At 73.3% G+C, this 55751-nt stretch carries 60 protein-coding genes and 1 tRNA gene (1 of these 61 only partly in view); 30 read left to right on the top strand and 31 right to left on the bottom strand.

Annotated features, from left to right (window positions below; translation table 11 throughout):
• On the bottom strand, nt 1–207 hold the 5' portion of the coding sequence (locus tag ACVJO7_RS14465) for a S9 family peptidase (RefSeq protein WP_491673301.1). The gene continues 1644 nt to the left of window position 1, outside the view; only the first 207 of its 1851 coding nucleotides appear in the window; its start codon is at nt 205–207; its stop codon lies beyond the left edge, outside the window.
• A 75-nt stretch (nt 208–282) separates the two neighbouring features.
• Here ACVJO7_RS14465 and ACVJO7_RS14460 point away from each other — a divergent pair, with 75 nt between their 5' ends.
• A complete protein-coding gene (locus ACVJO7_RS14460; RefSeq protein ID WP_344023242.1) occupies nt 283–678 on the top strand; it encodes a hypothetical protein in 396 nt (131 codons plus the stop codon).
• Between the two features lie 22 nt (nt 679–700).
• Here the strand turns inward: ACVJO7_RS14460 and ACVJO7_RS14455 are convergent, their stop codons facing one another.
• The gene (locus tag ACVJO7_RS14455; RefSeq protein WP_344023244.1) at nt 701–1291 is read right to left on the bottom strand and encodes a TetR/AcrR family transcriptional regulator; all 591 of its coding nucleotides are present in this window, start codon (nt 1289–1291) and stop codon (nt 701–703) included.
• A 73-nt stretch (nt 1292–1364) separates the two neighbouring features.
• Nucleotides 1365–2783 carry a zinc-binding dehydrogenase gene (locus ACVJO7_RS14450; protein ID WP_491673300.1) on the bottom strand — a complete coding sequence of 473 codons (1419 nt, stop codon included), beginning with the start codon at nt 2781–2783 and terminating at the stop codon, nt 1365–1367.
• A gap of 150 nt (nt 2784–2933) precedes the next feature.
• Here ACVJO7_RS14450 and ACVJO7_RS14445 point away from each other — a divergent pair, with 150 nt between their 5' ends.
• From ACVJO7_RS14445 to ACVJO7_RS14425, 5 genes are all read left to right on the top strand, one after another.
• The gene (locus ACVJO7_RS14445) at nt 2934–3635 is read left to right on the top strand and encodes a TetR family transcriptional regulator (protein WP_344023250.1); all 702 of its coding nucleotides are present in this window, start codon (nt 2934–2936) and stop codon (nt 3633–3635) included.
• Nucleotides 3636–3772: 137 nt separating this feature from the next.
• Nucleotides 3773–3973, top strand: a complete 201-nt coding sequence (locus ACVJO7_RS14440) for a hypothetical protein (protein WP_491673299.1) — start codon at nt 3773–3775, stop codon at nt 3971–3973.
• Nucleotides 3974–4083: 110 nt separating this feature from the next.
• Entirely contained in the window at nt 4084–5025 is a 942-nt protein-coding gene (whiA, locus tag ACVJO7_RS14435; RefSeq protein WP_491673298.1) for a DNA-binding protein WhiA, read from the top strand.
• 96 nt (nt 5026–5121) lie between these two features.
• A complete protein-coding gene (locus ACVJO7_RS14430) occupies nt 5122–6363 on the top strand; it encodes an ATP-grasp domain-containing protein (RefSeq protein WP_344023256.1) in 1242 nt (413 codons plus the stop codon).
• A gap of 8 nt (nt 6364–6371) precedes the next feature.
• Nucleotides 6372–8390: a hypothetical protein gene (locus ACVJO7_RS14425; RefSeq protein ID WP_491673297.1), complete on the top strand. Its 2019-nt coding sequence runs from the start codon at nt 6372–6374 to the stop codon at nt 8388–8390.
• On the opposite strand, the gene ACVJO7_RS14420 is transcribed toward ACVJO7_RS14425, so the two are convergent.
• From ACVJO7_RS14420 to ACVJO7_RS14400, 5 genes are all read right to left on the bottom strand, one after another.
• Nucleotides 8317–9228: a phosphotransferase family protein gene (locus tag ACVJO7_RS14420; protein WP_491673296.1), complete on the bottom strand. Its 912-nt coding sequence runs from the start codon at nt 9226–9228 to the stop codon at nt 8317–8319. The genes ACVJO7_RS14425 and ACVJO7_RS14420 overlap by 74 nt on opposite strands.
• A gap of 20 nt (nt 9229–9248) precedes the next feature.
• Nucleotides 9249–10025 (bottom strand): SAM-dependent methyltransferase, encoded by a 777-nt coding sequence (locus ACVJO7_RS14415; protein ID WP_491673295.1) that lies wholly within the window; start codon nt 10023–10025, stop codon nt 9249–9251.
• Nucleotides 10026–10418: 393 nt separating this feature from the next.
• The gene (locus ACVJO7_RS14410) at nt 10419–10727 is read right to left on the bottom strand and encodes a hypothetical protein (protein WP_491673294.1); all 309 of its coding nucleotides are present in this window, start codon (nt 10725–10727) and stop codon (nt 10419–10421) included.
• A gap of 265 nt (nt 10728–10992) precedes the next feature.
• A complete protein-coding gene (locus ACVJO7_RS14405; RefSeq protein WP_491673293.1) occupies nt 10993–11322 on the bottom strand; it encodes a DUF6506 family protein in 330 nt (109 codons plus the stop codon).
• 75 nt (nt 11323–11397) lie between these two features.
• Nucleotides 11398–11970 (bottom strand): TetR/AcrR family transcriptional regulator, encoded by a 573-nt coding sequence (locus ACVJO7_RS14400; RefSeq protein ID WP_491673292.1) that lies wholly within the window; start codon nt 11968–11970, stop codon nt 11398–11400.
• 121 nt (nt 11971–12091) lie between these two features.
• Here ACVJO7_RS14400 and ACVJO7_RS14395 point away from each other — a divergent pair, with 121 nt between their 5' ends.
• From ACVJO7_RS14395 to ACVJO7_RS14380, 4 genes are all read left to right on the top strand, one after another.
• A complete protein-coding gene (locus tag ACVJO7_RS14395; RefSeq protein WP_491673291.1) occupies nt 12092–13642 on the top strand; it encodes an FAD-dependent monooxygenase in 1551 nt (516 codons plus the stop codon).
• A gap of 169 nt (nt 13643–13811) precedes the next feature.
• A complete protein-coding gene (locus tag ACVJO7_RS14390) occupies nt 13812–14123 on the top strand; it encodes a nucleotidyltransferase family protein (RefSeq protein WP_491673290.1) in 312 nt (103 codons plus the stop codon).
• A gap of 581 nt (nt 14124–14704) precedes the next feature.
• Nucleotides 14705–14839, top strand: coding sequence for a hypothetical protein (locus ACVJO7_RS14385; protein WP_491673289.1), 135 nt, complete (start codon nt 14705–14707; stop codon nt 14837–14839).
• Nucleotides 14840–15385: 546 nt separating this feature from the next.
• Nucleotides 15386–16213 carry a TSUP family transporter gene (locus ACVJO7_RS14380; RefSeq protein ID WP_491673288.1) on the top strand — a complete coding sequence of 276 codons (828 nt, stop codon included), beginning with the start codon at nt 15386–15388 and terminating at the stop codon, nt 16211–16213.
• A 49-nt stretch (nt 16214–16262) separates the two neighbouring features.
• On the opposite strand, the gene ACVJO7_RS14375 is transcribed toward ACVJO7_RS14380, so the two are convergent.
• Genes ACVJO7_RS14375 through ACVJO7_RS14365 form a run of 3 tightly spaced genes read right to left on the bottom strand, consistent with a single transcriptional unit; the run spans nt 16263 to nt 18144 of the window.
• Nucleotides 16263–16682, bottom strand: a complete 420-nt coding sequence (locus ACVJO7_RS14375; protein ID WP_491673287.1) for an arsenate reductase ArsC — start codon at nt 16680–16682, stop codon at nt 16263–16265.
• Nucleotides 16679–17761: an ACR3 family arsenite efflux transporter gene (arsB, locus tag ACVJO7_RS14370; RefSeq protein WP_491673286.1), complete on the bottom strand. Its 1083-nt coding sequence runs from the start codon at nt 17759–17761 to the stop codon at nt 16679–16681. Before arsB ends, ACVJO7_RS14375 begins: the two co-directional genes overlap by 4 nt.
• Nucleotides 17758–18144, bottom strand: a complete 387-nt coding sequence (locus tag ACVJO7_RS14365; protein ID WP_491673285.1) for an ArsR/SmtB family transcription factor — start codon at nt 18142–18144, stop codon at nt 17758–17760. Before ACVJO7_RS14365 ends, arsB begins: the two co-directional genes overlap by 4 nt.
• 72 nt (nt 18145–18216) lie before the next feature.
• On the opposite strand from ACVJO7_RS14365, the gene ACVJO7_RS14360 reads away from it, so the two are divergent.
• On the top strand, nt 18217–18705 hold the full coding sequence (locus ACVJO7_RS14360) for an ArsI/CadI family heavy metal resistance metalloenzyme (protein ID WP_491673284.1): 489 nt from the start codon (nt 18217–18219) through the stop codon (nt 18703–18705).
• 217 nt (nt 18706–18922) lie between these two features.
• On the opposite strand, the gene ACVJO7_RS14355 is transcribed toward ACVJO7_RS14360, so the two are convergent.
• The 4 genes from ACVJO7_RS14355 to ACVJO7_RS14340 all read right to left on the bottom strand — a co-directional run bounded on the left by ACVJO7_RS14355 (nt 18923) and on the right by ACVJO7_RS14340 (nt 22443).
• Nucleotides 18923–19873, bottom strand: coding sequence for a hypothetical protein (locus ACVJO7_RS14355; protein ID WP_491673283.1), 951 nt, complete (start codon nt 19871–19873; stop codon nt 18923–18925).
• A gap of 193 nt (nt 19874–20066) precedes the next feature.
• The gene (locus tag ACVJO7_RS14350) at nt 20067–20771 is read right to left on the bottom strand and encodes a phosphotransferase (RefSeq protein ID WP_491673282.1); all 705 of its coding nucleotides are present in this window, start codon (nt 20769–20771) and stop codon (nt 20067–20069) included.
• A gap of 113 nt (nt 20772–20884) precedes the next feature.
• Nucleotides 20885–21577, bottom strand: a complete 693-nt coding sequence (locus ACVJO7_RS14345) for an HAD family hydrolase (protein WP_491673281.1) — start codon at nt 21575–21577, stop codon at nt 20885–20887.
• On the bottom strand, nt 21574–22443 hold the full coding sequence (locus ACVJO7_RS14340; protein ID WP_491673280.1) for a winged helix-turn-helix domain-containing protein: 870 nt from the start codon (nt 22441–22443) through the stop codon (nt 21574–21576). Before ACVJO7_RS14340 ends, ACVJO7_RS14345 begins: the two co-directional genes overlap by 4 nt.
• A 144-nt stretch (nt 22444–22587) precedes the next feature.
• Between ACVJO7_RS14340 and ACVJO7_RS14335 the strand changes: the two genes are divergently transcribed.
• From ACVJO7_RS14335 to ACVJO7_RS14285, 11 genes are all read left to right on the top strand, one after another.
• Nucleotides 22588–22977 carry a hypothetical protein gene (locus ACVJO7_RS14335; protein ID WP_491673279.1) on the top strand — a complete coding sequence of 130 codons (390 nt, stop codon included), beginning with the start codon at nt 22588–22590 and terminating at the stop codon, nt 22975–22977.
• Nucleotides 22977–23240 (top strand): hypothetical protein, encoded by a 264-nt coding sequence (locus ACVJO7_RS14330; RefSeq protein ID WP_491673278.1) that lies wholly within the window; start codon nt 22977–22979, stop codon nt 23238–23240. Before ACVJO7_RS14335 ends, ACVJO7_RS14330 begins: the two co-directional genes overlap by 1 nt.
• 292 nt (nt 23241–23532) lie before the next feature.
• Entirely contained in the window at nt 23533–23721 is a 189-nt protein-coding gene (locus tag ACVJO7_RS14325; RefSeq protein ID WP_491673277.1) for a hypothetical protein, read from the top strand.
• 4 nt (nt 23722–23725) lie between these two features.
• Nucleotides 23726–24073 (top strand): hypothetical protein, encoded by a 348-nt coding sequence (locus ACVJO7_RS14320; protein ID WP_491673276.1) that lies wholly within the window; start codon nt 23726–23728, stop codon nt 24071–24073.
• 3 nt (nt 24074–24076) lie between these two features.
• Nucleotides 24077–24265: a hypothetical protein gene (locus ACVJO7_RS14315; RefSeq protein WP_491673275.1), complete on the top strand. Its 189-nt coding sequence runs from the start codon at nt 24077–24079 to the stop codon at nt 24263–24265.
• Nucleotides 24266–24395: 130 nt separating this feature from the next.
• Nucleotides 24396–25823: an FtsK/SpoIIIE domain-containing protein gene (locus ACVJO7_RS14310; protein WP_491673274.1), complete on the top strand. Its 1428-nt coding sequence runs from the start codon at nt 24396–24398 to the stop codon at nt 25821–25823.
• Nucleotides 25823–26038, top strand: a complete 216-nt coding sequence (locus tag ACVJO7_RS14305; protein ID WP_491673273.1) for a hypothetical protein — start codon at nt 25823–25825, stop codon at nt 26036–26038. The genes ACVJO7_RS14310 and ACVJO7_RS14305 overlap by 1 nt, the downstream gene beginning before the upstream one ends.
• A complete protein-coding gene (locus ACVJO7_RS14300) occupies nt 26035–26703 on the top strand; it encodes a hypothetical protein (RefSeq protein ID WP_491673272.1) in 669 nt (222 codons plus the stop codon). Before ACVJO7_RS14305 ends, ACVJO7_RS14300 begins: the two co-directional genes overlap by 4 nt.
• 85 nt (nt 26704–26788) lie before the next feature.
• Nucleotides 26789–28162, top strand: a complete 1374-nt coding sequence (locus ACVJO7_RS14295) for a replication initiator (RefSeq protein ID WP_491673271.1) — start codon at nt 26789–26791, stop codon at nt 28160–28162.
• A complete protein-coding gene (locus tag ACVJO7_RS14290) occupies nt 28159–28365 on the top strand; it encodes a helix-turn-helix domain-containing protein (RefSeq protein WP_491673270.1) in 207 nt (68 codons plus the stop codon). The genes ACVJO7_RS14295 and ACVJO7_RS14290 overlap by 4 nt, the downstream gene beginning before the upstream one ends.
• The gene (locus ACVJO7_RS14285; protein ID WP_491673269.1) at nt 28365–29597 is read left to right on the top strand and encodes a tyrosine-type recombinase/integrase; all 1233 of its coding nucleotides are present in this window, start codon (nt 28365–28367) and stop codon (nt 29595–29597) included. The genes ACVJO7_RS14290 and ACVJO7_RS14285 overlap by 1 nt, the downstream gene beginning before the upstream one ends.
• A gap of 104 nt (nt 29598–29701) precedes the next feature.
• Here the strand turns inward: ACVJO7_RS14285 and ACVJO7_RS14280 are convergent.
• Both ACVJO7_RS14280 and ACVJO7_RS14275 read right to left on the bottom strand, forming a co-directional pair.
• A tRNA-Pro gene (locus ACVJO7_RS14280) sits at nt 29702–29778 on the bottom strand.
• 38 nt (nt 29779–29816) lie between these two features.
• Nucleotides 29817–30767 (bottom strand): metallophosphoesterase, encoded by a 951-nt coding sequence (locus ACVJO7_RS14275; RefSeq protein ID WP_491673268.1) that lies wholly within the window; start codon nt 30765–30767, stop codon nt 29817–29819.
• 38 nt (nt 30768–30805) lie between these two features.
• Between ACVJO7_RS14275 and ACVJO7_RS14270 the strand changes: the two genes are divergently transcribed.
• Nucleotides 30806–31279: a GatB/YqeY domain-containing protein gene (locus tag ACVJO7_RS14270; protein ID WP_491673267.1), complete on the top strand. Its 474-nt coding sequence runs from the start codon at nt 30806–30808 to the stop codon at nt 31277–31279.
• A 53-nt stretch (nt 31280–31332) separates the two neighbouring features.
• Here ACVJO7_RS14270 and topA read toward each other — a convergent pair whose 3' ends face one another.
• From topA to ACVJO7_RS14245, 5 genes are all read right to left on the bottom strand, one after another.
• Nucleotides 31333–34083, bottom strand: a complete 2751-nt coding sequence (gene topA, locus ACVJO7_RS14265; RefSeq protein ID WP_491673266.1) for a type I DNA topoisomerase — start codon at nt 34081–34083, stop codon at nt 31333–31335.
• Nucleotides 34084–34437: 354 nt separating this feature from the next.
• A complete protein-coding gene (locus ACVJO7_RS14260) occupies nt 34438–35034 on the bottom strand; it encodes a hypothetical protein (protein ID WP_491673265.1) in 597 nt (198 codons plus the stop codon).
• Nucleotides 35035–35089: 55 nt separating this feature from the next.
• Nucleotides 35090–35692: a hypothetical protein gene (locus ACVJO7_RS14255; RefSeq protein ID WP_344023280.1), complete on the bottom strand. Its 603-nt coding sequence runs from the start codon at nt 35690–35692 to the stop codon at nt 35090–35092.
• A gap of 83 nt (nt 35693–35775) precedes the next feature.
• On the bottom strand, nt 35776–36363 hold the full coding sequence (locus tag ACVJO7_RS14250; RefSeq protein WP_491673264.1) for a hypothetical protein: 588 nt from the start codon (nt 36361–36363) through the stop codon (nt 35776–35778).
• A 129-nt stretch (nt 36364–36492) separates the two neighbouring features.
• Nucleotides 36493–38793 (bottom strand): sodium-translocating pyrophosphatase, encoded by a 2301-nt coding sequence (locus ACVJO7_RS14245; RefSeq protein WP_491673263.1) that lies wholly within the window; start codon nt 38791–38793, stop codon nt 36493–36495.
• Between the two features lie 365 nt (nt 38794–39158).
• Here ACVJO7_RS14245 and ACVJO7_RS14240 point away from each other — a divergent pair, with 365 nt between their 5' ends.
• The gene (locus ACVJO7_RS14240; protein ID WP_491673262.1) at nt 39159–41615 is read left to right on the top strand and encodes a DEAD/DEAH box helicase; all 2457 of its coding nucleotides are present in this window, start codon (nt 39159–39161) and stop codon (nt 41613–41615) included.
• A 377-nt stretch (nt 41616–41992) separates the two neighbouring features.
• On the opposite strand, the gene ACVJO7_RS14235 is transcribed toward ACVJO7_RS14240, so the two are convergent.
• The 7 genes from ACVJO7_RS14235 to ssd are packed head-to-tail and all read right to left on the bottom strand — an operon-like array spanning nt 41993 to nt 46881.
• Complete coding sequence (locus ACVJO7_RS14235; RefSeq protein ID WP_491673261.1) at nt 41993–42427, bottom strand: Rv3654c family TadE-like protein; 435 nt, start codon at nt 42425–42427, stop codon at nt 41993–41995.
• Entirely contained in the window at nt 42424–42828 is a 405-nt protein-coding gene (locus tag ACVJO7_RS14230; RefSeq protein ID WP_491673260.1) for a TadE family type IV pilus minor pilin, read from the bottom strand. Before ACVJO7_RS14230 ends, ACVJO7_RS14235 begins: the two co-directional genes overlap by 4 nt.
• A gap of 28 nt (nt 42829–42856) precedes the next feature.
• Nucleotides 42857–43051, bottom strand: a complete 195-nt coding sequence (locus tag ACVJO7_RS14225) for a DUF4244 domain-containing protein (RefSeq protein WP_344023292.1) — start codon at nt 43049–43051, stop codon at nt 42857–42859.
• A gap of 56 nt (nt 43052–43107) precedes the next feature.
• On the bottom strand, nt 43108–43824 hold the full coding sequence (locus ACVJO7_RS14220; RefSeq protein ID WP_491673259.1) for a type II secretion system F family protein: 717 nt from the start codon (nt 43822–43824) through the stop codon (nt 43108–43110).
• Nucleotides 43821–44654: a type II secretion system F family protein gene (locus tag ACVJO7_RS14215; protein WP_491673258.1), complete on the bottom strand. Its 834-nt coding sequence runs from the start codon at nt 44652–44654 to the stop codon at nt 43821–43823. The genes ACVJO7_RS14220 and ACVJO7_RS14215 overlap by 4 nt, the downstream gene beginning before the upstream one ends.
• Nucleotides 44648–45799 (bottom strand): TadA family conjugal transfer-associated ATPase, encoded by a 1152-nt coding sequence (locus tag ACVJO7_RS14210; RefSeq protein WP_344024966.1) that lies wholly within the window; start codon nt 45797–45799, stop codon nt 44648–44650. Before ACVJO7_RS14210 ends, ACVJO7_RS14215 begins: the two co-directional genes overlap by 7 nt.
• Nucleotides 45796–46881 (bottom strand): septum site-determining protein Ssd, encoded by a 1086-nt coding sequence (gene ssd, locus ACVJO7_RS14205; RefSeq protein WP_491673257.1) that lies wholly within the window; start codon nt 46879–46881, stop codon nt 45796–45798. Before ssd ends, ACVJO7_RS14210 begins: the two co-directional genes overlap by 4 nt.
• Before the next feature lie 468 nt (nt 46882–47349).
• Here ssd and ACVJO7_RS14200 point away from each other — a divergent pair, with 468 nt between their 5' ends.
• On the top strand, nt 47350–48291 hold the full coding sequence (locus ACVJO7_RS14200; protein ID WP_491673256.1) for an HAD family hydrolase: 942 nt from the start codon (nt 47350–47352) through the stop codon (nt 48289–48291).
• Here the strand turns inward: ACVJO7_RS14200 and ACVJO7_RS14195 are convergent.
• Nucleotides 48272–48739 (bottom strand): GyrI-like domain-containing protein, encoded by a 468-nt coding sequence (locus tag ACVJO7_RS14195; protein WP_344024960.1) that lies wholly within the window; start codon nt 48737–48739, stop codon nt 48272–48274. The two genes, ACVJO7_RS14200 and ACVJO7_RS14195, sit on opposite strands and share 20 nt — an antisense overlap.
• 452 nt (nt 48740–49191) lie before the next feature.
• Nucleotides 49192–49944, bottom strand: a complete 753-nt coding sequence (locus ACVJO7_RS14190; protein ID WP_491673255.1) for an oxidoreductase — start codon at nt 49942–49944, stop codon at nt 49192–49194.
• Nucleotides 49945–50276: 332 nt separating this feature from the next.
• Here ACVJO7_RS14190 and acs point away from each other — a divergent pair, with 332 nt between their 5' ends.
• The 5 genes from acs (at nt 50277) to purD (ending at nt 55684) form a co-directional block, all read left to right on the top strand.
• On the top strand, nt 50277–52259 hold the full coding sequence (acs, locus tag ACVJO7_RS14185) for an acetate--CoA ligase (RefSeq protein WP_491673254.1): 1983 nt from the start codon (nt 50277–50279) through the stop codon (nt 52257–52259).
• Between the two features lie 71 nt (nt 52260–52330).
• Nucleotides 52331–52759, top strand: a complete 429-nt coding sequence (gene arfB, locus ACVJO7_RS14180; RefSeq protein ID WP_491673253.1) for an alternative ribosome rescue aminoacyl-tRNA hydrolase ArfB — start codon at nt 52331–52333, stop codon at nt 52757–52759.
• Nucleotides 52760–52851: 92 nt separating this feature from the next.
• Nucleotides 52852–53367 carry a phage holin family protein gene (locus tag ACVJO7_RS14175; protein ID WP_491673252.1) on the top strand — a complete coding sequence of 172 codons (516 nt, stop codon included), beginning with the start codon at nt 52852–52854 and terminating at the stop codon, nt 53365–53367.
• A 73-nt stretch (nt 53368–53440) separates the two neighbouring features.
• On the top strand, nt 53441–54319 hold the full coding sequence (locus ACVJO7_RS14170) for an alpha/beta fold hydrolase (protein ID WP_491673251.1): 879 nt from the start codon (nt 53441–53443) through the stop codon (nt 54317–54319).
• A 105-nt stretch (nt 54320–54424) separates the two neighbouring features.
• A complete protein-coding gene (purD, locus tag ACVJO7_RS14165) occupies nt 54425–55684 on the top strand; it encodes a phosphoribosylamine--glycine ligase (RefSeq protein ID WP_491673250.1) in 1260 nt (419 codons plus the stop codon).
• Nucleotides 55685–55751 lie beyond the last annotated feature (67 nt).

Below are 55751 nucleotides of genomic sequence, written 5' to 3'. Positions count from 1 at the left end.
CACCTGCCGGTGCTCACCGGTGCCGCGGTCCCAGGCGTGGATCTCGAAGGTGCCGGTCGCGTTGGAGACGTAGACGGTGCGGTCCGGCGCGTCCTCCGCCCAGGACGGCCTCGACATCCGCACCGCGGTGAACCGGGAACGCCAGCGCTGTTCGCGCTCGTCGTCGAAGAGGGTCGCGGGGACCGGAGCGGCGGGATGGGAGGTCACCACGCGATGGTGCCGAACGCCACGATCGGGTGTGCCGGGAGGGGGTCGCAACGCCCCTTGCGGCAGCATGGGGTCATGCGGAGGGCGGCCGGGTTGATGCTCGCCGGGGTGCTGGTCGCGACCACGGCCTGCGGCGTGCCGGTGGCCGGTGCGGGGCCGGCCGGGCCGACGACGGTCGCGACCGCCGGCGCCGACGGGATGACCCCCGTCCGGTTCGACCACCGCTCCACCGAGCCGGTCGAGGCGGTACCGACGGTGATCGTCCCGCGCGGGACGACGGTGGTGCTCACCGTCGGCAGCGACGTGGCCCGCCGGGTGCTGATCCCCGAGCAGGGGCGCCGGGTCGACGTGACGGCGGGCGGCACCGTGACGGTCCGGTTCATCGCGCTCGGCACGCTGTCGGTGCGGGTCACCGAGCCCGGCGAGGACCGCGGCGGGACGATCATCGGCCGGGTGCAGCCCCGGCACTGAGCGGCCGGGTGGCCGGTGCGGGTCAGACCAGCTCGTCGGCGCGCTCGGCGATGGCGCGCAGGCCCTCGGCGATGTCGGCGCCGGTCGGCGCGGTGTCGGGATCGAGCAGCCACTGCACCATCACGCCGGTGAGCAGCGCCTGGTAGACGGCGCCGAGCACGTGCACCCGCCGGTCGGCGGCCGCCGGGTCCTCCTCGGACACCGTGTGGAAGGTCAGCGCCAGGCCCTCGCGCACCTCGCGCTGGGCCTCGGCGAGCCGGGCCCGCAGCTCGGGCAGCCGCTCCGCCTGGGCGAGCGCCTCGACGTGGGTGGACCACAGCCGGCGCTGGGTGGTGAACAGCCCGACCACCCGGCTCCAGGTGCTCTCGACCCGGTCCGGATGACCCGGCTCGGGCCCGGGCTCGGCCAGCGCCCGGTCCAGCTCCTCGCCCCAGGCGGCGGTGGCGCGCAGCAGCGCCTCGACGAGCAGCGCGTCCTTGGACCCGAAGTGGTAGCCGATGGAGGCGAGGTTCGTACCCGACGCGGCGACCACGTCGCGGGCGGTCGTGCGGCCGAAGCCCTTCTCGTAGAGGCACTGCGCGGCCCCGTCCAGCAGCTCCTCGCGGTGTCCCATGATCGGAAACGTATCGGGTCCGGATGAACGTCCGTACACCGGCCGTTCATCCGGCGGTGGACGGTCGGATCGTCTACCGGTCGCCGCGCCGGGGCCGGCCGGCCCCGGTCAGCCACAGCGTCAGCAGGACCGCCCCGGGCGGGCCGGACACCCACAGGAACCACGGGTACTCGACGCCGGCGGTGAGCGCGACGATCCCCCAGCCGGACACGGCCACCGCGGTCAGGCACAGCCAGATGACGGCCAGCACCTTCATCGCGACGCCGCCGGGCGAGTCGGCGAAGACCAGCCCGTCGTTGCGCCGGCGCTGCGGCGGGGGCAGGTCGCGGGTGACCCGGCCCAGCTCGCCGCGGGTGCGCATCCGCCACACCTCGGCGATCCGCTCGTCGAACTCGGTGAGGTCGATGAAGCCGTCGTCGTGCGCGGTGCGCAGCCGGTCGGCCATCGCCTGCCGGTCGGCGTCGGAGATCCGGACCTGGTCGGGATGCACCGGTTCGTTCACCACGTCCATGATGCCCGCGGGTACCCGGTCCCGGCCAGGTGCGGACCCGCCGGGATCAGGGGACCAGCACGTACTTCCCGACGGCGGTGCGCTCGGCGTGGGCGCGGTCGCGGTGCCGGCCCCGGTGAGCGGGAGCCCGGCCGGCTCCGGCGGGTGCAGCTCGCCGGCGGCGATCCGGCGCAGCACGTCGGCGGCCAGGTCGCGGGCGGCGGCCGGGTCGGAGCGCGACCAGTCGCCCCAGTCGACGCCGACCACGGTCCGGTTGCGCAGCAGCACCACGTTGGCCGGCAGCCGTGGGATCTCCCCGGAGGTGAAGCCGAGCACGCAGAACCGCCCGCCGGGCCCCAGCGCGCGCAGCGCGGCCTCGGCGGCCGGGCCGCCGACCGGGTCGACGACGACGTCCGCGCCGCCGCCGGTGTGCTCGCGGATCGCGGTCTTCAGGTCGTCGTACCCGGTGGCGGCCTGCGCGCCCGCGGCGAGCGCGGCGGCCCGCTTCGCGTCGTCGGAGGCGACGGCGAGCACCTGGGCCCCGGCGGCCCGGGCGCAGTCGACGGCGGCCAGCCCGATCGCGCCGGCCGCGCCGAGCACGACGACCCACTCGCCGGGCCGGACGGCGACCCGGTGCTGCAGGGCGAACGCGATGGTGCCGTAGTTCTCCGCCGACGACGCGGCGATCCGGGGGTCCACCCCGTCCGGCACCGGCACCAGCCGGTCCGGATCGGCGAGCAGGTGCGAGGCGAACCCGCCGAACGAGGGCAGCAGCGCGAGCACCCGGTCGCCGCCGGCCCGCCCGGCGACCGCGCTGCCCGGGGTGAACGGCAGCGGCGGCCGCAGCTGGTAGCCGCCGCGGGCGATCAGGCCGTCGACGAAGCTGACCGCGGCCGCCTCGACCTCGACGAGCACCTCGCCGGGGCCGGGGACCGGATCCGGCTCCTCGACGACGGTCAGCCGTTCCGGATCGGCGAACTCCCGGCAGAGCACCCGTCGCATCGCGCCTCCTCGCATCGTGGTCGGCGGCCGGCCCGCCGTCCGGACCGGGTGGGCACCCGGGCCCGGGACGTGATCCACTCCCGGTGATCGCGCCCGATCGGGTCCGTCCGGGGGCGTGCGGAGCCGCTCCGAAGGAGGATCATCGCGACCGTGTCCCCCGATCGCCATGCGAACGGCCCCGGTGCGGAGCGGCCGGCCGACGGCCGGAGCACCCGCTGGGACGCCCATCGCGCCCGCCGGCGGGAGCAGGTGGTGGACGCGGCGCTGCTGGTGCTGGGCCGGGAGGGCCGGGACCTGGGCCTGGACCAGGTGGCGCTGGAGGCCGGGGTGACCAAGCCGGTGATCTACCGGCACTTCGGGGACCGGGCGGCGCTGCTGGACGCGATGGCCGAGCGGGCGACGAACCTGCTGATGGAACGGCTGATGCCGGCCCTCTACGACGACGGCGCGATCCGGCCGCGGATCCGGGCGTCGGTCGGCGCGTTCGTCGGGTTCCTCGACGACTCGCCGAACGTCCATCTGCTGTTCCGGCGGCGGCTGCCGGGTCAGGGCGGCGACGTCGTCGACGCCGGCCGGGAGTTCGTCTCCGGCGCGCTGACCGGGCTGCTGGCCGACTACCTGGGCTCGCTCGGGTTCGAGGAGCCCGAGCTGGTCCAGGTGTGGGGGCAGTCGCTGGTCGGCGCGGTCCAGGCGACCGCGGAGTGGTGGCTGGTGCACCGGACGATGAAGCGGGACGTGGTCACCGAGCACCTGACGGTGCTGATCTGGGCGCAGATCGACGGCATCGCGCGCCAGCACGGCCTGGTGCTCGACCCGGATGCACCCCTCCCAACGGCCAGTGGTCCGAAATAGTCGTTACTCCGCGTATAGAGTAATCTCCCGCCCGGTCGGCACGGTGCGCAACTATCGCAAGCCGGTTGATTACTGCGTGTACATGCGCTCGCTCCTCCCGCGCGGGAGGCCGGCGCATCGCGTGCGGAGGGGGATCCATGATCGAGGGGACGAGCGACCGGGAGGCGGAACGTCCGAAACCGGGCGGTCCGGACGACCTGTCGCCGGGCGGACCGCGGGCGAAGGCCCGCGGCTGCCTGTGTTCGGTGCTGGCCAACGCCGCGTACCGCTCGGGCACGGTCGAGGACCCGTGCGTCGATCCGCGCTGTCCGATGCACGCCGCCCCCGACGGGGCCTGACCACGACCACGACGGGGCTGTCCCACCGCCCCGTCCGGCCGGCGGGGTGGGATCACCCTCGGGGGACGTGTGATCCCACCCCGCCCTCGTGCGCACCCGCAGGAGGGCCTGTGTTCGATCCCGAGCGCCTCACGGCGGAGCTGCACCGCGAGCTCGGTACGGTCCGCGACGACCGGCCGGCGGTCCGGCACGCCGGCGTCGCCACCCAGCTGCGGCTGGCCGGCGAGGTGACCACGGCGGGCGGCCGCACCGTCGTCCGTGCCGAGTTCGACACCCCCGAGCCCGCCGTCCGGCTGCGCCGGGACCTGACCGAGCTCTACGGCCGCACCTGCGGCCGCGGCGACGTGGTGACCGCGGGCGGCCGCCCCCAGCGCTATCTCGTCAGGATGACGTCGAGGGGCTCCGACCTGGCCAGGGCGACCGGGCTGGTGGACCGGCTCGGCCGGCCGGTGCACGGGCTCCCGCCCGCCGTCGTCGCCGGCGGGGCGACCGTCGCGGCCGGGATCTGGCGCGGCGCGCTGCTCGCCCGCGGCCGGATCGCCCGCTCGTCGGGCCGGGTCCGGCTGCTGGTCACCTGCCCGGGGCCGGCCGTCGTGCTCGCGCTGGTCGGCGCCGCCCGCGCGCTCGGCGCGCTCGCCACCGGGCAGGAGACCGCGGGCGGGCACCGGGTGCTGATCCGCGATCCCGGCAGCATCGACGCGCTGCTGCGCGCGACCGGGGCGCCCGGCGTCGCCGACCTGCTGCTGCGCTGCGCCCGGGTCCCGGAGCGGGAGCCCTCGGCCGCGCCGAACCCGATGCTGGAGACGGTGAACGCGCGGCGCAGCGCGGAGGCCGCCGACCGGACCGCGGCCCGGGTCCGGTGGGCCCTCGACGTGCTGGGGCCGGACGCCCCGCCGCTGCTTCGCGCCGCCGGGCTGCTGCGGATCGAGCACGCCACGCTGTCGCTGTCCCGGCTCGGCACGCTGGCCGATCCGCCGCTGTCGAAGGACACCGTCGCGGGCCGGCTGCGGCGGCTCGTGCGGTGCGCCGAGGAGCGGGCCGGCCGCCCCTGAGCGACGCCACGATCCACGAGAAAATCCGGTGCCAGGTATGGTCGGGGCGATCGAAATATGTGGACGTGAATTCGCTGAACTGGGAGGAATTGCTGTATGCCTCAGGCCGAGCCGGTCGGAAAGAATCCAGAAAAGGGTTTCGTGGCGCTCCTCGGCTGGAGTCTGAACGCGGTCGAGGCGCTGGCCCGGTTCGACCGCAGGTACGTCGTCGTCGCCCCGGACTGGGCCGAGGAGTACTGCCAGGAGCACGACATCCCGTACGTGCCCTGGAACTTCGAGCGGCTCAACGACCGTTCGATGGAGATCGCCGAGACCCTGCAGGAAATGCAGGTCGACGTCGCGATCCCGCTGTTCGAGGAAACCGTCGAATGGGCCGGCGCGATCAATTCGGTGCTGCTCGACAATCCGCGTCTGTTCGGTCAGGCGATGCTGCTGCGGGACAAGGCGCTGATGAAGCGCCGGGCCCAGCTGGGCGGCATCCGGGTCGGGATCTTCGAGGAGGCCCACGACCGCGACGACGTCATCCGCTTCCTCAAGCGGGTCAACCAGACGCTGCTCAAGCTCGACGGTGACCCGAACGACCCGATCCACCTCAAGGCGTTCGACAAGGCCGGCTGCCTCGGGCACCGGGTGATCCGCACGCCGGACGAGGTCGACACCATCCCGGACGAGGAGTTCCCGGTCCTGATGGAGTCGCACCTGGACGGCTGGGAGTTCGCCGTCGAGGCGTGGGTGCACAAGGGCAAGATCAAGTTCCTGAACATCTCGGAGTACGTCACGCTCGGCTACTCCGTGTTCGTCCCGGCCACCCCCGAGCTGGAGCGGTACCGGCCGGCGATCACCGCCCAGATCGAGAAGCTGATCAAGACCTTCGACATCGAGTTCGGGTTCGTGCACCCGGAGTACTTCGTCACCTCCGACGGCGAGATGTACTTCGGCGAGGTCGCCTACCGGCCGCCCGGCTTCAAGGTTTTCGAGCTGCTGGAGCGGGCATACGGGTTCAACGCGTACCAGGCTCTCGTGCTGGCCTTCGACCCGAAGACCACCGAGGAGGAGATCGACGCCTTCTTCCCGAAGGAGGTCGAGGACGCGTCGGGCGTCGCCGGCTGCTTCGGTGTCTACCCGCGGCGGCGGGTCGTCAGCGACCTGCAGATCCCGGAGGAGACCGAGGACGACGACTACTACGAGTCGCACGACCTCTCGGCCCCGCTGGAGGAGACCGTCACCAAGCGGACCGCCTTCGGCACCCACTGGGGTCTGCTGTACTTCTTCGGCGACGACCCGTACCGCATGCGTGAGCTGTTGAAGAAGCAGGAAGAACTCGACTTCTACGTCTGAGGAAGCCTTTGAAACCGATCGCCGACGTCCCGGGCGGGGCCACGGTGCTGGACAAGCGCCTGGCCTCGCTCGACGACGCCACCCTGGCCCTGGCCCAGACCCCCGACTTCGGCAAGCCCACGAAGCTCCGGCGGGTCCTCGAGCAGCTGCGGCGCGTGCTGCTGCAGCCGGGCGGTGCCGCCGGGGTCCAGGCCCGTGCGCAGGCCCTCGAGGAGGCCGGGCTGTTCCTCGGCACCGACTGGGCGTCGCCGGAGATCCTGGTCCCGTCGTTCGTCGGGCCGGGGCTGCACTCCGGGGACGCCGACACGGTCGTCATGGAGGCGACCAGCGAGCTGCGCATGCTGGCGGTGGCCCGCGGCGAGTACGTGCACCCCACGATGTCCGCCGAGGACGCCCACGAGTTCCTGTCCCAGGTGCTCGCGATGAACCTGGAGCTGCTGTTCACGCCGCCGAGCGAGGCGGAGCGGACCCGGCAGGGCCGGACCGCGCAGCTCATCCGGGACCTGTTCCGGCACGTCGCCGAGGAGATCGGCTACGACAGCGTGCTGGACAAGCTGGTCGACGAGATCTGGCGGATCCTGCGCCAGCGGCCCATCCAGGTCGACCAGGTGAAGTCGCTGCTCACCCGGATCGCGGTCTACCGCGGCGACCCGGACGTCGATCTCGGCACGTCGTCGGGAAACGGGATCGACCGGCTGGTCACCAGCCTGTTCGGGACGACCGAGGCCTGCCGCGAGGACCCGGGCCTGGAGGTCTTCCGGTCCCGGCTGGAGGCGATGGACACCGGCGGCCTGCAGTACGAGGCGTCCGGGTTCGCGCGGGCGATGCACGACACCGGCCTGGTGTCGTCGTACCACGCCGAGCTGCTGCAGTTCCTGCGGCACGAGAGCGACTACCTGATCGCCGAGGCGCTCGGACTGTCCGACACCGGCAAGAACTGCCTGCTCCGCTACCGCGACCTGGTGCACCGGCTGATCGAGGTCGCGGTCACCCCGCAGACCGCGCAGTGCATCTACGGGCTCGCGCTGCTGCTCGACCGCGGCATCCTGTACGAGCCGCCGGTGGTGCCCGCGCTGTGGCGCCAGATCGCGCTGGAGCTGGCGCCGATCGCGCACGAGCGGCTCACCGAGGCGTTCGGCACCGAGCCCGAGCCGGAGGCCCGGCTGCTCGCCGGGGTGCTGTCGATGCTCGGCCAGCCGCTGGGCATCGGGCAGGGCGACAACCCGACCTGCCAGTCGGCGCGGGCGCTGTCGATGTGGGCCTACAACGACCCGGACTACCTGCTGCAGATGGTCGTCTGGGCGGCCCGCGACGACGAGATCATCATGCACTTCGAGGGGCAGCCGATCTCCTCGCAGGAGAGCCTCAGCGGGGTCGCGACGGCGATGCCGATCGACCTCGACCCGGTGTCGCTGCTGGTCGTGCCGCACCTGGACCGGATCTACGCCGAGATGGGGCGGCGCTGCGCCGGCCGGCCGGGCGACCCGCACCGCTGGGTGAACCCCGAGTTCCACGGCTGGTGGGCCGCCCGCGGCTTCCACATCAACGTCGACGTCGAGACGGGGAACCTGATCGACCTCGACGACTTCCTGCGGACCTTCCACGCCGGCTACCACCCGTCGTACAACGGGGGGCAGCCGCTGATCCACCCGCAGCCGGCCGGCGTCGCCGTCACCGACAGTGCCGCCCGCTACGTGGGCTGGCACGCGATCACCATCCTGCGCGTCGCCCCCGACCCGCAGGACGTGATGCGGGTGTACTTCTACAACCCGAACAACGACAGCGGGCAGGACTGGGGCGACGGCGTCGTCGTCGGGACGGCGGGCAACGGCGAGCGGTTCGGCGAGGCGTCGCTGCCGTTCGACCAGTTCGCGTCGCGGCTCTACATCTTCCACGTCGATCCGCTGGAGCGCGGCGAGCCCGAGCGGGTCCCGGCCGCCGACATCGAGCGGATCACCGGCTACATCGAGCGGAGCTGGGGCGCGGACCGTCTTCCGGCCGGGGGCCTGCAGGCCGCGGGCGGCTGACCGGCGGATCGAGCGCCTCGGCCACCATCCGGTGCCCCTGGCGCTCGAACCGCTCGTCGCCGACCCGGTGCGCCCACACCGCGGTCCCGATCGCCTCGCGCAGCAGCTCGCGGCGCCAGGCGGACCCGGTGCGCGGGTCGTCGCCGTAGCCGTCGAGGAACGCCCGCTCCAGCTCCGGCCGGTCGCGGAACTGCTGCACGGCGAGCCGGCACAGATCGGTGTGCGCCGGGCGCAGGTCCGCCCGCCCGAAGTCGATCACGGAGACGGTGCCGTGGTGCACCAGCCAGTTGCGCGGCTGCCAGTCGCCGTGGGTGGGGACGAGTGTGGCCGGCCCGTCCGGCCAGGTCGCGATCTCGGCGCGCAGCCGGGCCTCGGTGCCCGGGCCGATCCGGTGCGGGCCGGCCAGCTGCCGCAGCGCCCGGTCCCGCATGCGGGCCTCGTAGCCGTCGTCGACGGTCCCGGCCTGCCCGTGCAGCCGGGCGAGCAGGGCGCCCGCCTGCCGGTAGGTGCCGGGCTCCTGCTCGGCGGGACGGCCCTGCGCGAGCTCGCCCGGCAGCCATCCGGTGACCAGCAGCTTCGCGTCCGCGTCGGCGTACACGAGCTCGGGCGCGGACCCGCGCAGCGCGCCGGTCCATCCGCGGTGCGCGCGCAGCTCGCGGGCGATGTGGGTGTCGGCGTCGTCCCCGGCCTTCACCGCGAGATCGCGGCCCGCGTGCCGCAGCTGCAGCACGGTCGTGCCGACCACGCCCCAGCTGTGGTCGCGGACGAGCCCGGCGCCCGGGAACCGGGCGCCGAGCAGCGCGCGCTGCCGCGGGGTGAGCCGGGGGAGCGCGTGCACCCCGGGAGGGTATCCGCACCTCAGCGACGCATCAGCGCGAAAACGCCCCAGCCCAGGTACTCCCGCTGGTACAGCAGGTGCCCGCGGGGCGACGCGCGCAGATCGGCCCGCAGCCCGTCGGCGAGTGCGTCGCCGGGATGGGCGTCGAGCCACCGGCGGGTCGCCAGCCACTGCGGTGCGGTGTAGCGGTCCCAGCTGTCCGGATCGGCGAGCACCGCCTCGACCGGGTCGAACCCGAGCTCGTCGATGCGGTCGAGCAGCGCGGGCAGCTCGGCGAAGTCGTCCGGGGCGGCGGCGTGGCAGGCCGCCACGGTCTCCTCGTCCGGCGGCGTGCGCCGCCAGAACACCTCGCCGACCAGCAGCATCCCGCCGGGGCGCAGACTGCGTTCCAGCAGGGCGAGCGTCCCGTCGAACCGGCTCCGCCAGCTGTCACCGCCGCCGATCCAGGTGGCGCCGATGCAGGCGGCGAGATCGACCGGCCGCTCGGCGACGTGCCCGGCGGCGTCGCCGTGGGTGAAGCGGACCCGGCCGGCGACGCCGAGCTCGGCGGCCCTGGCCCGGGCGTCGGCGACGAACGCGCTGCTCAGGTCCACACCGGTGCCGGTGAACCCCAGGTCGCGCGCCCAGGTGCAGAGCATCTCGCCCTTGCCGCAGGCGAGATCGAGCACGGTGCTGCCCGGCGGCAGCCGCAGGGCGCGGCCGAGGGTGGCGAGCTTGCCGTGGTCGAGCGGGTTGATGATCCGCGAGCCGGACTCGCGGACGACGATGCTAGGAGGGAGATCCGTCTGGTCCGTCATCAGTTCTGTACTGCCTCACGTCGGTGGGAACGGTGTGGTGCGACGTGTGATCGGCGGAGGCCGATCGCGGCAGGACGGTCATGAACTCAGCTCCCCGGGGTGGTCGGTGGCCGGGACGGTAGCCGGGATCGGGTGGAAGGCCGAGCGGTTTGCGCGGTCGACGTGCCCGGGCCGGGCCCCGGTGCCCGGCATCCCGGTCGCACCCGCTCGGCGGAGCCGCCACGACGGCCGTGCCGACGTCGCCGCGACAGCCGGCCCGGTGCAGATCGCGGCGGCGCTGATCCCGGCCGCCACGTCCGCGGAACGCGGCGCGGGTTCCGGTCGAGCGGCCGGGACGAGGCCTCCTCGACCCGGTCCGCGCCGCCGGAGGGGGTGGCCGGTGAGCGGCTCTCATCATGGGCGGCGGGCCGGCGAGGCGCGCTCAGACCCCCGCCGCGCCGGGCGGGTCGAGCGCCTCTGCCACCATGCGGAGCCCTCGCGCTCGAACGGCGCATCGCCGACCCGGAACGCCCACGCCACGGTGTCGACCGCGGCCAGCAGCTCCCGGCGCCAGGACCGCGGCTCCTGCGGATCGCCGCAGTAGCCGTCCAGGAGCGCCCGGCTCCAGGTCCGGCCGTCCGCGGGACTGCTGCACGGCCAGCCGGCAGAGGTCGGTCTGCGCCGGGCGCAGATGCGCGCGGCCCCGTCCGGCGCGTTCTCCACACTGGGGACTGTCCGATCTCCTGCCTCACGTCGAGGTGGATGTGACGATGCGACGTGTGATCGACGGGCGTCGATCGCGGCAGGACGGTCAGGGACCCACACTCCGGGGTTGGTCGGACGGGCCGACGCCAGCCCGCCCGGTGCTCGGCTGCACCGGGATTCGGGCAGCGCCGCTCGCCCGGTGCCGGCCGGATCGGGCACCGGGCTCCGGCGGGATTCGCGATCCGATGGACCGCACCGGGTGTCCGGCGGGCCGGGCGCGCGTTCAGGCCGAGGCGGATGCGGCGTAGGCGGCGGCCGCGGCGAGCTGGTCGACGCCGAACACGACGTGCCCGACGGCGACCTGTGCGGCGTCCCCGATCGCGGCCGAGACCGCGGCGACCTCGGCACTGCCGAAGCCGCCGCACAACTCGATCAGCCCGACCCCCTCGTCGCGGACCAGCCCGGCCGCGACCTCGCGGGCCGCGGACGTGCCGGGGATCGCGACGATCAGGGATCGGACCCCGCCGGAGTCGAGGACCATCCGGTCGCGCGCCGGGTCGGCGTCGGGGTGCTCGAACAGGTAGGCCCAGCGGGCCGTGGCACTCGTACCCATGGTGAGGATCCTCGACGCTGAACCCAGGTCGAGGTCAAGTCACTTCGACGGGCGGCGCAGCGTCCCGCCGGGCCGTCAACCCTCGGCGCCCGCCACCAGCTCCAGCGCGGCGCCGACGGTCCGGCTCCGCAGCTCGTCGTGGTCGATGTCGGTCAGCAGGGTCGCGCAGCGGCTCAGCCCGTTGACCGCGATCACTGCCCTGATCCGCTGGTCGGGCGAGGGGTCGGAGCCCACAAGCCGCCGTTGGGCCAGCACCGCGAGGCGCCCGACCAGTCCGTGCGCGTCGGCGCTCGCCAGCCCGGTCGGGTCGGCCGTGAGCGCGGCGAAGACGCGCCGGTGGGCGTGGTTGAGGTCGAAGAACTGCTCCAGCAGCTCCCGGGGCCGCAGGTCTTCGGACCCGGCCCTGGCGAAGAACTCCTCCACCGCGTCGACGGCGGGTTGCACGAGGCTGCGCACCAGCGCGTCCCGGGAGCGGTGGTGGTGGTAGATCGCCGCCTTGGTGAGGCCCAGCTCGTCGGCGATGTCCTGCAGGGTCGTGCCGGCGAAGCCGCGCCGGGTGAACAGCTCCAGCGCGACGTCGTCGATTCGCTCGCGTGTCCCGGTGCTGCGCCCGTCGCGCCGCCGGGGCTCACCTGCCGTCACCTGCACGCCCCTCTCCCCGCCGGTCCTGTCGCCGCGCGACCCTACGCCCGCTGGAATCCAACCTTCTAGAAGGTATGTTACCATCCAGAAAGTAAGGTACTTCAACGGGCGAGCAGGGAGGTCCACCATGTCGGACCGCGGTGACCCGAGCACGGGTGGGCCGGCCCCGGTCGTGATCGTCGGTGGTGGCCCGGTGGGGCTGGCCCTGGCGCTCGGCCTGGCCCGGCACGGTGTCAGCTCGGTGCTGTTCGAGCTGAAGCCGACGACCAACACCCAGTCCCGGGCGCCCGCGATCCATGTCCGTACGCTGGAGGTCTTCCGCCAGTGGGGGGTCGCCGACCGGCTGTTCGAGGAGGGCACCCTGCGGCGGTCGTTGCCGATGTACCGCGGCGCGGCCGGGCGCCGCCCCCTGTTCACATTCGGGTTCAAAGAGCTCGACGACGAGGCGGCCGACGCCGGCATACTGTTCCTCGAGCAGGGCCGGACCGAGCGCGTCCTCGCCGACGCGGTCGTCCGGTCGGGTCGCTGTGACCTGCGGTTCGCGACCGAGGTGACCGGTGTCGAACCGGGAGACGACGGGGTCGACGTCCTCGTACGGGACCCGGCGGGCACCCGCCGCGTCCGCGCGTCCTACGTCGTCGGGTGCGACGGCACCGGAAGCGTCGTCCGGGACGCGCTCGGGCTGCCGTTCGAGGGGATCACCTTCCCGCTGCGGCCGCTGCTCGCGGACATCCGGGTCATCGACGAACGGGACGGCCTGCCGTGGCCGCGGTTCCACAACGGACGCCACGGCATCACTGCCGCGCAGCGGCTCGCGCCCACCCTCTGGCGGATCGTCCGCGTCGAGCCGGGAACGCCCGATCCCGGTGCGGAGGTGCTGGACGGGGAAGTCCGGCGCCGCGCCGCGGAGGTACTCGGTCCCGGTGACGCGGAGGTGCTGTGGGCCGCGCGGTTCCGGTTCCAGCGGCGGTCCAGCCCCCGGTACCGGCGGGGCCGCGTGCTGCTGGCGGGCGATGCCGCGCACGCCTTCCCGCCCGCCAACGGCCAGGGCATGAACGCGGGGGTGCAGGACGCCCACAACCTCGCCTGGAAACTGGCGGCGTGTCTCGGCGGCGGCGGGACCGACCGGCTGCTGGAGTCCTACGACGTCGAGCGCCGTGCAGTCGTCGGCTCCGTCTCCCGGCGGGTCAGCGGCCTGACCCGGATCGGGATCCAGGCACCGCGACCGGTGCGCGCCGCCGTCGTCGGCCTGATGGGCCTCGCCCTGCGTGTCCGCCCGGCGCGCCGCAGGTGGCTGCGCGACATGGCCATGCTGGACCTGCCCCTCCCCGCCTCCCCGCTCCTGGACCCCGATGAGCGCTCCGCCGGGGTGCGGCTGCCCGACCCGGTCCTGCGCCCGGCCGCCGGCGGCGAGGTACGCCTGCACGACCTGGTCGGTCGCGGTCCGGCGCTGGTCGTCCTCGGCCCCCGCGACGACCGTTGGGCCGAGGTTCCCGTCGACACCACGATCACCGTCGGTCCCGGCGGTGACCACGACGATCCCGCGGGCGTGCTGCGGACGCTGCTGGGCGCGGACAGCGGCGCCGTCCTCGTCCGCCCGGATCTGCACGTCGCGTGGGCGCGCACCGATCCGCTCGGGGCGGCCGACGCCACCCGGTACGGCCTCGGGGCGGCGTAGTGGCCCTCCTGTACTGAGCCGGGCCCCGGCCTCCCGTCCCGGGGCGACCGCCCGCGACCGGATCCTGCGGTCGGGCACGATCGCGAGCCATGGACCGGACCGAGCAGTTCCTCGCCGCCGAGGACGACTGATCCGGCGGGCCGCGCAGCTGTTCGCCGACCTCGACGCAATGGTCGAGGTGCGCATCGAGGCACGCGTCCCTCTCTGGTTCGAGGAGCACTTCGGCGTACCGGGCGTACGGTTCCGGAGCTCGACGGACGCCATCGATCACTTCGCCTCGACGACATGCTGCTACGGGCCGTCACGTGCGTCCGATGGTCGTCTCCTGGACTATGCGCCCCACGGCTACGACGATCTCTTGGGGAAGCGGGTGCGGCCGGACCCGCGGCTCGCGCCCCGCGAGGTGTACGAGGCGAAGGCCCGACGTTGGCAGCGGGAGCGGCCGAGCCTCGTCGTGGATCCGTGGCCGAGCACCGGGTGAGGACGCGAACGTGGGGACGACCGACGCTCACCCACGATCTTCCGGACGGTCCCGGCGAACCGGTCGGACGACGGCGCCGGCGACGCCTGGCCGAGGGACAGGACGAGGAGGGCGAGCCCGACGCCGGCGGCGGGGGTGGACGGGTACACCTGGATTCCCCAGATCAGCAACGGCCCCGAGTGGGTCACGTACACCGCACCGAAGGCAGCGGCGGTGAACCATGCGACGAGATCGAGGTCGGGAAACGTGGCCAGCAGTGCGGTCGCTGCGCCCATCGCGAGCATCGCCGCGAGCCACGTCCTGCCGAACCCGAAGCGTCGCCCGAGGTCGCCGGCTGCCGCACCGAGGACCCCCGCGGCACCGAGGAGGATCCAGGCGGTCGTCGATGTCGTCTCGTCCATCCCCCCGACGGTGACGAGCACGTCGCGTCCGAGTATCCACAGCCGCGCTGGCCGCTCCCATCGGTGCGGCGGCCGCCATCAGGTGGCCGCCCCGTGGGGCAGGAGCGGCCCGGGGGAGCAGCGCGGTCCGCGCCGCCTTCCGGCCGTGGAGCGGACGGAACGGAGAACGCGACGTACGCGGTGACCGCGGCGCAGGCGACGGCGAAGGTGATCCAGGCGGCCTGCCACTGCTCCTGGGCGCCGGAGCTGCGCACTATCCGAACATGGAACGGCCCGGGGGGCACGGTGGCACTGCTCGACGTCCTCGACCAGTGACACCAGGCCCCGCACGTCACGGCGCACGATCGCCTTGCCAGCCCGCTGCGTAGAGGTACCGCGTGGACAGCGGGGCCGTGACGCCCGACACCGCTCACGGGCGGGCACCGAGTGGCTGGAGCAGGGCCGGAAGCAGCTCCGCCCGGCGATCGACAGCGGAGCGACCGTCATGGGCGGCCTGTTCCCGGACGAACGGCGATAGACAAGCAGTCGGTCTCCGACACCACTAAGGCCCCTGGTCAGACTCTCGTACGAGTCTCTGACCAGGGCCTTTGTGTGGTCGGGGTGACAGGATTTGAACCTGCGACCTCTTCGTCCCGAAAGCGGCTTACTGCGATCGCGCCGTGCCGTCCGGTGGCGGCCCATGTGCTCTGAACTGGGCTTTCGTGTCGCGGCGTAAGCGGCTGTGCTGCCATGTGTCGATCGGTCCGCTCCGGATCTGCTCCGCCGTGATCGGCCCTTGAGCGGCCGGTGCCATTCGGAGACCTCCTCGCCTGGCGAGGTCGTGATCTTTCGCGTCGCGCGGCGGGGGGCTACGTTCCCGGGGTGTCGGACGACTCTCGTGCCTCCAGCGCAGGTCTCGCCGGTCGACTTCGCAACTCGCTGCCTGCCGCGTTCGGCGCCGGTGCTGCGGTCGGTCTGCTGGGCGGCATGATCGGACTGGGTGGCGCGGAGTTCCGTCTGCCGCTGCTGATCGGCATCTTCGGCTTCGTCGCGCTCCATGCGGTGATCGTGAACAAGGCGATGAGTCTCGCGGTGGTGGTCACGGCCCTGCCTGCCCGCCTCATCGCCGTTCCGTACGCCGCGCTGGCTCCTCTCTGGCCGGTGGCGGTCAACCTGCTGTTGGGCAGCCTCGTAGGTGCGTGGGTCGGAGCCTCGTGGGCGACCAGGATGCGAACGGCCACGCTGTACAAGGTCCTGGCCGCTCTTCTGGTCCTCATGGCTGCCGCCCTCGTGTTCACCCACCTCGACGGCGCGCCGACTGCTCTGGTCCTGTCCGGACCGGTCCGGGTCGTCGCCGGCCTCGTAGCGGGCTTCGGGATCGGGGTGGTGGCCTCCATCATGGGCGTCGCCGGGGGCGAGCTGCTCATCCCCACGATCGTGCTGCTGTACGGCGTCGACATCAGGCTCGCGGGCAGCCTGTCGCTGGCCATCTCGCTACCGACGATGCTCGTCGCGTTCGCTCGTTACAGTCGCGATCAGTCTTTCGGCGTGCTGCGGGCCAACGGCAGGTTCGTTCTGGTGATGACGGCGGGCTCGATCGCCGGCACTCTGATCGGGGCATTGCTGCTCGGCGTGATCCCGGACCTGGTGCTCATTCCAGCTCTCGCATTGATCCTTCTGGTGTCCGCAGTCAAGGTCTGGCGGCACTGATCGTCACGCCGCGGATCCGGCCCGTAGCTGGATTTGCATCGGCCCGGCATCAGCTCCCTGCGCGCTCGGCGGGGATGATCTCAGCGAGCAGATCTTGGACCCGGCGGTCGATCTCGTCGCGGATGGGCCGAATCTCCTCAGGGGAACGTCCGGCGGGGTCATCGAGCTGCCAGTCCAGGTAGCGCTTGCCGGGAAAGATGGGGCAGGCGTCCCCGCAACCCATGGTGATCACGACGTCGGATGCCTGGACGGCGTCGGTGGTCAGCACCTTCGGGCGCGCTTGGTCGAGGTCGAGCCCGATCTCGGCCATCACCTCGCGCACGGCTGGGTTGATCGTGTCGGCGGGGGCGGACCCGGCGGAGCGGACGGTGACCGTGCCTCGGGCGTGGTGGTCGAGTAGCGCGGCGGCCATCTGAGAGCGGCCCGCATTGTGCACGCAAACGAACAGGACTTCCGGTGTGCCGGTCATGCGGGTTCCTTCCAGCGCCGGCGGACGGCTAGAGAGACATAGACGAGAGCGACCAGCACCGGGACCTCGATCAGCGGGCCGACCACTCCGGCGAGTGCCTGCCCGGAAGTGACACCGAACGTGGCGATGGCGACCGCGATGGCCAGCTCGAAGTTGTTGCCCGCTGCGGTGAACGCGAGCGTGGTGGCCCGGGCGTAGCCGAGTCCGATCGCCTTCCCGACCGCGAAGGACCCACCCCACATCAGTGTGAAATAGGCCAGCAGCGGAACCGCGATCCGGGCCACGTCGAGCGGCTGGGAGGTGATCGCCTGCCCCTGGAGTGCGAACAGGATGACGATGGTGAACAGCAGCCCGTAGAGAGCGAGCGGGCCGATGCGGGGCAGGAACCGTGACTCGTACCAGTCGCGTCCGCGGGTTCGTTCACCTACGTGCCGGGACAGATAGCCCGCCACCAGCGGGACGCCGAGGAACACCAGCACTGACCCGGCGATCTGCCACGGCGACACGTCGAGGTCGGCGGTTGGCAGCCCCAACCATCCGGGCAGCAGGTCGAGGTAGAACCAGCCCAGCGCGGCGAACGCGATCACTTGGAAGACCGAGTTCAGCGCCACCAGCACTGCGGCGGCGTCCCGGTCTCCGCAGGCCAAGTCGTTCCAGATGATGACCATCGCGATGCAGCGGGCGAGCCCGACGATGATCAGACCTGTCCGGTACTCGGGTAGGTCCGGCAGCAGCAGCCACGCGAGCGCGAACATCAGAGCAGGGCCGACTACCCAGTTCAGCACCAGCGAGGCGACGATCAGCCGCCGGTCCCCCATCACGGCGTCAACGCGGTCGTAGCGGACCTTCGCCAGCACCGGGTACATCATGATCAGCAACCCGACGGCGATCGGCAACGACACCCCCGACACCGACACCGCGTCCAGTGCGGGCCCCAGCTCGGGGATCAGACGCCCGGCCAGCAGTCCGGCCGCCATCGCGACCAGGATCCACACCGGTAGCAGTCGGTCCAGCGTGGACAAGCGGGCGGCAACCGGCGCCGTCTCCGAGTCGGTCCCGACGTCGGGGCGGCTGCTCACTGCGCCACCGCCGCGCCCTCCGGAGCACGGCCGGGGACCAGAACGGCCGAGAGGCGACCGAGCAGGTCCGGACGGACGCGGTAGTAGACCCAGGTGCCCCGCCGCTCGCCCGAGATCAATCCCGCTTCCCGTAGGACCTTCAGGTGATGGGAGATCGTCGCGCCGGTTAGGTCGAATACGTCGGTCAGGTCGCATACACACGCCTCACCGCCGGCGTGCGAGGCGATCAGCGACAGCAGGCGCAGCCGTACCGGATCTCCCAGCGCCTTGAACACCCGGGCCAGGTCGACCGACTGCTCGGCCGACAGCGGCTCGGCGACCAGCGGTGAGCAGCACGCGACCGCCTCGGTCAGGTCCACGACTATTCGATCCTGCTTCGACATGCGTCTAGCTTGACAGGCATCTAAGTAGCGGCGCAAGCTCTGGATCGACCGTCATCGAAACAAGGAGTGGTCATGCCACGAGTCCAGCTCGCGCTGCGCGTCGCCGACCTCGAAGGCTCGATCGCCTTCTACCGATCCCTGTTCGGCGTCGAGCCCGCCAAGCGTCGCCCTGGCTACGCGAACTTCGCCGTCACCGAGCCCTCGATCAAGCTCGTCCTGATCGAGGGCGAGGCCGATCAGCCCACTGTCATGGACCATCTCGGAGTTGAGGTCGAGACCACAGAGGAGGTCGACCAGGCCACCGAACGCCTCTCAGCTCTCGGCCTGTTCACCCAGACCGAGGACGACACGACCTGCTGCTACGCCCTGCAGGACAAGGTGTGGGTCCACGGTCCCGGCGCCGAGCCGTGGGAGATCTACACCGTCAAGGCCGATGCCCCCGAGGCCACCTCGATCCATCCCGTCGGAGTGTCGCCCCAGGCAGCCGGACATTGCGAGTGCGGGCAACCAGGCGCCGTCACCGGAGACGCCGAGGCCTGCTGCGCGACCGCTGCGAGCTGATCGGGCCTTCTAGCTGACCAGCCCGCCGCGCTCTGTGTGTGGCATCCCGTCGACCTGGCAACGCCCGACCGCGCGGTGCCCCAGGGGCGGCCCCTCGACGCAACCGCCGGCCGACCGCGCCCAGCTCCGCCCCTGGGGCACCGTGTGGTAGCCCCTCGGGAGGTCGATGGGATGCCACACCCCGGCCATCCCGGAGACCTGCCCGCCCGGCGAGGGCTCATTCTTGGCTCGTTGTTGCCGTGACCTGGGCTTCGCGAAGAGACTCCCGCGCCGACCAGTGGTCGAAGTCAAAGTCGTCGGCGCCGAACGCCAAAGCTGTATCCACGACGAATTTGAAACACCTTCGGAAAATCTCGTCGGTCACTTCCACGCCCGATCGATGGTTCACAATGTGATTCCCGCCCAGGGCTCGGGAAATCGTCGGCATATGTGCGTCGAAGTAGGCAAACTGTCGCATGTCTACACCTAGGGCAAGGCTTCGAACATACTCGTCTACGTTCGTAACCCACTCGTACAGCTTCTCGATGACCTTGCCCGACTTCTTGATGTCTGACTTGCTCGGCATGAAGCTCGGCTTTGTGCTGAACAGCGTCTTTCCCGGGCGCCAAGCTTTGCGCTTCTCGAAGTCTGATACCAGTTCATCGTAGGCCAACCTCAGTGCTTCAGTCGCCTCCTCTGGATTGGCAGGCCACTGCCGATCCGCCTCCGAGAGGTAGTCGCGAGCCTTGGCGCATCGCACGAACAGCAGCAGGCTGATGTCCTCCAGGGTCACGCCGAACACTTCCATGACGAGGCTGGTCGCGAATTCTTCCGCACGAATCAGATGCCGCTGGATGGTGGTATCGGCGGGTGAGTTTCCGTGATGCTTGAAGTTGATCCGTGCCTTATTGAGTGCGGCCATTGCCGAGCGATGTCCCAAGACTTCGGAGTTCGCGTCGAGCTTCGCCGTGACAGCGTCGAAGATGGCAAGAAAATCGGGATTATTCTTGACTGGCGCATGCAGGTGCTCCGCGGCGAGGGCGAGCATCGATTCCACTGCATCTTGCATCAGGTTGATGCTCAGGGAGCTCAGGGGCGGAGGGGTCTGAGCCTGTTCCCGAGCCATCGTCAGCTGGTAGCGAGCGACGCTCAACCACTCACTTTCAGACTCATTGATTCCCGCGCTCAAGCCAGCCTCCGAGTGTACGAGAGTGAATTGGGCGCGAACGATACTGGCAGTCGCGCACTGCGCGGGGACCGGCCGGAGGCCGCACGCCCCGCGCGGTGCTTGCGACTGCATCGACACAGCGCCACGCGGCGCCGCAGGCGCCGCCTTGACTACCGAGAAGAGAATCTAGACACAGCGCGCCCTGCCGCTGCGGTCAGACGGTGGCTGCGTCGGCCACTGTGACCCATGCGCTCGCTCGTTCTAGGTCGACTGCACTGGTCATGGCGATGCTTCGTGCCAGTGCGCGGGCGGTGTCGAGGTGGTCGTTGCTGAGTTTGAGGGCGAGTACGGCGATGTCGTAGGCGGCTTCGCTGTTCATCCCGCGTGGGTCGATGAACCACAGCCGGGAGGTGCCGTGCAGGACGTTGGGTGGTGAGAGGTCGGCGTGGCAGAGCCCTGTCACTGCGTCGGCGGCGAGCTGGTCGAGGACCTCGATCGCAGCATGGCGTACGGCGTCGGGTTCCGGGCCGCGGTGGGGTGGCTGGTCGTCGGCCGGCGGATGGGTGAGTCGGGCCCGTAGCCACGGGACGATGCTCGGCGCGGACGACGGTCCGTTCTCGCCGGACAGGGTGCGCAGCATTGCGGCGATTGCGGAGAGGTCCGACGGTCGCGGCTCTCGCTCGGCGAGCGACTGTCCGGGGCTGACGGCGTCCATCGCGGTCCACGTACTGGTCTCGGTGCGCCGCACGAGGTGGACGGCGGGTGCGAGATCGAGCCGCGCGAGCTGTTCGAGTACGGCGGCCTGGTGGACGGCGGCGGGGTCGGGGCTCGATCGGAGGATGAGCCGTGTGCCGGTCGGGGTGGCTGCGTCGAGGACGTGGGCGGATCTGGCCGGGAACGTCTGCCCGGTGGGCGTCACGCCGAGCGAGTCGCAGACCTGGGCCAGCTCGCGGGGCAGCGCGTCGATCCAGGCGCCGGCACGGTCGGGCCATCGGGTACGTGCGGCGTCGGCGACGGCAGGTCGGAGCGATGTCACGGGCGGAGTGCTGTGGCGATGGTGTGCATGTCGTCGACGACGACCAGGGCGTCTGCGTCGGCGAGTCCTTCGGCGCGCTCGGGTTTCTTGGCGTAGCCGATACACGGCACCCCCGCGGTAGCCCCGGCAAGGACGTCGGTGATCGAGTCCCCGACGAACACGGCGTCGGAGGGCGCGGTCCGGGCGATGTCGAGTGCGGCGTGCACCAGGTGCGGCTCGGGCTTCATCTGCTCGGGGTTGCCGAAGGGCCGGCCGATGATCTGCTCGACGTGGTCGGTCAGGTCGTGGCGTGCGAGGTAGGTGCGGATGGCTCGTTCAGAGTTGTTGCTGACGATCAGGACCCGGCGGCCGGTCGTCGCGGCCACGCGGATGAGCTCGTGGGCACCGGGGGTCGGTTCGGCGACGGCGGCGGCCCGGGTCTCGTGGGCGATCACGTGGGCTTCGACGTCGCGGCCGGCTTCGGGCGAGTGCCGGTAGGCGGCGCGGAGCAGGACGAGCGGGTCGTCGGTGCGGACCTCGGTGAGGTCGATGCCTCCGACGGTGGCGAACTGGCGGACCGCGGCGGCGACGTCGGGCGCCGGGTGACGGGCGAACAGGTGTGCCACGGGTCCGTCGAAGTCGAGCAGGATCACGCGGGCGCCGTGGAGCAGCTCGGCGAGCTGGGTGCGGGTACCGGCCGGGAAGGTCACTGCGGGTACTCCCGGGTGATCGAGTTCCAGACGGAGTCGAACCAGGTACGGGCTTGGGCGACGTACTGCGGGCCGTTGCTGGTGTCGGCGTCGTCTCCGGTGGAGAAGTGGAACAGGGTGGCGTCCTTGCCCATCGGGTCGAAGATCGGCACCGGGGCCTTGTCGATGGTGACGGTGTGTTCGAGGACGGGGTAGAAGCCGAAGAACGCCTCGTCGTCGTTGAGCAGGTAGAGCTTGAACAGCGGGGATGCGCTGTGCGCGCGCACCTCCGCAGCGACTGAGGTGACCAGGCCGAGATCGGCTAGCTCGCCGACGTTGTCGGTGATGCTGTCCACGGCCCGGCGGGTGATCCGGTCGGCGCGTCTGCGGACGGCGGGGTCGTCGGCGGCGGTGTCGGCGCGGCAGGGCAGCGCGAGAGGGACCCCGGGGTCGGACAGCATGACCCGGATCGCGATGGACTCCGGCGTGAGGCGCCCGGCGCGGACCTTGTCCAGGACCTCGGACAGGGTGTTCGCGAGGGTCTCGCCGGAGAACCCGGCGAAGTCGATCCGTACATGCGGACGCTCGAACGCGGCCTCGATGTGCGGGCGCAGCCCCACCGGCAGCTCGGTCTGGGCACGGACGAACACCCCGCTGCCCTGCCGGCTGATCAGCAGCCGCTCCGCGTAGAGCGGGCGCAACGCGGCCTTGACCGTCTCGCGGGCCACGCCGTAGCGCTCTGCCAGGTCCGGTTGCGAGGGCAGCTTCTCCCCCGCGCTGAGCTTGCCCAGCTTGATCGCGGCACGGATCTGGTTGGCGATCTGCTGCGACGGGGTCCGCGGATCGTCCGGGTCCAGGCGCGCGAGGAAGTCGGCGGGCGTGCTCATGCCCCAACGGTAACCGCTTGCTGACTAGCCCGGCTAGCCATCTTCGCCCGATGGGCTTGACATGGCTAGCCATGTGACCTCATTCTGATCTGGCTAGCCAAGCTGGCCAGGCGATCAGAGGGGATGACGATGAGGGATCTTCCGGTGGTGCTCGACGGCTACAAGCTCACGGTGGTGGAGCCGCCCGCACCCAAGACCCGCCAGGACGGCAACGGTGCGGAGGTGCCGGTGACCGATCGGGATGGGGTGATGCAGTTCGTGGTGTCGCTGTTCGCGAAGTTGCAGGTGGTGGCGGGTCAGCGGGCGCCGAAGGGTGAGGAGATCAAGGTGACCCTGACCGCGGACCCGGGGGAGGGGTTCCCGGAGGACGTGCGGGTGCAGCTGATCGACCCGAAGATCAACCCGTACTCGATCGAGTCGCCGGATGGGCGGACGGTGTCGGGGATCGCGTTCAAGGCGGCGGGGCTCAAGCACGCTCACCCTGCGCCGATGCCGGCGCGGCGCGGTAAGGACCACGAGGGTGGCGAGCAGTGATGGGCCGCCCGGAGTGGCTGCCGTCGTCGACGGTGACGGTCAACGTGCACGTGGTCGGGACGACCGCGTTCCTGGTGCGGCGCTACCCGGCCGAGGATCGGGTGACGGTGGAGGTGTCCGGCTCGGGTGGGTCGGTGGCGTTGTTCCTCGATCGGCCGGAGCTGTCCCGTCTGCGTGAGGTGCTGGCCGGGGCCGAGCGTGAGCTGACCGAGCAGCAGAACAGCATCAGCGGGGTCCGCGTCGACGCCGGCCCGGCGGCCTGACCCCGGCCGACACCCTTCTTTCTGGCCGGACCGGGTTCCGGCGGTTCTCAGTAAATGTGTGCAATTCCAAGATGGGGACACCTGTGTTTGTGATCAGGAGTGGATTCCGGATGGCGTGTGGCGAGTGCGGTGGGAGTCGTGCGTGCGACATGTGTGATGGCTACGGCGACTCGATCAGCGGCATCGAGTGTGGTGCGTGTGGCGGTTCGGGTGTCTGCCCGAACTGTTTCGGAGAAGGCGATATCGGCGACCGGGATCGGTCCGGTTCGGTGACCGGAGAAGAGGCGGCGACATGAGCACGACGATGAATGGCAAGCCCCGGGCGACGGCGGGGGTGGGGCGGTTGGTGCGGCGGTTGGAGATCGAACGCCGCCGCTGGGCACGCACCGAGGCACCGGTGGTGCCGACCGAGCAGGCGTGGCGAGCCGGGGTCGCCGAAGGACTGCGGCTGGCGCAGCAGGCCATCCGCAAGGGCGTGTGACCCGGTGATCAGCGTGGGTGCCCGGGACCGCATCAAGACCCTGCCCAGGGTGAATCGGCGGGCGCTGCGCAAGTACGGCGAGTTCTGGCGGGCCCTGCAGCTCGTCGGGGACGCCCTGGCCGAAGCCGACAAGCTCGCCGCACGAGCCCGGGACGCCGAGCGCCGCGGGGAACGCAAGTCCGCGAAGGGCGCGAGCGCGAAGGCCGGCGTCACGGCTCGGCATGCCTGGTCGCGGGTGTCGGGGGAGGAGATGAGTGCGGCGGCGAAGAAGGCGCACCGCTCCCTGCAGGTGATGTCGGCATCGGCGAAGAAGTGGGAGGCCGAACTCGTCTCCCGCGAATGGAGGAAATAGGCGATGTCGAAGGCTGTGGATCGGGTGGTGGAGGACATCGACGCCGCCATGCGTGAACTCAAACGGTCGCTGCATGGGATTCCGTATCGGACCGGTGGGTTCAAGAACACCCACGACAACCTCGCCCGCGACATCGCCGTGCTGACCGTCCACCTGGACGCATCCCGTGGCGTGCTGCGCGAACAGAAATGACCACCTGGGTGGTGGGGTGCCCGCCGACGACGATTCTTGGCGGAAACACACCGGCGGGCACCCCTGCTACCCGACACACATCTCGTGAGGACCGGTAACAATGACCAACCGTAGTAGCACTGCAACGCGTATGAACGGCCCGGCCCGTCACCACGCGGGACGCGCCACCCGTCCCCCGGGACGCGAGGTCCAGGCCGCCGCCTGGCTGGCACGCCATCCCGGGTTCGTCGCCGTCCCGCTCATCGTGCTCGGGCTGGCGCTGATGCTCGGGCCGCTGGTGGCCGGCGCGCTCCTCGGCGGCATGGCGCTGGCCGTGCTCGTCTGGGGCCGCGTGCACCCGGCCAGCTTCGACCGGTTCGCCGCCCCGGCACTGCGCTCGACGTGGCGGCGCTGGACGGTCTACCGCGGCCGCCGCTGGACACAGCTCATGGCCGACACCGGGCTGACCCGCGAGCACCGCCACACCGGCGAGGCACTCGTGCCCCGGGTGCTGCGGGTCCGCTCGTCCTCGCCGTCGATCGACACCGTCTACGTCCGCCTCGTGCGCGGCCAGGACGTCGCCTACTGGCAAGAGCGCTCGTCGGTGTTGTGGGAGGCGCTGATCGCGCACCGGGTCGCGATCACCCGCCACCGCCCCGGCGTGGTCGCGGTGGTGATCGAGTGGGAGCTGCCGTTCACCCGCACCATCCCGGCCCCCGACATCCCGGAGACGGTCGAGGACGTGGACCTGGGCGCGGTCGAGATCGGCGACAACGAGCGCGGCGAGCCGTTCACCGCACCGGTCATCGGCGGGCACCGGCTCGTGGCCGGCGCCTCCGGGGCGGGTAAGGGCTCGGTGCTGTGGTCGACGCTGCGCGGGGTCGGGCCCTGCATCCGCGACGGCCTCGTGCGGGTCTGGATGGTCGACCTCAAGGGCGGTGTCGAGACCGAGCAGGGCGCACCGCTGTTCCACCGCTACGCCACGTCGATGCCCGCCGCGCTCGAGCTGCTGACCGAGTTCCGCGACAGCATGCGCGACCGCCAGGACGACATGCGCGACCACAACATCCGCAAGTGTGCCCCGTCGCAGGACACGCCGGTGGAGCTGTTGGTCATCGACGAGATGGCGATGCTCACCGCCTACGGCGACCGCACGTCAGTCCGCGACGCGCTGCGACTGCTCGCCGAAGTCATGACCCAAGGGCGGGCGTCGCTGTTCACCGTGCAGGGCTACCTGCAGGAACCGTCCAAGGAGGTCCTCGACGTCCGGGAGCTGTTCACCCAGCGGATCTGCCTCGGCGTCACCGCCGCGAGCCACGTCGACATGGTCCTCGGCGAAGGTGCCCGCGAACGCGGAGCACTGGCCGACGAGATCCCCGGCGACGCCCGCCATGCCGGGATCGGATTCGTGATCGATAAGGGCTCCCGACTCCCGGTCCGGTTCCGGGCGGCGTTCGTCTCCGACGACGACATCGCCGAGCTGGTCCAGCGATGCACGCCGCCGCCGGACGCGGACGTGATCGACCTACACGACGACACCGACACCGACGGCGACGACACCGATCGGGGGGCGGCCTGATGGGCACGACCACCGCGTGGGTCCTGCGGACCTGGGCCAAGTGCACCCTGCTGCTCGCACTGATCGTCGGCGGGACCTGGCTCTACCTCGGGTCGGCCTCGGGGTGGTTCTGGGTCATCGTCGGCGGCGCAGTGGTCACCGAGTGGTACGTGATCCGTCAGCTCGGCCGGGAGTGGTCCTGGGAGGCCCGCGCCACCTGGTGGTGGTCGGCATGACCGGCCGCGCGGACACCGTGCAGGGCGCGCTGTTCGGCGACCCGATCACCGTCGAGACCGACGACCACGGCCCGGCCGCGACCCAGGACCCGCGTGAGGTCGCCCGCATCATCACGGCCGCGCAGGACCCCGGGTTCTTCGTGATCGAACGAACTGGACGCGTCCTACGGGCCGATTCCGCCCGGCCGGGCTGCGCCGACGCGATTGCCCGCCACGACGGGGACACCGTGGTCCAACTCCTCGACACCGGACACCTGAAACTGGGCGGCAGCCACCACGTCCACCACGCTGGCCACGAAGGACCGGCCCGCTCGGTCCTGGTGCCGCGGGCGACGCGGGACATGGTGTCGCGCTGGGAGCACCTGCGGCCGATCCCTCAGCCCGCACCGGTAGCAGAGCCGAAGAACCCGCCGCGGCGCTGCAGTGGGGTGATCGGGGTCGATGTCGTCGCCCCGGGCAAGGCCCTGGTCGTACTCGGCGACACCGACAAGGGCGGGACCGTGCTGCGCGACGCCGGCCGCTACCGCGTCGAGAACGACCACGGCGCCCTAGTCGGCCACGCGTCGAGCTACCGCGCCGCCGCCCGGCTCCTGGCGAGATACCACGGCTACACCCCGGGCCCGGTCGAGATCGAGCACGAACACCGCACCTACCCGTCCCGCTGAATCCAGCCCCGGCCCCGCCGTAGATGAGTCCAGCTCCCGGCGGGGCCGGCGCCACCCCACGACCACCTTCTCCGGGAGGGATGCCGTGAACACGGCCACCACCAGCACCCAGCACGACTCCGATCTGTCGCACCTGCTGCGCTCGCCCGGCTTCCAGGACTGGCGCCGCGAGGTCACCGCCCTCGGTGGCTGCGCTGTCCCCATCCACCTCACCGGGTCGTCGCGGATCCTCGACCGCGCCACCGGCACCGTCCTGGCCGAGCGGGAGGGCACCATCCTCGCCCCGTGCGGCAACCGCAGGGCGTCGGTGTGTCCGGCCTGTTCGGATCGCTACGCCTCCGACGCCTACCACCTCATCCGCTCCGGCATGACCGGCGGAAAAGGCGTCCCCGACACCGCCGCCACCCACCCGCGGGTGTTCGTGACGCTGACCGCTCCGTCGTTCGGGCCGGTGCACTCCCGCCGGGTCACCCCACGCGGCCTGACGGTCCCGTGCCGGTGCGGCGAGAAGCACCACCGCGACGACCCGCGCGTGGGCACCGCCCTCGACCCGGACTCGCACGACTACACCGGCGCCGTGTTGTGGCAGGCCCATGCCGGGAAGCTGTGGAACCGCTTCGCCATCCGGCTTCGACGCCTGCTCGCCCAGATGCTCGGGGTCCGGGTGCGTGACTTCCGCGAGCACGCCCGGCTCTCGTACGCCAAGGTCGCCGAGTACCAGCGCCGCGGCCTGGTCCACTTCCACGCCGTCGTCCGCCTCGACGGACCCGACGGCCCCACCACCACCCCACCGGCAGGCATCACCACCGACGGCCTCAACGCCGCCATCCGCGACGCTGCCCGCGACGTCTCCCTCGTCGTCGACCGCCCCGACGGCACGCCGCTGCTACTCGCCTGGGGCACTCAGGTCGACATCCGCCCCATCACGAGCACCACCGCCGCCGCGCTCGAGAACGACGACGGCGAGATCACCGACGCCGCCCTCGCCGTCTACGTCGCGAAGTACGCCACCAAGGGCACCGGCAAGAGTGAGGCGACCGACCGGCCGATCCGCGACATCGCCCACCTGCGCCACCTCGACATCACCGACCACCACCGGCGGCTGATCGAGACCGCCTGGGAGCTCGGCGGCATGGAGCAGTACGAGGAGCTGAAGCTGCGCCGGTGGGCGCACATGCTCGGCTTCCGCGGCCACTTCCTCACCAAGTCCCGCGCCTACTCGACCACATTCGGCGCCATCCGCGGCGAACGCCGCTCGTTCCGGCTCGGCGAGACCCTGGCCGGCCTCGGCACCCCCACCGATGCCGGGGCGGTGCTGGTGGTCAACGACTGGGCCGTGGTCCAGATCGGGCACCGCAACGACGCCGAGCGGGAGATCGCACTCGGCATCGCCGAACGACGACGCGAACAACGCCGCACCCGCCACCAGCCCAGCGCCGAGCCACGGAGGACGCCGTGACCGACACCGAGTCCCTGACCTACACCGTCGACCAGGTCGCCGCGCTGCTCGGCATCGCCCGCGGCGTCGCCTACGACTCCGTCCGCAACGGCGAGATCCCCGCGACCCGCATCGGCCGCCGCTGGCTGATCCCGCGCAAGCGGTTCCACGCCTGGCTCGACGGTGAGCCCGAGTCGACGACGAAGATCGGAGCCATGGCCTGATGGGCTTCATCGACAAGACCCCGGAGGGCCGGTACCGGGCGTACTTCCGCGACCCGTCGGGCAAGCAGCGGTCCAAGACCTTCCGGCTCAAGAAGGACGCGGCCACCTTTCTCGCCGAGATCGAGACCTCCAAGACCCGCGGTGCCTACGTGTCCCCGCACGCCGGGCGAATGACCTTCGCTACGCACGCCACCGAGTGGATGGCGACGTGGAACACCGAGATCACCACCGCAGCCCGGGACCGCTCGATCATGGGCACTCACGTGCTCCCGCGGTGGGGAGACGTGCCGCTGTCGAAGATCGATCACCTGGCGCTCCAGGCGTGGGTGAGCGACCTGGGTAAGCGCCGGTCCCGGGCGACGGTCGTCGAGGCGCTGAGGCTGGCGTCGGCGGTGCTGCGATCGGCCGTGCGGAACCGGCTGATCCCGTTCAACCCGGCCGACGACGTCCGCGTGCCTCGTGTCCGGACCCGCGACACCGACGAACGGATCATCAGCCGTCCGGACCTGCGGACCAGGCTGCTGCCGGTCGTCCCGGAGCGCTACCGCGGGATCGTCGCGACCGCCGCCGGGGCGGGGCTGCGCTGGGGTGAGGTCGCCGGCCTCCGGACCGATGCCCTGGACCTCGATGCGGCCCGGCTGTCGGTGATCCGGACCGTCGTGGAGGTCTCGGGAAGCACCTCGTTCAAGCCCTTCCCGAAGAGCCGCGCAGGACGCCGGACGGTGCCGCTGCCTGGCTGGCTGCTGCCGATCATCCGCGAACACCTGGACCGCTGGCCGACCGAACCCAACGCGCCGATCTTCGCCAACGAGGTCGGGGCGCCGCTGCTGCGTACCTCGTTCCGGTCCCGTGTCTGGCGGCCCTCGCTCGTCCGGGCCGGTCTGCTCGGTGCCGCCGTCCCACTCGACGACGGATGGCAGGCGCAGTGGACCGACACCGATGGCCGCAAGCACGTCGAGACCCTGCGGAGCGAACCCGCCGCCGTGCACCACGTCGCCCGCAACCAGGCCGGCGGCCTCCGCTTCCACGATCTGCGCCACTCGTACGCCACCTGGCTCGTCGACGACGGAGTCCCGCCCAACATGGTCCAGCGCGTCCTCGGCCACGAACACGCGTCGACGACGCTCGACCTCTACACCCGGCGGACCGACAACGCGGATCGCATCCTGCGAGCGCTCGATGACGATGAAGATCCGGACGACGGTGGGGGAGCGGCGCCCGCTCCGGTGTAGGCGGATGCTCCGGAAATGCTCCGGCAGCAACTCCGGACACGACGAAGGCCCTGGTCCGTGACTCTCGTGTGAGTCTCTGACCAGGGCCTTTGCTGGATACTGCGTGGTCGGGGTGACAGGATTTGAACCTGCGACCTCTTCGTCCCGAACGAAGCGCGCTACCAAGCTGCGCCACACCCCGAGCGGCTGTCACGGTCTTCCCGTGAGCCGTTGAGAACTCTACCCGACGCCTCCGGTGGCCTGCGCGGGGGTTCCCCTGCGCGCATCGGTGCTGGTCGGGCGGGGAACGAGGGTCAGCAGCGACGCCTCGGGCGGACACGCGAAGCGCACCGGTGCGTACGGCGAGGTGCCCAGTCCGGCGGACACGTGCAGCCGGGTGTGGCTGCCCCAGCGGCTCGTGCCGCGGGCCCGGGTTCGGTCGATCCCGCAGTTGGTGACGAGCGCGCCGTAGCCGGGCAGGCGCAGCTGCCCACCGTGCGTGTGTCCGGCGAGCACGAGGTCGTAGCCGTCGGCGGCGAACCCGTCGAGCACCCGCGGCTCGGGGGAGTGGGTGAGGCCGAGCCGCAGGTCGGCGTCCGGGTCGTGGCCCGCGATGCGCGGGTAGCGGTCCCGGTTGAGGTGCGGGTCGTCGACGCCGGCGATCCGGACGCTGCGGCCGTCCACCTCCAGCAGCTGACGGGTGTGGGTCGCGTCCACCCAGCCGTGCTCCCGGAACGCCGCCCGCAGGTCGGTCCACGGGAGCGGGGCGCCGTGGATCCGGCGGCCGCCGCTGCGCCGCAGGTAGCGGGCCGGGTTCTTCGGGGTGGGGCCGTAGTAGTCGTTGCTGCCGAACACGAAGGCGCCCGGGCGGTCGAGCAGGCCGCCCAGCGCGGTCAGCACGCCCGGGACGGCGTCCGGGTGCGCCAGGTTGTCCCCGGTGTCGATCACCAGGTCGGGTTCGAGCGCGGTCAGCGACGCGACCCAGCGGATCTTGCTGCGCTGGCCGGGCGTCAGGTGCAGGTCCGACAAGTGCAGGATCCGCAGGGGGCGGGCCCCCGGATCCAGCACTGGCAGCTCCACCCGGCGCAGCGTCCAGTGCCGCAGCTCGATACCGGCCGCGTAGCCGATACCGGCGGCCCCGGTGACGGCGGTGGCGGCGGCCAGACGGGCGATCGTGCCGGTGGTACTCACACCGGCCAGCGTACGTCGCAGGACTATCGTGGCGTCCCGTGAGCACTCTCAAGGAGCAGCTGCGGGCCGATCTGACCGCTGCCATGAAGGCCAGGGACGAGCTGGTCCGCACCACCCTGCGGTCGGTGCTGACCGCGATCGGGAACGCCGAGGTGGCGGGGGAGTCCGCGCGCGAGCTGACCGACGACGAGGTGCGCGGTGTCATCACCAAGGAGACCAAGCGGCGCGCCGAGTCGGCGGAGGCGTTCGCCGGCGCCGGGCGCGACGAGCAGGCGGCCCGGGAGCGCGCCGAGGGCGACGTCCTCGCCCGCTACCTGCCGACCCAGCTGGACGACGACGAGGTGGCCGAGCTGGCCCGCGCCGCCGTCGCGGAGGTGGCGGCCGAGACCGGTGAGCAGCCGGGCATGCGGCAGATGGGCCAGGTCATGAAGAAGGTCAACGCCGCCGCCGCGGGCCGCGCCGAGGGCGGCCGGGTCGCCGCCGCCGTCAAGAATGCCCTCTCCGCGGCCTGAGACCCCCCACCGGGCCCCGGGCGGATCCCGCCCGGGGCACCGGCGGCGGCGGGTCAGGTCGTCGGGCTCTTGGGGGTCCTGGACGTGGTGCCGGTCTTCTTCGCGGCGGTGCTGCGGGCCGTCGTCCCGCCGCTCTTCGACGCCGCGGCCGTCCTGCGGGCGGCCGGCTTCTTCTTTGCCGGGGCCTTGGCCCGGCGCTCGGCGAGCAGCTCCGAGGCCCGCTCGTCGGTGATCTCCTCGACCGAGTCGCCCTTGCGGAGGCTGGCGTTGGTCTCGCCGTCGGTGACGTACGGCCCGAACCGGCCGTCCTTGATCACCATCTTCTTCTTGGTCGACGGGTCCTCGCCGAGCTCGCGCAGCGGCGGCGCGGCGGCCGCCCGGCCCCGCTGCTTGGGCTGCGCGTAGATCTTCAGCGCCTCGTCCAGGGTCACCGTGAACAGCTGTTCCTCGTCGCCCAGCGAGCGGGAGTCGGTGCCCTTCTTCAGGTACGGCCCGTACCGGCCGTTCTGCGCGGTGATCTCGTCCCCGGACTCCGGGTCCTTGCCGACGACGCGGGGCAGGGACAGCAGCTTCAGCGCGTCCTCCAGCGTCACCGTGTCCACCGACATCGACTTGAACAGCGACCCGGTGCGCGGCTTCGGCTTCGCCGGCTTCTTCTTCGCGCCCTCCGGCACCTCCGGCTCGGGCAGCAGCTCGGTGACGTACGGGCCGAACCGGCCCTCCTTCGCCACGATCTCGTGCCCGGTCACCGGGTCGGTGCCCAGCTTGCGGCCCTCCTGCGGCACCGAGAACAGCTTCTCGGCGACCTCCTCGGACAGCTCGTCGGGCGGCAGGTCGTCGGGCAGGTTCGCGCGCTGCGACTCGCCGTCGACGATCCGTTCCAGGTACGGGCCGTAGCGGCCGACCCGGACGACGACCTCGCGGTCCTCGGCGTCGGTGAACATCTTGATCGAGTTCACCGTGCGGGCGTCGATCTCCTCCAGGTTCGACCCGACCAGCTTCTTCAGCCCGCCGGCCCGCTGGATCGAGCCCTCGCCGCCGTCCGGCGCGCCGAAGTAGAACTTCGACAGCCAGTCGGTCCGCGAGTCGGAGCCGGACGCGATGGAGTCCAGGTCGTCCTCCATCGCGGCGGTGAAGTCGTAGTCGACGAGCTGGCCGAAGTGCGCCTCCATCAGCCCGACGACGGCGAACGCCACCCACGACGGGACGAGCGCGGAGCCCTTCTTCCAGACGTAGCCGCGGTCCAGGATCGTCTTGATGATCGACGCGTAGGTCGACGGGCGGCCGATGCCCAGCTCCTCCAGCGCCTTCACCAGCGCCGGCTCGGAGTAGCGGGACGGCGGGTTGGTGGAGTGGCCGTCCGGGGTCAGCTCGTCGGCGGTCAGCGCCTGGCCCTCGGTGAGCTCCGGCAGCCGGGACTCGGCGTCGTCGGCGGCGGCGCCGGAGCCCTCCTCGACCGTCTCGACGTAGGCCTTGAGGAACCCGGCGAAGGTGATCGTCCGGCCGGACGCGGCGAACACGACGTCCTCGCCGGTCCCGGCGGTGCCGGCGATCCGGACGCTGACCGTGGTGCCGCGGGCGTCGGTCATCTGGGACGCGATCGTGCGCTGCCAGATCAGCTCGTAGAGCCGGAAGTCGTCGCCGTCGACCTCGCGGGCGATCGCGCCCGGGGTGCGGAACGACTCGCCGGCCGGCCGGATCGCCTCGTGGGCCTCCTGCGCGTTCTTCACCTTGCGGGTGTACTGGCGCGGCTTGTCGGCGACGTAGGCGTCGCCGTAGAGCTCGCGGGCCTGCGCGCGGGCCGCCTCGATCGCGGAGCTCGACAGCGTGGTCGAGTCCGTCCGCATGTAGGTGATGTAGCCGTTCTCGTAGAGCCGCTGCGCGCTGCGCATCGTGCGCTCCGAGGAGAACCGCAGCTTGCGGCCCGCCTCCTGCTGCAACGTCGAGGTCATGAACGGCGCGTACGGCTTGCGGGTGTAGGGCTTCGACTCCACCGAGGAGACGGCGAGATCGCGCCCCTGCAGCGACTCCGCGAGCCGGCGGGCGCCCGCCTCGTCGAGGACGACGACGTCGGAGCCGGACTTCAGCCGGCCGTCCGACCCGAAGTCACGGCCGGTCGCCACCCGGGAGCCGTCGACCTGGACCAGCCGGGAGCCGAAGGTGCGCGGGGTCGCCTCGGCGCCCGCGTTCATCGTCGCGGCGATGTCCCAGTAGTCGGCCGAGCGGAACGCGATCCGCTCGCGCTCCCGCTGCACGATCAGCCGGGTCGCCACCGACTGCACTCGGCCCGCCGACAGCTTCGGCATGACCTTCTTCCACAGCACGGGGGAGACCTCGTAGCCGTAGAGCCGGTCCAGGATGCGGCGGGTCTCCTGGGCGTCGACCAGGTGCTGGTCGAGCTCACGGGTGTTCTCCGCGGCCGCCCGGATCGCCGACTCGGTGATCTCGTGGAACACCATCCGGCGGACCGGGACCTTCGGCTTGAGCGTCTCCAGCAGGTGCCAGGCGATGGCCTCGCCCTCGCGGTCGGGGTCCGTCGCGAGCAGCAGCTCGTCCACCGACTTCAGCGCCTCGCGCAGCTCGGAGACGGTGCTCCGCTTCTCCGGCGTGACGATGTAGAGCGGGCTGAACTGGTTGTCGACGTCGACCCCGAGGCGGGCCCAGGACTCGCCCTTGTACTTGGCGGGCACGTCGGCGGCACCGCGCGGCAGGTCCCGGATGTGGCCGACCGAGGACTCCACGATGTAGTCGTCACCCAGGTACGGCTGGATCTTCCGCGCCTTGGTCGGCGACTCGACGATCACCAGGCGACGGACCGGGCGTCCGGATGCGGACCGCGTCGACGTGGGCTTGCGCGTGCTTCCACCCGCCGCGCGCGTCGAACCGGTCTTGCCCTCTGTGCCTGTAGCGGCTGCCACGTGGTCCTACCTCATCTCCTCGGCCGCGTCACGCCTGTCTGCGACGCCTGTGCCGTGCCGGCTCCGCAGTGTGCTCCCCCCGCGCACCCCGTCATGGCCGGAGCGTGTCGGAGTGATCGCGCTGAGCATCGTTCTGCGGTCGACGATCGCACGATCTCACACCGTCGCCATCCCGTGCCGTGGGTTCCACCACCGGGGCCGGGCGAGCCGACAGCCTATCCCCAGCCGGGGTTCGGCAGGTCAGGCGGCCGGTCGACCGTGGTGTCGCGGCCAGTCCGACGCTCCCAGAACGTTCGGCGCCGGACCCACCAGTTCGACCAACCGGGCCATCCGCCGGGCTCCGTGCAGGCGCAACGCCGGGCCGGGTGCCCCGTGTTCCCCGGCGGCCAGCCGCGCCGGTGGCAATCCGGCCCGGGTGGCGGCCGCGATCAGCGGGCCGTGCGTCCACGGCGCCTGCGCGTCGAGCAGGAGCAGGTGCCCGCCGCGCAGGTCGGCGACGCCCGCGGCGAGCACCCACAGCCGCAGCGCCGCGCCGTCGAGCTGGAAGTCCGCGGGGACCTGCTTGCGCCCGTCGGGGCACCACAGGCGCGCGAGCGGGGCCAGGTCCCGGCGGAACGCGCTGCGCAGGCCGGACGCGCCGGGGGCCAGGGTGACCCCGCGGGCCGCGCTCAGTGCGGTGAGCGCGCCGGCCCGGCCGTCGAACGGCAGCGGCACGTCGAACCGGGCGGTGTCCCCGGCGCCGAACCGCTCGATCCGGCCCGGCCCGCAGAGCAGCCCGGCCAGGTCGGCCAGCCCGGCCGGCCGGGCCTCCGCGGAGAACAGCGACAACTGCGGCACCGGGCCATCATAGAACGCATGTTCGAGCCTGCCCAAGCGCGGCGCGCCGGGCGGCTCAGCTCGGGGCGGTCAGCGCGTCCAGCTCGCCGCACCGCGGCGCCTCGGCGATGGCCTTGTCCAGCCGTGGCGTGGCCCCCAGCTGGTCGAGGCCCTCGGCCGCGCCGATCGTGCGCAGCTTCTCCTCGGCCGCCTGCAACCGCTCCTGGAAGCCGGGGACGTCGTTCGGGTCGGCCTGGTCGACGTCGGCCCGCGCCTCGTCGATCGTGGTGCCGGTCCGGTTCAGCAGGTCCTCGATCGAGGTGCGGAACTGGTCGCCGCCGCTGACCGGGGACGCACCGGCGTCAGCCAGCTGCTGCTTCCCGGTGTCGATGCCGGTCCGGACGTTGCCCAGGTAGCCGGACAGCCGGTCCTTGATGCCGGGCAGGTCGGCGCCCGCGTAGTCGGGCCGGGCGCTCAGCGGCTGGTAGTAGGACAGCAGCGCCCCGCACACCTGGTCGCCCCAGGCGACCGGATCGGCGCCGACGCCCTCGGTGGGCCGCGGCGCGGGGTCCGGTGCCGCCGTGCCGGTGACGGTGGTGCTGCATCCGCCGAGCAGGGCGGCGGCGACCAGGGCGGGGAGCAGGACCCGGGCGGCTCGTGCCGGGCGGGGGGTGGCCATCGTCGGGCTCCAGGGTCGAGGGCCCGCGGGGGAGCGGGCCCGGAGATGACGGTCGGGTGACGACGGTAGGACGCGGTGCCGGATCAGCCGCCGCCGCCCTCCGCACTTGACCCGTTCGGGTCAACGACTGCTGGGCCGTCCGGCGCAGCAGCGCGGGCGGCGTCGGACAACCGGGTGAGCTCGCCGCAGGCCGCGGAGGCACGGAAGGTCACCGCGATCTCCGGGTTGCCGGTCACCTGGTCCAGCGGGCCGGTGGTGCTGCCGAGCCGGGCCAGCGGCTCCAGCGCGCCGGGCAGGTCCCGTTCGACGGCGTCCGGATCGGCCGGGTCCAGTGCGTCCACCCTGGCCTTCGCGCCGGAGAACGCCGAGCGCACCTCGCCGAGCCCGCCCTGCAGGTTCGCGGCGAGCGTGTCGCCGCCGTCGACCGGGGCGGGGCCGAGCCGGTCCAGGTCGCCCAGGGTGCGGTCGAGGGCCTCGGTGGTCCGGCCCAGGTAGTCGCCGACGGCCTGCTGCGGCTCGCCCGCCGTCGGGCCCTCGACGGCGGTCTGCATGAACGGCAGCACGGCCGCGCACATCCGGTCGGTCCACTCCTGCGGGCCGGGCCCGGCGGCGCCGCAGCCGGCGAGCAGGGCGACGGCCAGCACGGCACCCGAGACCGGGCCTGCACGCATGGTTCCTCCACCCCGGATCGTCCGGATCCGCCGAATCCGGAGCGAGACTAGCTCCGTGCGGTGACGACACACGGCGGCCGCCCGCCCCGATGGGACGAGCGGCCGCCGTGGTCCTACGGGAGGCTGTCGCTATCCGACCGAGCTCTCGGCCGGGGTGTCGGTGATCGCCGAGGTGCGGCGCTTGGACACCACGATCGCCGCCACGATGATCGCCACCGCGGCCAGCGCGATGACGATCCGGATCGCCGGGTTGGCGTCCGGCGTCGACAGCACGACGACCGCCGGGGCGATCAGCACCGCGACCAGGTTCATGACCTTGATCAGCGGGTTGATGGCCGGGCCCGCGGTGTCCTTGAACGGGTCGCCGACGGTGTCGCCGATGACCGTCGCCTCGTGCGCCGGGGAGCCCTTGCCGCCGTGGTTGCCGTCCTCGACGAGCTTCTTGGCGTTGTCCCAGGCCCCGCCCGAGTTCGCCAGGAAGATCGCCATCAGCACGCCGGAGGCGATCGCACCGGCCAGGTAGCCGGCCAGCGGGCCGACGCCGAGGCCGAAGCCGACCGCGATCGGCGCGAGGATCGCCAGCAGGCCGGGGGTGGCCAGCTCACGCAGCGAGTCCCGGGTGCAGATGTCCACCACGCGGCCGTACTCCGGGCGCTCGGTGCCGTCCATGATCCCGGGCCGGGTCCTGAACTGGCGGCGCACCTCGTAGACGACCGCGCCGGCGGCGCGGGTCACGGCGTTGACCGCCAGGCCGGAGAACATGAACACGACCGCGGCGCCGATCATGACGCCGACCAGGGTGTTCGGGCTGAACACCTCGTAGGCGAACGCGGTGCCGGCGTCCTCCAGGGCGACCCCGGCCTGGCCGAGCGCCTGGTTGATGGCGTCCCGGTAGGAGCCGAACAGCGCCGTCGCGGCGAGGACCGCGGTGGCGATCGCGATGCCCTTGGTGATCGCCTTGGTGGTGTTCCCGACGGCGTCGAGCTCGGTGAGGATCTCGACGCCCTCGCCCTCCACGTCGCCGGACATCTCGGCGATGCCCTGCGCGTTGTCCGAGACCGGGCCGAAGGTGTCCATCGCGACGATGACGCCGACGGTGGTCAGCAGCCCGGTGCCGGCCAGCGCGACCGCGAACAGCGAGACCACGATCGAACCGGACAGCAGGAACGCGCCGTAGACGGCGGCGCCGATGACGAGCGCGGTGTAGACGGCGGACTCGAAGCCGATCGAGATCCCGGACAGGATCACGGTCGCCGGGCCGGTCAGCGAGGACTCGCCGACGTCCTTGACCGGACGGTCCTCGGTGCCGGTGTAGTACCCGGTCAGCTTGAGGATCACGACGGCGAGCACGATGCCGATCAGGACCGCGACCGAGGCGATCAGGCGCGGGTCGCCGACCAGGCCGGCGACGTCGCTGTCGGTCGGGTTGGTGAGGCCGTCGAAGGTCGAGGGCAGGTAGACGTACGCCGCGATGATCGACAGCGCACCGGCGAACACGGCCGAGAGGTAGAAGGCGCGGTTGATCGCGCGCAGCGTGTTCTCGCCCTCGCGGGCCTTGGTCAGGTAGACGCCCAGGATCGCGGTGATCACACCGATCGCCGGGACGATCAGCGGGAACAGCAGGCCCTGCAGGCCGAACGCGGCGGTGCCCAGGATCAGCGCGGCGACCAGCGTCACCGCGTAGGACTCGAACAGGTCGGCGGCCATGCCGGCGCAGTCGCCGACGTTGTCGCCCACGTTGTCGGCGATCGTCGCGGCGTTGCGCGGGTCGTCCTCCGGGATGCCCTGCTCGACCTTGCCGACGAGGTCGGCACCGACGTCGGCGGCCTTGGTGAAGATGCCGCCGCCGACCCGCATGAACATCGCCAGCAGGGCGGCGCCGAAGCCGAAGCCCTCCAGCACCCGCGGTGCCTGGCCGGCGTAGACCATGACGACGATCGCGGCACCGAACAGGCCGAGGCCGACCGTGAACATGCCGACGACGCCGCCGGTGCGGAACGCGATGCGGGTCGCCTTCTCGCGGCCGTTCTCCTCACGGGCCGCGGCCGCGACCCGGATGTTGGCGCGCGTGGCGAGCCACATGCCCAGATAGCCGATGATCGCGGAGAAGACCGCGCCGACCACGAAGAAGATCGATCGGCCGATGCGTTCACCGAGGTCCTCGGCGGGGAGCGCGAAGAGCAGCACGAACACGATCGCGGCGAACACCGCAAGGGTGCGGAACTGGCGGTTGAGGTACGCCGTGGCGCCTTCCTGGACCGCTCGGCCGATCTCCTGCATCTTCGGGGTGCCCTCGCCGTGGGCGAGGACCTCCTTGAGCAGCAGACCGCCGACGGCCAGGGCGACGAGGGCGACCACCGCGACCACACCGACGACGGTGAGGTCTCCCGCACCGAGCTCGAGGCCCTGGGCGAGGGTGGACTCGGACATCCGTCCTCCTGGTTCAGCAAGATCCGACCAGGTCGGCCGCGACGGCGGTCCGGCGCGCGGATGACCGCGCCGGTCCGGCCGACGACGGCGTCACTGGCGTCGACTGGGCCCGGGCGGCGTTCGCCGCAGGCCGGGTTGGTGCAGTGTAGGAGTGTGTCCGATCGCTCAGTGGGAGAGGGATCACAAGAAGTAACGATCTGCCGGAAGTGATCAATCCCACACGAGTCGTGATGCAATCCGGGAACTCGCAGATCGCAAGCGGTGCAACGGGACCCGCCGGGTGGCCGGACCGCGGGCCGGGGCCCGGTGCGGGGCGGGGGTGCCGGCCTGACGTCGTTCGAACGGATGTGCCAACCTGGTCGGCCGTGGAGGCGACCGGGAATCGTGCGGACGGGTCCCGGCGCGGGGTCGAGCTGCTGCGCCGGGTGCTCAGCGGCTCCGGAGCCGACCCGGGGCGCGCCGAGCGGGCGATCGCAGGACCGGACCAACCGCCCGTCCCGGACGAATCCGGCCACGACGACCCGCTCCGGCACGTGCTGCGCACGCCCGCCCGGCCGGGGCGCACCGCCGACTGGCCGGACTGGACCCCGGAGCACCTGCGCCGGGCGTGGGCGCGACGCGGCGTGGACCGCCCGTGGACGCACCAGGCGGCGGGCGCGGAGCTGGTGCGGTCCGGCACCGACGTGGTCGTCGCGACCGGCACGGCGTCCGGCAAGTCGCTGGTCTACCAGCTCCCGGTGCTGGCCGGGCTGACCGAGGACCCGCGGGCGACCGCGCTCTACCTGGCGCCGACGAAGGCGCTGGCGGCCGACCAGCTGCGGTCGCTGGACGGTCTCGCCCCGGACGGCGTGCGGCCCGCGTCGTTCGACGGGGACACCCCGATGGAGGAGCGCGACTGGGCCCGCCGGCACTGCCGCTGGATGTTCTCCAACCCGGACATGCTGCACCGCTCGCTGCTGCCCCGGCACGGCCGCTGGTCGAACTTCCTGCGCCGGCTGCGCTACGTGGTGGTCGACGAGTGCCACACCTACCGGGGGGTGTTCGGCTCGCACGTGGCGCTGCTCCTGCGCAGGCTGCTGCGGCTCGCCGCCCGCTACGGTGCCCGGCCGACGATCGTGCTCGCCTCGGCGACCGTCGCCGGGCCCACCGAGTTCGGGTCCCGGCTCACCGGTCGCGACGTCGTCGCCGTCACCGACGACGGCTCCCCGCACGCCGGCCGCACCGTCGCCTTCTGGGAGCCGCCGCTGCTGCCCGAGATCACCGGCGACAACGGGGCCCCGGTCCGCAGGCCGGCCGGCGCCGAGGCCGCCCGGATGCTCGGTGACCTGGTGCTGGAGGAGGCGCGGACGCTGGCGTTCGTGCGGTCCCGCCGGTCGGCCGAGCTGACCGCGCTGGGGGCCCGGCGGCAGGTCGCCGAGATCGCCCCCGAGCTGGCCGACCGGATCGCCGCCTACCGCGGCGGCTACCTGCCGGAGGAACGGCGGGCGCTGGAGGCGGCGCTGATGTCCGGCGAGCTGCTCGGGGTCGCCACCACCAACGCCCTCGAGCTCGGCGTCGACATCTCCGGGCTGGACGCGGTCGTGCTCGCCGGGTTCCCGGGTACCCGCTCGTCGTTCTGGCAGCAGGCCGGCCGGGCCGGGCGGGCCGCCGACGAGGCGCTGGTCGTGCTGGTCGCCCGGGACGACCCGCTGGACACCTACCTGGTGCACCATCCGCAGACGCTGCTCGGCGCGCCGGTGGAGAGCTGCGTGCTCAACCCGGTGAACCCCTACGTGCTGGCCCCGCAGCTGGCCTGCGCCGCCGCCGAGATGCCGCTGACCACCGCCGACGTGGACGAGACCTTCGGCGGGGCGCCCGCGGTCGAGGTGCTGGACGCGCTGGTCGAGGAGGGCGTGCTGCGCCGCCGCCCGCACGGCTGGTTCTGGCCGGACACCGGTGCCGCGCCGTCCGCCCAGGTGGACATCCGCGGATCGGGGCTCGGCCAGGTCGCCGTGGTCGAGGCGGCGACCGGGCGGATGCTCGGCACGGTGGACGGCAGCTCCGCGCCCGCCACCGTCTACCCCGGTGCGGTTTACCTGCACCGGGGGGACAGCTTCGTCGTCGACGAGCTGGATCTCGACGGCGGTGTCGCGCTCGTGCACCCGGAGGACCCGGACTGGCGGACCGAGCCGCAGTCGGTGTCCGACGTGACGGTGCTCGCGATGCACTCGGCCCGCCGGTCCGGCCCGGTGCAGGTCTGCTTCGGCGAGACGACGGTGACCAGCCAGGTGGTCGCCTACCGGCGGCGCACCGCGGACGGCACGGTGCTCGACCAGACCCCGCTCGACCTGCCGCCGCAGAGCCTGGACACCCGCTCGGTCTGGTACACCGTCGACCCGGACGCGCTGGCGGCGGCCGGGATCGACGACGCCCGGCTGCCGGGTGCGCTGCACGCCGCCGAGCACGCCGCGATCGGCCTGCTGCCGCTGTTCGCGATCTGCGACCGCTGGGACATCGGGGGCCTCTCCACGGCCCTGCACCCGGACACCGGGCTGCCCACGGTATTCGTGCACGACGGCCATCCGGGAGGTGCGGGGCTGGCCGAGCGCGGGCACGCGGTGCTGGACCGGTGGCTGGCCGCGACCCGCTCGGCGGTCGCCGACTGCGAGTGCCGCACCGGGTGCCCGTCCTGCGTCCAGTCGCCGAAGTGCGGCAACGGCAACAACCCGCTCGACAAGGCCGGGGCGGTGCAGGTGCTGGACCTGGTGCTCGCGGCGCTCGCGGACGGCGGCGCGGCGGATGCCCCGGATGTGGCGGCCGCCACCGATCGCGGCGGTCGCTGACCCGCGCTCGTCGGGGCGCCACCGGCCCGCCCGTCGGGGGCGTGAGCGGGCCGGCGGCGACCACCAGCGACGGTGCCGGCGGGGGGCGCATGGCGCGCTCCGGCTCCGTCGCGGTCTGGGGAGCGAGGCCGCTGTGCCGGGGGCGGACCGGACCCTGCCCTGCCCCGCGACGACTCCCAGTAGGCCGCAGTGCGGGATCCGTGACCAGACCCGGGCCGCGCGACGTCGGTGATCGGTCAGAGCGCGACGACGAAACGACCCCGGAGGCAGGCGTTCGTCGTAACCGGACGTGATTGGGTCGTGCTCCACTGTTACCCGTCCGTTCATCCGGAGCCGCCAACCGTTCACCGAGACCCCGGTCACCCGCGGCGGGGCGGTCACCGGGACCCCCCGGTCCCCGGGCGATCGTCGAACGGTGCCGGGCCGGCTCGTGCCCGCGCGGTCGCCGGGCCGTGCACCGGCAGCAGCCCGGCCCGCTGCACCTGGGTCCCGACCAGCACGTCCCAGCCGTCGAGGCGGCATCCGGTGAGCTCGGCGCCGTTGCGGACGGCGATGTCGGCGGCCACCCGGCAGGCGCCCTCGGTGCCGTCGACGGATCGGCCGGCGGCGGCCAGTGCGGCGAGATCGGCCGCGGCCGCCGCGACCTGGCGGGCCCGGATCGCCGCGCCGACGTCGACGCAGACCGTCGCGGTCAGCAGCAGGGCCGCGGCGGCCGTCGCCGCCCAGACCGATGCGATCCCGCGGTCGTCGCGCCGGAGCCGGCCCAGCCGGGCGGCCACGGTGCGGCCGGGCCGCCCGGCCGGGCCCGTCATCGCGTGCCCACCGGCCCGGTGGGGCGGGCGCCGGACGGGAACCACGTACCGGACGGCCCATCGCCGGCGGCCCCGCCCGGACCGCCCGCGCCGGACGCCCCCGCACCCGGCTCCAGCACCGCGACCGCGGAGGCACCGACGGTGACCGGCAGCAGCCGCACCGGGCGGGCCCGCACGCTCGCCACCACGGTGTCGCCGTCGATCCGCAGCTCGGACTCCGCGCCGGACGGCGCGAGCGCCACGACGGCGGCCCGGCCGCGTTCGACGTCGCCCCGCGCGGCCTGGCGGACCAGCTCGCGGGCCGCGTCGGCGCAGCGGACACCCGCCCCGACAGCGGCCACCGCGGCGACGGCGGCCGCCGTCACCAGCACCAGCGCGCCGAGCGCCAGCGCCGCCTCCACGGTGACCGCGCCGGCGTCGCCGTGCGGATCAGAACGTCGTCGACAGCGCACGTTGCACGATCCCGGTCAGCGCGGTCAGCACGTCCCCGCCGCTGACGACCGCGTAGAGCAGCGCGGCGAACGCGGCCGCCGCGACGGTGCCGACCGCGTACTCGACGGTGCTCATGCCGTCGTCGTCGTGGGCCAGCGCGGCCAGCCGGCCGCGCAGTTCGGAACGGGTCATCGGTCTCTCCCTCGTCGGGGACCCGCGACGTGCGGGCCCGGTCGCCGCCCGATGGGTCACCACCGGGCGATCACCTCCCCGGCCAGCCCGATCACGACCGGCACGATGCCGAGGACCAGGAAGGCGGGCAGGAAGCAGAGCCCCAGCGGGGCGGTGATCCGGACCGCGGCGCGCTGCGCACGCTCCTCGGCCAGGTCGGTCAGCGCCGCCCGCAACCGGACGGCCTCGGCGGACGCGGCCCTGCCGAGTGCGGCCCCGGTGCGCGCCGATCGGGCCGCGGCGCGGGCGAACCCGGCGAGCTCGGGGCAGCCCGCGGCGGCCGCCCACGCGTCGTCCGCGGTGCCGCCCAGGGCGAGCAGCCCGGCGACCCGGCGCAGCGCCGAACCGGCCGGACCGGCGAGCCGGTGGGCCGCGGCGCCCACCGCGTCCGGGACGGTCAGGCCGGCGGACAGACAGGTGGCGAGCAGGTCCCAGGCGGCAGCCAGGGCGGCCGGGTCCGCCGCGGCGGACCCGGCCGCCGCGGGGGCCGGTGCCCGCCGCAGGACGACGAGCAGCGCGGCGCCCGCCGCGACCCCGGCCACCACCCCGGTGACGCCGCCGACGGCCCAGCCCAGCGCGGCGCCCGCGGGCACCGGAACGGCGAGCACCACCGGGCGGGCCACCGGGAGCCGGGGCGGCCCCGGGTCGCGGACGGCACGCAGCCGCCCGGCCGCCGGGCGCACCCCGCCCGCCACCAGCGCCGCCGCGGCCAGGCCGAGCGCCGCCGCGATCACGACGGCACCGCCGCGCGCAGGATCCGGTCCGACCACGCGGCACCGCAGATCGTGAGCAGGACCCCCAGCACCAGCAGGCCCGGCCCGTGCCATCCGGTGCGGAGCACGGTCAGCGGGGCGATCCCCATCAGCTGCCCGAGGCCCGCCCCGGCGAGCGGCAGCGCGGTCAGCACGGCGGCGGTGGCCCGCGGCCCGGCCAGCTGCGCCCGCACCCGCGCACCGTGCGCGATCCGCCACCGGAGGTCGTCGAGGAGCTGGGTGAGCAGCCCGGCGAGCGGTGCGCCGTGCCGGTCGGCGAGCTCCCAGGCCGCCGCCATCCGTGCGACGTCGCGGCCCGCCGGACCGGTCGCCGCCCGGTGCAGCGCGCCCGGGACCGGCTCGCCGATCCGGGCGGCGGCCGCGGCCGGCTCCAGCACGCCGCGGGCGAGCGGCCCGTCCTGCGAGCACCCGGCGAGCGCCGCCGCCGGATGCGCACCGGTCCGGATCTCGTCGGCGATCCGGGCGAGCGCGTCGGCCAGCTCGCCGGCCGCCGCGACGGCCCGCTCCGCCCGGCTCCGGGCCGCGCGCCGCCGCCGGGTGAACCAGGCGGCACCCACCGCGCAGGCCGATCCGGCCGGGCCGAGCAGCACCAGCCCGCCGAGCCCGGCGAGCAGGTACCCGGCCGCGGCCGCGGGCACCGGCCGGCGGGCCCGCCGGGCCCGGCCGGGGCCCAGCCCGTGCAACCGCCGCCCGGCCCCGCACCCGGGCAGCCCGGTCACGGCGCAGGCGAGCAGCAGCAGGACCGGGACGGCCCGGGCGGGGGAGGGCAGCGCACTCAGCGCACTCAGCACGGCACCCACCCCCCGCGCTCACGGATCAGGGCGCGCAACCGCTCCGCACCCGGGCCCGGCCCGCCGGACCGGGTCCACGCGGCGGCGACCTGCGGGCCGCCGTCGTCGTGCAGCACCCCGATCTCGTGCAGCTCCCGGCCCGCGCCCGGGCGCCTGCGCATGTGCAGCACCACCTGGACCGCCGCCGTGAGCTGGCCGTCGAGCGCCGCGGGCGGCATCCCGCCGAGCCCGGCGAGCGCCCGCATCCGGGCCGGGATCTCGCGCACCGAGTTCGCGTGCACGGTGCAGGCGCCCCCGTCGTGACCGGTGTTCATCGCCCCGAGCAGGTCGGCGACCTCGGCGCCCCTGACCTCGCCCACCACCAGCCGGTCCGGCCGCATCCGCAGCGCCTGCCGGACGAGCTCGCGCAGCGGCACCCCACCGGAGCCCTCGATGTTCGGCGGGCGCGCGACGAGCCGCACCACGTGCGGGTGCCGGGGGCGGAGCTCCTCGGCGTCCTCCACGGTGATCATCCGCTCGCCCGGGTCGACCGCGCCGAGCAACGCATTGAGCAGGGTCGTCTTCCCGCTGCCCGTACCGCCGCCGACCAGGACGGCGAGCCGGGCGGCGACGACCGCTCGCAGCAGGGCCTCGCCGGTCGCGTCGAACGTCCCGCTCCGGCGCAGCGCGGCCAGGTCGTGGCTCGCCGGGCGCAGCACCCGGAGCGAGATCGCCGTCCCGGCCGCGGCCACCGGCGGGAGGACCGCGTGCAGCCGGACCCCGCTGTCGGCGAGCCGGCCGTCGACGCAGGGGCTGGCGTCGTCGAGCCTGCGCCCGGCTGCCAGCGCGAGCCGCTGCGCGAGGCGGCGCACGGCGGCCTCGTCCGGGAAGGTGACGGCGACCCGGCGCGGCCCGTCGCCCCGGTCCACCCACACCGCGTCCGGCGCGGTGACCAGCACGTCGGTGGTGGCCGGGTCGCGCAGCAGCGGATCGAGCGGACCGGCCCCGGTGAACTCCTGGCGCAGCGACCGCAGCGCGGCCAGCACGTCCATGTCGGACGCGACGCCGCCGGACTCGGCCCGCACCGCCGCGGCGACCGCGGCCGGGCCGGTCTCGCCGCCGGCGTCGGCCAGCCGGGCCCGGACCCGGTCGACCAGCGGGTTCACGACGCCCCCCGGTGCGCGACGTCGAGCGCGCCGAGCCGGTCCCGCAGCACGCGGGCCGCGACCGACAGCGCACCGCGGCCCGCGCCGGGGACGCGGCCGCGCTCCAGCGCGCCCGCCAGGCCGCGCGCCGGGCGCATCGCGTGCAGCAGCGGCAGGCCGAGGCAGGACGCGACCTCGCCGGGGGTGATGCCACCCGGCGACGGCCCGCGCACGACGAGCTCGACCACCTGCGCGTGCTCGGCCAGCACGTCGGCCACCCGGCACGCGGCGGCGCCGGCCCGCAGCGTCGCCGGCACCAGCAGCACCGTGAGATCGGCGGCGGCGACCGCGGTGAGCGCCGCGTCGGTCGGGTAGCGGGGGACGTCGCAGACGACCGTCCCGCCCGCCCGGCGCCCGGCGTCGAGCACGGCGCCGACCGCGGCGGGCTCCGGGCCGTGCGGGGAGCGCGCACAGGACAGCACGGACAGCTCCGCCCGGCCGGAGACCACCCGGGGCAGCGCGCCGCGCAGCGATGCGGCCTGCACCCGGCCGTCGCCGACGGTGAGCCCGGGCCAGCGCAGCCCGGCCTCCTCCTCGATGCCGGCCAGCAGGTCCAGCCCGCCACCGAGCGGATCGCAGTCGACCAGCAGCGCGGCGCTCCCGGCGCGGGCGGCCCCGACCGCGACGGCGGTGGCGAGCACCGAGGCGCCCGCGCCGCCACAGCCGCCGACCACCGCGAGCACCCGGCCGGGCGCCCCGCCGGCGCGGTCGCGGACGTCGGCGAGCATCCCGGCCAGCGCCGCCTCCCCGGCGGGCAGCTGGACCACCCGGTCCGCGCCGAGCGCGACGGCGGCCCGCCAGTCCTCGGCGGCCGGTTCGCCGGTCACCACGATCACGACGGAGCCGCGGCGCCCGAACCCGGCCTCCCGGCAGCGCACCGCGCCGGCCCGGTCGAGCAGCACGGCCGGGGCCCGCGCCCAGGCCCGCCGGGCGTCGGCGGCGTCGACCGCGCGCTGCGCCTCCATGTCGGCCGCCGCGGCGATGCGCAGCAACGCGTCGAGCAGATCCGGGTCGTCGGCCACGACCAGACAGCGCCGGTCCATCCCCGCCGCACCTCCCACCGGCCCGCCGGTGCGGGCCCCGGTACGAGCGTGCGGTGCCGCGGCGCCGCCGGACCGGCGATGTGTCCGCCTGTGGACAACCTGGGGAGAACCGGCCGTCCTGTGGATGGCGGGTGGCCCGGGGAGCCGCGATCGGCTACCACCCTGGTCCGCTCAGAGGACGGCCCCCGCCAGGGGGGATTGGCGGGGGCCGTCTGTCGGTTCAGCCCCGGGGGGTCGAGCTGAACCCGCCCGGACCACGTCCGAGCTCACACAACTGTAGCCGGAATCGTGCTGTCCCGCCCATACCCCGCCTGTGGCCTGCGCCGACCGGTTCCGGCGGCGGCGCGCCGGAGGGGTGCAGGAGGGTGAACCGGGCGGGTACCGGTGAGCGCGTCCGGATGACGGTCCGGCCCCGGCCGGAGGGGGCGGCGGTGCGCGGCCGGTCGCCCACCGGGCAGGCTGGTGGACGTGTCCGACGCGCCCACCAGCACCGCCGAACCCGCCCCCCAGGCCGTCTTCCTCGACCTGGACAACACGATCATCGCCGGATCGAGCGCGCTGGCGTTCGCCAGGACATTCGCCCGGCACGGGCTGGTCGACCGGGCCACCGTCGCCCGCGGCGCGTGGGCGCAGCTGCTGCTCGTGCTCGCCGGCGCCGACGCGTCCACGATGGACACCTTGCGCCGACGGATGGTGCTGATCTGCCAGGGCTGGGAGGTCGAGCGCGTCCGGGCGATCGTCGCGGAGACGCTGCAGGAGGTGATCGGCCCGCTGGTGTACCCGGAGGCGGTGCGCCTGATCGAGCGGCACCGTGCGCAGGGAGCCGAGATCGTGCTGCTGTCGGCGTCCGGCCTGGAGGTCGTCGAGCCGATCGCGGAACTGATCGGCGTCGACCGCTTCCGGGCGACGACCATGCGGACCGAGGACGGCCGCTACGCCGGCGACATCGACTTCTACTGCTACGGCGAGGGCAAGGCGCAGGCCGCCCGGGAGATCGCCGCCGAGCTCGGGCTCGACCTGGACCGGTGCGCCGCCTACACCGACTCGATCACCGACCTCCCGCTGCTGGAGGCGGTCGGCAGGCCGGCCGTGGTGAACCCGGACCGCGAGCTGCGGGCGATCGCCCGGGAACGCGGCTGGCCGGTGCTCGGGTTCGTCCGGGCCGCGTCACGCCGGGACCGGCTGTTCCGGCTGCGGGACCGGCTCGCCGACCGCTTCACCCCCGGCGGAGCCGGCCGGGGTTCCGCCGCCGGCGGAACCGACGGCCGGGCCGCGGTCCGGCCGCCCGCACCGGCCGGTCGCCGGACCCGGATCGCGGCCGCGACCGGTGCCGGGCTCGCGGTGCTCGCGGTGGCCGGGATGGCCAGGGGACGACGGCGCCCCCGGCCGCTCATCCGACCGGCCAGTTGAGCTCGGTGCGCAGGTCGGCCGGGTCCATGTCCGGCGTCGGCTCGGTGAGGTAGACCTCCCAGAACGTGCCGCCCGGGGTGAGGCCCTGCGCGGTGATCCACTCGCCGAGCCGCTGCCAGGCGGCGCCGAGCCCGTCGAACGACCCGGCGTGCACGGACCGCGCCACCCGGCCGCCGGGCAGCTCGCCGGCGAGCACCTCGCCCTCGGCCTGCACGGCCCGGTCGGTCGGGAACCCGGCCTCCAGATCGAACTGCTCGCCGGGTAGCCCGTGGTAGAGCCCGAACGCCGGACCGACGACGGTGACGCCCTGCGCGGCGACGGTCCGCGGGAGCACCCCGAACGCCCGGTCGTAGAACGCGGGCAGCTCCGGCGCGGGCACCACCCCGCGCACGACGGCCGTCACGGCCGCCTCGGTGGTGATCAGCTGCGGTTCGCCGGTGGTGGTCATCGCTGTGCCCTCTCGTCGGTGGCCCGTTCGCCCTGTCCGACCGCCCGGACGGACGGAACTCATCGGCCGCGACCGCCGTCCGGTGCGTCGTCGCCGCGCGGGCGGGTGATCCGGCCGGTCACGGATCGCTGCTGAACCGGTGCACCTGCGCGCGAGGGTTGCCCGACGGGCCCGACAGGTCTAGGAACGGGGTCACGGACCCCGGTCAGGCCAGGGGCGGTTCGGAGGAGAAGAACCCGTCTCCCCCGGCCGGGCTCCGTACGCGTGAGCCGGGCACTCCACGCCGAGCACGCCGCGGGAGGCATGTCGTCGTGGGCCTGCGTACCGGGACGCCGGGCGCCGAGGCCGTCGTACACGACACGTAGTGCACGCCAGGAACCCGGACCGCGCGTCGGGTCGGGCGGTGTCCCCCAGGGGACGCCGCCCGGCTCACTGTCCGGGCCGATCAGCTGTCAGACCGACTGGGCCGCCGCGATCGAGAGGCCCTCCCGGCCACCGGCCTCCCACTCCGTGCACAGGTGCACGATCCAGCGGGCCACCCCGTCGGCGGTCCCGGACCCGAACGCCTCCGCCGCCTCCCGGTACTCCGCGGGCCGGCGCAGGAACCCCACCTCCGGCACCGACAGGCCGCGCGGGTCCAGGCCGGACGACATCGCCGTCAACCGGGCGGCGGCGCGGGCGACCACCCCGTCCGCGGTACCGAACGGGCGCAGCGTCAGCAGCTCGCCGTGCACCACCGCGACCAGCACCGGGGCCGGCACCGAGGTGCCGCCGCCGAGCAGGTCGGCGAGCCCGCCGAGCCGGGCCGACGCCCCCGGCCGCGGCCGCCCCAGCAGCGCCTCGTGCTCCTCGGCCGGCACCAGATCGGTCGCCGCGAGCACGTGCAGGCGGGCCAGCGCCTGCAGCGGCGCCCGGCCCCACACCTCCAGCAGCCGAGCGCGTTCGTCGGCGATCCGGACCGCCCCGGCCAGCACCGGATCGGACACGTGATCGGCGGTCGCGGGCCGCAGCGGGGCACCGTCCAGCGCGGCCGACGACCGGGCGGCACGCAGCGCGGCCTCGGCGGCCGTCGCGGGCCAGCCGCGCCGGTTCACCGGTCGGTTGTGCACCTCGGTGGTCGCGTCCCGCGCCCGGGCGACCGCCTCGGGCACGCCGGGCAGGCCGGTGAGCGGGGCCAGCGGGTCGTCGGTCGGGGGACGGGCCATGCGTGTCATCGTCGCAAGCGGTGCCCTACTCTCGGGTACCGGCTCTCCCACCCGGCTCCGTACGCAGTGGACCGTTCGTCGTCCGCCGGTCGGCCGTCCGTCGGCCGCCGGTCCGCGGCCTCGCCGATGCGCCGTGGTCGTCGTCGGCCTGTCGCAACCCCGATGACCTGGGACGACGCCGCCGCCCGCCGGTCGGTGCGGAAACCACCCGTCCCGTCGGACGGTGCACGGCGCCATCCGGTTCACTAGCGTCGTGACGCACACGTGCGCACCCTGGTGGGTACGCAGGCCGAGAGGCCGGAATCACGCCGCGTCAAGGAGGACACGAGGACATGGCCGAGTCCGAGAAGAGCTCAGGAACCAGCTCAGCACTGAGCGCACTGTCCACCGAGAGCCGCTCGTTCCCGCCGCCCGAGGAGTTCGCGGCTCAGGCCAACGCCACCGCCGAGTGGTACGAGCGCGCCGAGTCCGACCGCGACGGGTTCTGGGCGGAGCAGGCCGACCGCCTGCACTGGACCAAGCGCTGGGACACCGTCCTGGAATGGGAGGCACCGTTCGCGAAGTGGTTCGTCGGCGGCGAGCTGAACGTCGCCTACAACTGCGCCGACCGGCACGTCGAGGCCGGCAACGGGGACCGGGTCGCGATCCACTGGGAGGGCGAGCCCGGCGACTCCCGCACCATCACCTACGCCGACCTGCAGCGCGAGGTCTCCAAGACCGCGAACGCGCTCGCCGCGCTCGGCGTCGGCAAGGGCGACCGGGTGGCGATCCAGCTGCCGATGATCCCCGAGGCGGTCTTCTCGATGCTGGCCTGCGCCCGGCTGGGCGCGCTGCACAGCGTCGTCTTCGGCGGGTTCTCGCCGGGCGCGCTGAAGGCCCGGATCGAGGACGCCGAGGCGAAGCTGCTGATCACCAGCGACGGCCAGTACCGGCGCGGCAAGCCGGCGCCGATGAAGGAGAACACCGACGAGGCCGTCGCGGGCACCACGATCGAGCACGTGCTCGTCGTGAAGCGCACCGAGACCGACGTCCCGTGGACCGACGGCCGCGACGTCTGGTGGCACGACGCCGTCGACTCGGCCTCCGACCAGCACACCCCGGAGTCGTTCGACTCCGAGCACCCGCTGTTCATCCTCTACACCTCGGGGACCACGGGTAAGCCGAAGGGCATCCTGCACACCTCCGGCGGGTACCTGACGCAGTCCGCGTACACCCACAACGTCGTGTTCGACCACAAGCCGGGCGAGAGCGTCTACTGGTGCACCGCCGACATCGGCTGGGTCACCGGGCACACCTACATCGTCTACGGGCCGCTGGCGAACGGCGCCACCCAGGTGATCTACGAGGGCACCCCGAACACCCCGCACGAGGGCCGGCACTGGGAGATCGTCGACAAGTACGGCGTCACCATCTACTACACGGCGCCGACGCTGATCCGGACGTTCATGAAGTGGGGCGAGGACATCCCCGCCAAGTACGACCTGTCGTCGCTGAAGGTGCTCGGCACGGTCGGCGAGCCGATCAACCCCGAGGCCTGGATGTGGTTCCGGGAGAAGATCGGCAAGGAGCGCTGCCCGATCGTCGACACCTGGTGGCAGACCGAGACCGGTTCGCAGATGATCGCCCCGCTGCCGGGCGTCACCGCGACGAAGCCGGGCTCGGCGATGCGGCCGCTGCCCGGCATCTCGGCGACCGTGGTCGACGACTCGGGCACCCCGGTCGGCAACGGCGAGGGCGGCTACCTGGTGCTCGACCAGCCGTGGCCGTCGATGCTGCGCGGGATCTGGGGCGACAACGAGCGCTACCGCGACACCTACTGGTCCCGGTTCGCCGAGCAGGGCTACTACTTCGCCGGTGACGGCGCGAAGTACGACGACGACGGTGCCATCTGGCTGCTCGGCCGGGTGGACGACGTGATGAACGTGTCCGGGCACCGCATCTCCACCACCGAGGTGGAGTCGGCGCTGGTCAGCCACCCCACGGTGGCGGAGGCCGCGGTCGTCGGCGCGTCCGACGAGACCACCGGGCAGGGCATCGTCGCGTTCGTCATCCTGCGCGGCAGCGCGGCGAAGGACGGCGGCGAGGACGCCATCAAGGCGCTGCGCGACCACGTGTCGAAGGAGATCGGCCCGATCGCGAAGCCGCGCCAGATCATGGTCGTCGAGGAGCTGCCGAAGACCCGCTCCGGCAAGATCATGCGCCGGCTGCTGCGCGACGTGGCCGAGAACCGCGAGGTCGGCGACGTCTCGACGCTGGCGGACTCGTCGGTGATGGATCTGATCTCCACCGGCATGAAGGACTCCAAGGAGGAGTGACCCCGCAGCGGTGACCCGGCGGCCCCGGCGCGATCGTCGCGTCCGGGGCCGTCGGTGTCACCATGCCCGTCGTGGACTCCGACGGGATACGGGTGCGGCGCGGCCTCGTCGTGCCCGAGCGGGAGTTGTCCTGGCGGTTCTCCCGCGCTTCCGGGCCGGGCGGGCAGGGCGTCAACACGACCGACTCCCGGGTCGAGCTGTCGTTCGACCTGGCCGGCTCGCCGAGCGTCCCGGAGGACCTGCGGGCACGCGCGCTGGAGCGGCTGCGGAACCGGCTGACCGGCGGCGTCCTGACGATCGTCGCCGCCGAGCACCGCAGCCAGCTCCGCAACCGGGAGGCCGCCCGCGCGCGACTCGCCGCCGTCCTGGGGGAGGCCACGGCCCCCGAACCGCGCACCCGGCGGCCCACCCGTCCCACCGCCGGGTCGAAACGCCGCAGGCTGGACGCGAAGAACCGGCGGGGGCAGATCAAGAAGCTGCGCGGCCGCCCGGACGAGTGAGGAGCCGGGACCGGCGTGGCGCGGGCGAGCGGGCGATGGTCCCCCGTGGCACGATGGCGGCTCACTGATCGCCGAGCGCAGGAGGGAAGACGGTGGCCAGCAACAGCCAGTCGGGCAACGCGGAGGTTCCGCCGGTCCTGCCCTCGATCCCGCTCTCCCCGGAGCCGGGGCCGCGGGACGCGTCCCTCGGGGCGCTTGCCAAGGACGTCACCACGCACCTGTCCACGCTGGTCCGGTCCGAGGTCGAGCTGGCCAAGGCCGAGGTCACCGCCGAGGTGAAGAAGGGTGTCCAGGGCAGCGTCTTCTTCGTGATCGCCGCGGTGATCGCGCTGTTCAGCCTGTTCTACCTGTTCTTCACCCTCGCCGAGTTACTGTCGCTGTGGCTCAACCGGGCGGCCGGGTTCGGCATCACGTTCCTGGTCATGCTGCTGCTCGCCGGGCTGTTCGGCTTCCTCGGCTACCTGCGCGTCCGCAAGATCCGCAAGCCGGAGCGGACCATCGACTCGCTGAAGGACTCCGCCCAGGTGCTGTCCCAGCGCGGCCGCGGCGGTGACAACGTGCGCGAGCTGACCGACGGCCCGTCCGGACGGCACGCCGCAGCGGGCTGACCCCCCGGTGGGCCGCGACGGGCCGGCCGATCCCGCGTTGGTGCGGATCGACGGTCCGTGGACGCATCGTGCGGTGTCGGCCAACGGCATCCGGATCCACGTGGCCGAACACGGCCCCGCCGACGGCCCGCTGGTCGTGCTGCTGCACGGCTTCCCCGAGTTCTGGTGGACCTGGCGGCACCAGCTGCGCGCGCTCGGCGACGCCGGCTTCCACGCCGTCGCCCCCGACCTGCGCGGCTACGGCGACACCGACAAGCCCCCGCGCGGCTACGACCTCTGGACCCTCGCCGGTGACTGCGCCGGCCTGATCCGGGCGCTGGGGGAGCGGCGGGCGCACGTCGTCGGGCACGACTGGGGTGCGGCGATCGCCTGGAGCGTGACGGCGCTGCACCCGCGGCTGGTGCGTTCGCTGACCGCGCTCGGCGCCCCGCACCCGGTGACGATGCGGGACGCGGTGCTGCGCGATCCGCTCGGTCAGGGCCGGGCCAGCCGGTACATGGCGGGCTTCCAGGTCCCGCGGCTGCCGGAGCGCTCGCTGCGCGCCGGGAACGGCGCCCGGGTCGGGGCGATCATGCGCGCCTGGGCCGGGCCGGAGTGGGTGACGACCGCGGACTTCGCCGGTGCGGTGGCCCGGAACCGGGAGGCGATCCGGATCTCCACCGTCGCGCACTGCGCGCTGGAGTACTACCGGTGGGCGGTGCGGTCGCTGTTCCGCCCGGAGGGCCACCGGTTCGCCCGCGCCGTGTCCGGCCCGGTCGGCGTCCCGGTGCTCCAGGTGCACGGCGCCGACGATCCCTGCGTGCTGGACACCACGATGCGCCGCACCCGCCGGTTCGCCGGTGCCGGGTTCGACCACCACGCCCTCCCGCGCACCGGGCACTTCCCGCAGCAGGAGCGCCCGGAGCGGGTCACCGGGCTGATCCTGGACCGGCTGGCCGGCACCCCGGGCTGAGCCCGTCCCCGGGCGTCGGGAGCACCCCGGCCCGGACGGCGCTCCCAGCACCCGGACCGATGCCGGTGGCGCGGCCCCGGACATGCGCAGATACGCTCGACGACCGTGCGAATCCTGGTCGTGGGAAGCGGCGCGCGCGAGCACGCCATCGCGGTGTCCTTGGCGCAGGACCCGGGGGTGACGGCCCTCGCCTGCGCCCCGGGCAACGCGGGGACGGCGGCGGTCTCCGAGCAGCTGGGTCTGGACGTGGCCGACAACGACGCCGTCGTGTCGGTCGCCCGGACCTGGCAGGCGGACCTGGTCGTCATCGGACCCGAGGTACCGCTGGTAAACGGTGCCGCCGACGCGGTCCGGGCCGCGGGGATCCGGTGCTTCGGCCCGGGCCGCGAGGCGGCCCGCATCGAGGGCTCGAAGGCGTTCGCGAAGTCCGTGATGAGCTCGGCCGGCGTGCCGACGGCGTCCTCGGTGGTGGTGGACAACCCCGCGCACCTGGACACCGCGCTGAGCGTGTTCAGCCCGCCGTACGTGGTGAAGGACGACGGCCTGGCCGCCGGCAAGGGCGTCGTCGTGTCCGACGACATCGAGATCGCCAGGGCGCACGCGCTGGGCCTGCTCGACGCGGGCCATCCGGCGCTGCTCGAGTCGTTCCTGGACGGCCCGGAGGCGTCGCTGTTCTGCCTGGTCGACGGTTCCACCGTGGTGCCGCTGCTGCCGGCGCAGGACTTCAAGCGGGTCGGCGACGGCGACACCGGCCCGAACACCGGCGGTATGGGCGCCTACTGCCCGCTGCCGTGGGCCGACGCCGACCTGACCGACGAACTGGTGGAGAAGATCGTCCGGCCGGTCGCGGTCGAGCTGGAGAAGCGCGGCGCCCGGTTCTCCGGACTGCTCTACGCCGGTCTCGCGCTCACCTCGCAGGGCCCGGCGGTGATCGAGTTCAACTGCCGCTTCGGCGACCCGGAGACGCAGGCGGTGCTGGCGCTGCTGCGCACGCCGCTGGCCGGGCTGCTGTACGCGACGGCGACCGGGACGCTCGCCGAGCAGCCGGCGCCGGAGTGGTCGGACGGATCCGCGGTGACCGTCGTCGTCGCCGCCGAGGGCTATCCGGCGACCCCGCGGCTCGGCGACGTGATCACCGGCGCGGACGGCGAGGGCGTGCTGCACGCCGGCACCCGGCGACGGGACGACGGCGCGGTCGTGTCCTCCGGCGGGCGGGTGCTGTCGGTGGTCGGGACGGGCGCCGATCTGGCCGCCGCGCGGGCCGACGCGTACGCGCGGCTGGCCCCGGTCCGGCTCGCCGGATCGCACCACCGGACCGACATCGGGCTCAGGGCCGAGCGCGGCGAGGTCCACATCCCGGGATGATGTTGCCGGGAGGTTACCGCCGTATGGCTTAGTGACCTTGCTCTAAATGGAGTAACAAGCCGATTGA

The organism is Pseudonocardia sp. DxW, assembly GCF_058448985.1.
The sequence above is the reverse complement of the archived record's forward strand: the minus strand, read 5'-3'. Positions and strand labels throughout refer to the sequence as shown.

Coding starts and splice junctions, on each gene's coding strand:
- ACVJO7_RS14460 (WP_344023242.1), top strand. CDS start 283: ATGCGGAGGGCGGCCGGGTTGATGCTCGCCGGGGTGCTGGTCGCGACC.
- ACVJO7_RS14455 (WP_344023244.1), bottom strand. CDS start 1,291: ATGGGACACCGCGAGGAGCTGCTGGACGGGGCCGCGCAGTGCCTCTAC.
- ACVJO7_RS14450 (WP_491673300.1), bottom strand. CDS start 2,783: ATGCGACGGGTGCTCTGCCGGGAGTTCGCCGATCCGGAACGGCTGACC.
- ACVJO7_RS14440 (WP_491673299.1), top strand. CDS start 3,773: ATGATCGAGGGGACGAGCGACCGGGAGGCGGAACGTCCGAAACCGGGC.
- ACVJO7_RS14430 (WP_344023256.1), top strand. CDS start 5,122: ATGCCTCAGGCCGAGCCGGTCGGAAAGAATCCAGAAAAGGGTTTCGTG.
- ACVJO7_RS14415 (WP_491673295.1), bottom strand. CDS start 10,025: ATGACGGACCAGACGGATCTCCCTCCTAGCATCGTCGTCCGCGAGTCC.
- ACVJO7_RS14405 (WP_491673293.1), bottom strand. CDS start 11,322: ATGGGTACGAGTGCCACGGCCCGCTGGGCCTACCTGTTCGAGCACCCC.
- ACVJO7_RS14395 (WP_491673291.1), top strand. CDS start 12,092: ATGTCGGACCGCGGTGACCCGAGCACGGGTGGGCCGGCCCCGGTCGTG.
- ACVJO7_RS14390 (WP_491673290.1), top strand. CDS start 13,812: ATGGTCGAGGTGCGCATCGAGGCACGCGTCCCTCTCTGGTTCGAGGAG.
- ACVJO7_RS14375 (WP_491673287.1), bottom strand. CDS start 16,682: ATGACCGGCACACCGGAAGTCCTGTTCGTTTGCGTGCACAATGCGGGC.
- ACVJO7_RS14365 (WP_491673285.1), bottom strand. CDS start 18,144: ATGTCGAAGCAGGATCGAATAGTCGTGGACCTGACCGAGGCGGTCGCG.
- ACVJO7_RS14360 (WP_491673284.1), top strand. CDS start 18,217: ATGCCACGAGTCCAGCTCGCGCTGCGCGTCGCCGACCTCGAAGGCTCG.
- ACVJO7_RS14340 (WP_491673280.1), bottom strand. CDS start 22,443: ATGAGCACGCCCGCCGACTTCCTCGCGCGCCTGGACCCGGACGATCCG.
- ACVJO7_RS14330 (WP_491673278.1), top strand. CDS start 22,977: ATGGGCCGCCCGGAGTGGCTGCCGTCGTCGACGGTGACGGTCAACGTG.
- ACVJO7_RS14325 (WP_491673277.1), top strand. CDS start 23,533: ATGAGCACGACGATGAATGGCAAGCCCCGGGCGACGGCGGGGGTGGGG.
- ACVJO7_RS14315 (WP_491673275.1), top strand. CDS start 24,077: ATGTCGAAGGCTGTGGATCGGGTGGTGGAGGACATCGACGCCGCCATG.
- ACVJO7_RS14310 (WP_491673274.1), top strand. CDS start 24,396: ATGAACGGCCCGGCCCGTCACCACGCGGGACGCGCCACCCGTCCCCCG.
- ACVJO7_RS14305 (WP_491673273.1), top strand. CDS start 25,823: ATGGGCACGACCACCGCGTGGGTCCTGCGGACCTGGGCCAAGTGCACC.
- ACVJO7_RS14300 (WP_491673272.1), top strand. CDS start 26,035: ATGACCGGCCGCGCGGACACCGTGCAGGGCGCGCTGTTCGGCGACCCG.
- ACVJO7_RS14285 (WP_491673269.1), top strand. CDS start 28,365: ATGGGCTTCATCGACAAGACCCCGGAGGGCCGGTACCGGGCGTACTTC.
- ACVJO7_RS14255 (WP_344023280.1), bottom strand. CDS start 35,692: ATGGCCACCCCCCGCCCGGCACGAGCCGCCCGGGTCCTGCTCCCCGCC.
- ACVJO7_RS14250 (WP_491673264.1), bottom strand. CDS start 36,363: ATGCGTGCAGGCCCGGTCTCGGGTGCCGTGCTGGCCGTCGCCCTGCTC.
- ACVJO7_RS14245 (WP_491673263.1), bottom strand. CDS start 38,793: ATGTCCGAGTCCACCCTCGCCCAGGGCCTCGAGCTCGGTGCGGGAGAC.
- ACVJO7_RS14235 (WP_491673261.1), bottom strand. CDS start 42,427: ATGACGGGCCCGGCCGGGCGGCCCGGCCGCACCGTGGCCGCCCGGCTG.
- ACVJO7_RS14225 (WP_344023292.1), bottom strand. CDS start 43,051: ATGACCCGTTCCGAACTGCGCGGCCGGCTGGCCGCGCTGGCCCACGAC.
- ssd (WP_491673257.1), bottom strand. CDS start 46,881: ATGGACCGGCGCTGTCTGGTCGTGGCCGACGACCCGGATCTGCTCGAC.
- ACVJO7_RS14195 (WP_344024960.1), bottom strand. CDS start 48,739: ATGACCACCACCGGCGAACCGCAGCTGATCACCACCGAGGCGGCCGTG.
- ACVJO7_RS14190 (WP_491673255.1), bottom strand. CDS start 49,944: ATGGCCCGTCCCCCGACCGACGACCCGCTGGCCCCGCTCACCGGCCTG.
- acs (WP_491673254.1), top strand. CDS start 50,277: ATGGCCGAGTCCGAGAAGAGCTCAGGAACCAGCTCAGCACTGAGCGCA.